47 protein-coding genes and 1 tRNA gene (1 of these 48 running past the window's edge) are annotated in these 57,671 nt (G+C 61.3%); 26 read left to right on the top strand and 22 right to left on the bottom strand.

Features of this window, described 5'->3' with window-relative positions:
* Positions 1–2,499, bottom strand: partial view of a DEAD/DEAH box helicase gene (locus MHX66_RS08245; protein WP_239202151.1) — the start only. It extends 2,538 nt beyond the left edge of the window; 2,499 of the gene's 5,037 nt are visible here — the first part of the coding sequence; the start codon lies at positions 2,497–2,499; its stop codon lies off the left edge, out of view.
* Positions 2,500–2,533: 34 nt separating this feature from the next.
* Here MHX66_RS08245 and MHX66_RS08240 point away from each other — a divergent pair, with 34 nt between their 5' ends.
* From MHX66_RS08240 to MHX66_RS08220, 5 genes are all read left to right on the top strand, one after another.
* On the top strand, positions 2,534–3,298 hold the full coding sequence (locus MHX66_RS08240; RefSeq protein ID WP_239202149.1) for a 3'(2'),5'-bisphosphate nucleotidase CysQ: 765 nt from the start codon (positions 2,534–2,536) through the stop codon (positions 3,296–3,298).
* A gap of 17 nt (positions 3,299–3,315) precedes the next feature.
* Positions 3,316–4,242 (top strand): triacylglycerol lipase, encoded by a 927-nt coding sequence (locus MHX66_RS08235; RefSeq protein WP_239202147.1) that lies wholly within the window; start codon positions 3,316–3,318, stop codon positions 4,240–4,242.
* 170 nt (positions 4,243–4,412) lie between these two features.
* On the top strand, positions 4,413–5,132 hold the full coding sequence (locus MHX66_RS08230) for an alpha/beta fold hydrolase (protein ID WP_239202138.1): 720 nt from the start codon (positions 4,413–4,415) through the stop codon (positions 5,130–5,132).
* 66 nt (positions 5,133–5,198) lie between these two features.
* The gene (locus MHX66_RS08225) at positions 5,199–6,020 is read left to right on the top strand and encodes a thymidylate synthase (protein WP_239202136.1); all 822 of its coding nucleotides are present in this window, start codon (positions 5,199–5,201) and stop codon (positions 6,018–6,020) included.
* Complete coding sequence (locus MHX66_RS08220; RefSeq protein WP_239202134.1) at positions 6,021–6,710, top strand: dihydrofolate reductase; 690 nt, start codon at positions 6,021–6,023, stop codon at positions 6,708–6,710.
* 37 nt (positions 6,711–6,747) lie between these two features.
* On the opposite strand, the gene glnA is transcribed toward MHX66_RS08220, so the two are convergent.
* From glnA to MHX66_RS08205, 3 genes are all read right to left on the bottom strand, one after another.
* The gene (glnA, locus tag MHX66_RS08215; RefSeq protein WP_239202132.1) at positions 6,748–8,184 is read right to left on the bottom strand and encodes a type I glutamate--ammonia ligase; all 1,437 of its coding nucleotides are present in this window, start codon (positions 8,182–8,184) and stop codon (positions 6,748–6,750) included.
* Between the two features lie 15 nt (positions 8,185–8,199).
* A complete protein-coding gene (locus MHX66_RS08210) occupies positions 8,200–9,360 on the bottom strand; it encodes a tyramine oxidase subunit B (RefSeq protein WP_239202120.1) in 1,161 nt (386 codons plus the stop codon).
* 1,123 nt (positions 9,361–10,483) lie between these two features.
* Positions 10,484–11,035 (bottom strand): TetR/AcrR family transcriptional regulator, encoded by a 552-nt coding sequence (locus MHX66_RS08205; RefSeq protein ID WP_370646291.1) that lies wholly within the window; start codon positions 11,033–11,035, stop codon positions 10,484–10,486.
* Positions 11,036–11,139: 104 nt separating this feature from the next.
* Here MHX66_RS08205 and MHX66_RS08200 point away from each other — a divergent pair, with 104 nt between their 5' ends.
* From MHX66_RS08200 to MHX66_RS08190, 3 genes are all read left to right on the top strand, one after another.
* Positions 11,140–12,219 carry a GNAT family N-acetyltransferase gene (locus MHX66_RS08200; RefSeq protein WP_239202116.1) on the top strand — a complete coding sequence of 360 codons (1,080 nt, stop codon included), beginning with the start codon at positions 11,140–11,142 and terminating at the stop codon, positions 12,217–12,219.
* A gap of 266 nt (positions 12,220–12,485) precedes the next feature.
* A complete protein-coding gene (locus tag MHX66_RS08195; protein ID WP_239202114.1) occupies positions 12,486–13,835 on the top strand; it encodes an IS256 family transposase in 1,350 nt (449 codons plus the stop codon).
* 218 nt (positions 13,836–14,053) lie between these two features.
* Positions 14,054–15,271 (top strand): IS481-like element ISCje1 family transposase, encoded by a 1,218-nt coding sequence (locus MHX66_RS08190; protein ID WP_239202112.1) that lies wholly within the window; start codon positions 14,054–14,056, stop codon positions 15,269–15,271.
* A gap of 29 nt (positions 15,272–15,300) precedes the next feature.
* On the opposite strand, the gene MHX66_RS08185 is transcribed toward MHX66_RS08190, so the two are convergent.
* Positions 15,301–15,373, bottom strand: a tRNA-Arg gene (locus MHX66_RS08185).
* A 166-nt stretch (positions 15,374–15,539) separates the two neighbouring features.
* Here MHX66_RS08185 and MHX66_RS08180 point away from each other — a divergent pair.
* Positions 15,540–17,069 (top strand): glutamate--cysteine ligase, encoded by a 1,530-nt coding sequence (locus MHX66_RS08180; protein ID WP_239202110.1) that lies wholly within the window; start codon positions 15,540–15,542, stop codon positions 17,067–17,069.
* 12 nt (positions 17,070–17,081) lie between these two features.
* On the opposite strand, the gene MHX66_RS08175 is transcribed toward MHX66_RS08180, so the two are convergent.
* Both MHX66_RS08175 and MHX66_RS08170 read right to left on the bottom strand, forming a co-directional pair.
* Entirely contained in the window at positions 17,082–17,897 is an 816-nt protein-coding gene (locus MHX66_RS08175) for an enoyl-CoA hydratase (protein WP_239202108.1), read from the bottom strand.
* 67 nt (positions 17,898–17,964) lie between these two features.
* Entirely contained in the window at positions 17,965–18,822 is an 858-nt protein-coding gene (locus MHX66_RS08170) for an aldo/keto reductase (protein ID WP_239202106.1), read from the bottom strand.
* Between the two features lie 147 nt (positions 18,823–18,969).
* On the opposite strand from MHX66_RS08170, the gene MHX66_RS08165 reads away from it, so the two are divergent.
* Entirely contained in the window at positions 18,970–19,851 is an 882-nt protein-coding gene (locus tag MHX66_RS08165; protein WP_035005102.1) for an ABC transporter ATP-binding protein, read from the top strand.
* Positions 19,848–21,068, top strand: a complete 1,221-nt coding sequence (locus MHX66_RS08160) for an ABC transporter permease (RefSeq protein ID WP_239202097.1) — start codon at positions 19,848–19,850, stop codon at positions 21,066–21,068. The genes MHX66_RS08165 and MHX66_RS08160 overlap by 4 nt, the downstream gene beginning before the upstream one ends.
* Before the next feature lie 51 nt (positions 21,069–21,119).
* Here the strand turns inward: MHX66_RS08160 and MHX66_RS08155 are convergent, their stop codons facing one another.
* The gene (locus MHX66_RS08155; RefSeq protein ID WP_034987009.1) at positions 21,120–21,479 is read right to left on the bottom strand and encodes an FKBP-type peptidyl-prolyl cis-trans isomerase; all 360 of its coding nucleotides are present in this window, start codon (positions 21,477–21,479) and stop codon (positions 21,120–21,122) included.
* A 133-nt stretch (positions 21,480–21,612) separates the two neighbouring features.
* The gene (locus MHX66_RS08150) at positions 21,613–22,890 is read right to left on the bottom strand and encodes a citrate synthase (RefSeq protein ID WP_239202095.1); all 1,278 of its coding nucleotides are present in this window, start codon (positions 22,888–22,890) and stop codon (positions 21,613–21,615) included.
* Positions 22,891–23,251: 361 nt separating this feature from the next.
* Here MHX66_RS08150 and serC point away from each other — a divergent pair, with 361 nt between their 5' ends.
* The 3 genes from serC to MHX66_RS08135 all read left to right on the top strand — a co-directional run bounded on the left by serC (position 23,252) and on the right by MHX66_RS08135 (position 26,633).
* A complete protein-coding gene (serC, locus tag MHX66_RS08145; RefSeq protein WP_239202085.1) occupies positions 23,252–24,409 on the top strand; it encodes a phosphoserine transaminase in 1,158 nt (385 codons plus the stop codon).
* Between the two features lie 136 nt (positions 24,410–24,545).
* A complete protein-coding gene (sepH, locus tag MHX66_RS08140) occupies positions 24,546–25,697 on the top strand; it encodes a septation protein SepH (RefSeq protein ID WP_239202083.1) in 1,152 nt (383 codons plus the stop codon).
* Positions 25,698–25,718: 21 nt separating this feature from the next.
* A complete protein-coding gene (locus tag MHX66_RS08135) occupies positions 25,719–26,633 on the top strand; it encodes a hypothetical protein (protein WP_239202081.1) in 915 nt (304 codons plus the stop codon).
* A 7-nt stretch (positions 26,634–26,640) separates the two neighbouring features.
* On the opposite strand, the gene MHX66_RS08130 is transcribed toward MHX66_RS08135, so the two are convergent.
* From MHX66_RS08130 to MHX66_RS08120, 3 genes are all read right to left on the bottom strand, one after another.
* Positions 26,641–27,522: an RNA methyltransferase gene (locus MHX66_RS08130; protein WP_239202079.1), complete on the bottom strand. Its 882-nt coding sequence runs from the start codon at positions 27,520–27,522 to the stop codon at positions 26,641–26,643.
* A gap of 2 nt (positions 27,523–27,524) precedes the next feature.
* Complete coding sequence (locus tag MHX66_RS08125; protein ID WP_239202077.1) at positions 27,525–29,018, bottom strand: NCS2 family permease; 1,494 nt, start codon at positions 29,016–29,018, stop codon at positions 27,525–27,527.
* Between the two features lie 213 nt (positions 29,019–29,231).
* On the bottom strand, positions 29,232–29,975 hold the full coding sequence (locus tag MHX66_RS08120; RefSeq protein WP_239202075.1) for a DUF3027 domain-containing protein: 744 nt from the start codon (positions 29,973–29,975) through the stop codon (positions 29,232–29,234).
* 135 nt (positions 29,976–30,110) lie between these two features.
* Between MHX66_RS08120 and MHX66_RS08115 the strand changes: the two genes are divergently transcribed.
* Both MHX66_RS08115 and MHX66_RS08110 read left to right on the top strand, forming a co-directional pair.
* The gene (locus tag MHX66_RS08115; protein ID WP_239202073.1) at positions 30,111–30,896 is read left to right on the top strand and encodes a glutaminyl-peptide cyclotransferase; all 786 of its coding nucleotides are present in this window, start codon (positions 30,111–30,113) and stop codon (positions 30,894–30,896) included.
* Between the two features lie 73 nt (positions 30,897–30,969).
* Entirely contained in the window at positions 30,970–31,563 is a 594-nt protein-coding gene (locus MHX66_RS08110; RefSeq protein ID WP_239202070.1) for a DUF2771 domain-containing protein, read from the top strand.
* A 67-nt stretch (positions 31,564–31,630) separates the two neighbouring features.
* Here the strand turns inward: MHX66_RS08110 and MHX66_RS08105 are convergent, their stop codons facing one another.
* A complete protein-coding gene (locus tag MHX66_RS08105) occupies positions 31,631–32,014 on the bottom strand; it encodes a cold-shock protein (RefSeq protein WP_005294442.1) in 384 nt (127 codons plus the stop codon).
* Positions 32,015–32,415: 401 nt separating this feature from the next.
* Here MHX66_RS08105 and MHX66_RS08100 point away from each other — a divergent pair, with 401 nt between their 5' ends.
* Positions 32,416–33,042, top strand: a complete 627-nt coding sequence (locus MHX66_RS08100; protein ID WP_005294445.1) for a resuscitation-promoting factor Rpf1 domain-containing protein — start codon at positions 32,416–32,418, stop codon at positions 33,040–33,042.
* A 229-nt stretch (positions 33,043–33,271) separates the two neighbouring features.
* Here the strand turns inward: MHX66_RS08100 and MHX66_RS08095 are convergent, their stop codons facing one another.
* Entirely contained in the window at positions 33,272–33,460 is a 189-nt protein-coding gene (locus MHX66_RS08095) for a hypothetical protein (protein ID WP_005294448.1), read from the bottom strand.
* Between the two features lie 179 nt (positions 33,461–33,639).
* Here MHX66_RS08095 and MHX66_RS08090 point away from each other — a divergent pair, with 179 nt between their 5' ends.
* A complete protein-coding gene (locus tag MHX66_RS08090) occupies positions 33,640–36,234 on the top strand; it encodes a helicase-associated domain-containing protein (RefSeq protein WP_239202068.1) in 2,595 nt (864 codons plus the stop codon).
* A gap of 111 nt (positions 36,235–36,345) precedes the next feature.
* Positions 36,346–37,926, top strand: coding sequence for a helicase-associated domain-containing protein (locus MHX66_RS08085; RefSeq protein ID WP_239202066.1), 1,581 nt, complete (start codon positions 36,346–36,348; stop codon positions 37,924–37,926).
* A 16-nt stretch (positions 37,927–37,942) separates the two neighbouring features.
* On the opposite strand, the gene pbp2m is transcribed toward MHX66_RS08085, so the two are convergent.
* From pbp2m to MHX66_RS08070, 3 genes are all read right to left on the bottom strand, one after another.
* Positions 37,943–39,724: a penicillin-binding protein PBP2M gene (gene pbp2m / locus MHX66_RS08080; RefSeq protein WP_239202064.1), complete on the bottom strand. Its 1,782-nt coding sequence runs from the start codon at positions 39,722–39,724 to the stop codon at positions 37,943–37,945.
* A 113-nt stretch (positions 39,725–39,837) separates the two neighbouring features.
* Positions 39,838–40,668, bottom strand: coding sequence for a serine hydrolase (locus tag MHX66_RS08075; RefSeq protein ID WP_011273098.1), 831 nt, complete (start codon positions 40,666–40,668; stop codon positions 39,838–39,840).
* On the bottom strand, positions 40,665–41,525 hold the full coding sequence (locus tag MHX66_RS08070) for a LysR family transcriptional regulator (protein WP_012360809.1): 861 nt from the start codon (positions 41,523–41,525) through the stop codon (positions 40,665–40,667). The genes MHX66_RS08075 and MHX66_RS08070 overlap by 4 nt, the downstream gene beginning before the upstream one ends.
* Positions 41,526–41,639: 114 nt before the next feature.
* Here MHX66_RS08070 and MHX66_RS08065 point away from each other — a divergent pair, with 114 nt between their 5' ends.
* The 6 genes from MHX66_RS08065 (at position 41,640) to MHX66_RS08040 (ending at position 49,193) form a co-directional block, all read left to right on the top strand.
* Entirely contained in the window at positions 41,640–43,286 is a 1,647-nt protein-coding gene (locus tag MHX66_RS08065; RefSeq protein ID WP_239202062.1) for a DNA repair helicase XPB, read from the top strand.
* A 33-nt stretch (positions 43,287–43,319) separates the two neighbouring features.
* Positions 43,320–44,072 (top strand): DUF3239 domain-containing protein, encoded by a 753-nt coding sequence (locus MHX66_RS08060; RefSeq protein ID WP_239202060.1) that lies wholly within the window; start codon positions 43,320–43,322, stop codon positions 44,070–44,072.
* Between the two features lie 138 nt (positions 44,073–44,210).
* Positions 44,211–44,987 (top strand): LamB/YcsF family protein, encoded by a 777-nt coding sequence (locus MHX66_RS08055; RefSeq protein WP_239202058.1) that lies wholly within the window; start codon positions 44,211–44,213, stop codon positions 44,985–44,987.
* Positions 44,984–46,639 (top strand): carboxyltransferase domain-containing protein, encoded by a 1,656-nt coding sequence (locus tag MHX66_RS08050; RefSeq protein ID WP_239202056.1) that lies wholly within the window; start codon positions 44,984–44,986, stop codon positions 46,637–46,639. Before MHX66_RS08055 ends, MHX66_RS08050 begins: the two co-directional genes overlap by 4 nt.
* A 65-nt stretch (positions 46,640–46,704) precedes the next feature.
* Positions 46,705–48,534, top strand: coding sequence for a biotin carboxylase N-terminal domain-containing protein (locus tag MHX66_RS08045; protein WP_239202054.1), 1,830 nt, complete (start codon positions 46,705–46,707; stop codon positions 48,532–48,534).
* 14 nt (positions 48,535–48,548) lie between these two features.
* Positions 48,549–49,193, top strand: coding sequence for a GntR family transcriptional regulator (locus MHX66_RS08040; protein WP_239202052.1), 645 nt, complete (start codon positions 48,549–48,551; stop codon positions 49,191–49,193).
* Positions 49,194–49,282: 89 nt separating this feature from the next.
* Here MHX66_RS08040 and MHX66_RS08035 read toward each other — a convergent pair whose 3' ends face one another.
* Genes MHX66_RS08035 through MHX66_RS08015 form a run of 5 tightly spaced genes read right to left on the bottom strand, consistent with a single transcriptional unit; the run spans position 49,283 to position 55,888 of the window.
* Positions 49,283–50,113 (bottom strand): putative hydro-lyase, encoded by an 831-nt coding sequence (locus tag MHX66_RS08035; RefSeq protein WP_239202050.1) that lies wholly within the window; start codon positions 50,111–50,113, stop codon positions 49,283–49,285.
* 47 nt (positions 50,114–50,160) lie between these two features.
* Entirely contained in the window at positions 50,161–51,420 is a 1,260-nt protein-coding gene (locus tag MHX66_RS08030; RefSeq protein ID WP_370646289.1) for an NRAMP family divalent metal transporter, read from the bottom strand.
* A 45-nt stretch (positions 51,421–51,465) separates the two neighbouring features.
* On the bottom strand, positions 51,466–52,452 hold the full coding sequence (locus MHX66_RS08025) for an alpha/beta hydrolase (protein ID WP_239202048.1): 987 nt from the start codon (positions 52,450–52,452) through the stop codon (positions 51,466–51,468).
* 41 nt (positions 52,453–52,493) lie between these two features.
* Positions 52,494–55,133, bottom strand: coding sequence for an ABC transporter permease (locus MHX66_RS08020; RefSeq protein WP_239202046.1), 2,640 nt, complete (start codon positions 55,131–55,133; stop codon positions 52,494–52,496).
* A 2-nt stretch (positions 55,134–55,135) separates the two neighbouring features.
* The gene (locus MHX66_RS08015) at positions 55,136–55,888 is read right to left on the bottom strand and encodes an ABC transporter ATP-binding protein (protein ID WP_239202044.1); all 753 of its coding nucleotides are present in this window, start codon (positions 55,886–55,888) and stop codon (positions 55,136–55,138) included.
* 428 nt (positions 55,889–56,316) lie between these two features.
* On the opposite strand from MHX66_RS08015, the gene MHX66_RS08010 reads away from it, so the two are divergent.
* Positions 56,317–57,591 carry an IS256 family transposase gene (locus tag MHX66_RS08010; protein WP_239202042.1) on the top strand — a complete coding sequence of 425 codons (1,275 nt, stop codon included), beginning with the start codon at positions 56,317–56,319 and terminating at the stop codon, positions 57,589–57,591.
* Positions 57,592–57,671 lie beyond the last annotated feature (80 nt).

Genomic DNA, 57,671 nt, shown 5'->3' with positions numbered 1-57,671 from the left:
GCGGAAGCGAGCTGCAAACAACGCGGAGGACCCGACCTCCTCCATCACATCCGCCAGTGTCGCTTCCGCCCGCTCGGCACCGCTGTAGCCCTCGCCCAGAAGCAAATCCATACCCGGCGGCTCGTCCGAATAAGGCAGGCGCAGCACCATACCGTCATCGCCGGCCACGGCCATCGCATCAATCCCCGTCCGGCGATTCAGCTCCGCCCCCAGCGCCAGCGCCCACGGTGCGTTCACCCCACGGCCGAAAGGTGTATGCACCACCACGCGCCAGTCGCCGATGTCATCGCGGAAGCGCTCGATCAAAACGGTTCGCTCGTCCGGGATGATCCCGGCGGTTTCCTTCTGCTCCTGGTAGTAGGCATCCAGGTTGGCGCGGGTGTGGGTGTCCAAAAAATCGGCCGAACGAATATCCGCCAACGTGCCAGAGCCCCAAGTACGGCGGTTCTCGCCAATGGCCTGGCCAAGCTCCACGGGACGACCTGCAGCATCGCCCACCCAGAACGGCAGGCGACCCGTGTGACCTGCGGCGGGGGCAACAATCACCTGGTCGCGGTTGATCTCCAGAATGCGCCAACTGCTCGCGCCCAGGGTGAATACGTCCCCAACGCGGGACTCGTAGACCATCTCCTCGTCCAGCTCGCCGACCCGGCGCGCGCCGTCGTTGTCCCCGGCAGCCAAAAACACGCCGAACATACCGCGGTCCGGGATGGTTCCACCGCTGGTCACGGCCAGGCGTTGCGCGCCGGGGCGGGCCTCCAGGGTGCCGGCCACGGGATCGTAGATCGCGCGGGCCTTCAGATCCGCGAAGTCGGTGGATGGGTAGCGGCCGCTGATCATCTCGATCACACCGTCGAAGGCCTCGCGCGGCAAGGTGGCAAAAGGGTGTGCGCGGCGGACGACGCGCCACCACTCCTCGACGTCCAGCAAATCCGCGCCAGCCTGCACACTCGCCGCCACGGTGTGCTGCGCCAGCACGTCCAGCGCGTTATGCACCACGTGCAGCGGCTCCAGCTCCCCCTTCAGCAGCCGATCCACCACAACCACGGCGGCCTCGGCGTCCTGCTTATGCAGCGGGTAGATCGTCGCGTGGCTGGTCGCCCCCACGGTGTGTCCGGCGCGGCCGCACCGCTGCACCGCCGAAGCCACCGACGGCGGCGCCCCAACCTGCACCACGTGATCCACCAGCCCCATGTCAATACCCAGCTCCAGGGAACTCGTCGCCACCACGCAGCGCAGCTCGCCAGACTTCAGTGCCGCCTCAATATCGGCGCGTTCGTCCTTAGAGACCGAACCGTGGTGCGCCCGGGCGACACCCGCACCGTCCATCCCCCGCACCGCGTCGGACTGCGCCATCAGCTGCGCCGGATCACGCCTGGTCGGGGCGGCTAGCGAGTCGGGATCGTGCTCCTTAGCCCATTCCTCGTTCAACGCCCCGGTCAGCCTCTCCGCCGCGCGCCGGGAATTCACAAACACCAGCGTCGAGCGGTTCTCCATCACCTGCCGGTAGATCGCGCGTTGTACGTGCGGCCACACGCTCTTCTGCTGCGGCAGTGCAGATTCCTTATCCACCCCGCTCGCCACGCGCGCGCCCGACCCGGCCTGGGTGCTGCCGCCCACTCCTTCGCCGATGAGGCTGGGGCCAAGCAGTGCCTCGTCTATCGGTTCTTCTGTGTCTTTTTCTGACGCCCCCTCCTCCGTCACCTCATACTCCGCCAACGCGACGTCTTCCACCGCTGGCGGATCCTGGAAGTCCTCCACCACGCTGGTCACCTGCACATCCCAAGACTTCGGCTGCTCGGGGTTCACCACCGTCACCGGGCGGTCGCCTCCCAAGAAGCTGGCGACCTTATCCACGGGGTTCACTGTCGCCGACAGGCCGATGCGCTGCACCGCCTGGCCCGTCAGCATCTCCAACCTCTCCAGCGACAGCGCCAGGTGCGTGCCACGCTTCGTGCCGGCCACCGCGTGCACCTCGTCCACAATCACGGTGTCCACATTCGCTAGCGTGGCCGCCGCCTTGCTGGTCAGCATCAGGTACAGCGACTCGGGCGTGGTCACCAGAATCTCCGGCGGGTTGCGCAGCAGCTTGGACCGCTCCGACTGCGGGGTGTCTCCACTGCGCACACCTACCCGCACCGGGGCGGCGGTTTCCCCCATTGCGTCGGCCACCCGTGCAATGCCCACCAGCGGGGCCGCTAGGTTTCGGCTGACGTCCACGCCCAGTGCTTTCAACGGGGAGATGTACAAAACCTTGGTGGGGCTGGATTTTTCAGGCGTGGGGGCGTCATTAAAAAAAGATCCCCCAGAAAGTCGTGACAGCGACCATAAAAAAGCCGCCAGGGTCTTACCCGACCCCGTCGGTGCCACTACTAAAGCATTCTGACCTGCGGAGATAGCTCTCCACGCCTGCGTTTGCACAATTGTCGGCTCGGCGAAGACGTCCCGGAACCACGCTGCAACGGGGGCATAAAAGGAATCCAGCGGGTCAACAGCCATGTGACCATTTAAACAGACCGCTAAAGTAAGAACTATGACGGCTGAACTCAATGATGCGACGCTGGCCCAGAGACTCGCGCAGGGCACCGGAGAGATCCTCAAAGGCGTAAGGAACGTAGGTCTGCTCCGCGGCACCGAGCTGGGCAAGGCCGGCGACGCGCTGGCGCAGGACTGGATCGCCCGCTCCCTCATACAACACCGCCCGAACGATGCAATGCTCTCCGAAGAGGCCGAAGACGATCTTGCACGCCTGGACAACTCGCGCGTGTGGATCATCGACCCGCTCGATGGAACCCGCGAGTACGCAGGAGGCCGCCAGGACTGGGCCGTGCACATCGCCTTGGCGGAAAACGGCGAGATCGTCGAGTCCGCCGTAGGTATGCCGGATCTGGGGCGCGTGTTCAGCAGCGCCGAGGTTAGGGCCGTTCAGGGGCAGCGCACTAACCGTCTAGTCATCAGCCAAAACACCACTCCCGCCATTGCAGAGTTCATCGCCGAAGACTTGGGCATGGAGCTGGTCACCATGGGTTCCTGTGGCGCTAAAGCCGTCTCCGTAATCCTGGGCGATAACGATGCCTACGTCCACGCCGGTGGCCAGTACGAGTGGGATAACGCCGCCCCGGTCGGCATTGCCCAGGCCGCTGGCCTGCACACCTCCCGCCTGGATGGCACCGACCTTTGCTACAACTGCGAGTCGCCGTACCTGCCGGACCTGGTGATCTCCCGCCCAGACATGGCCGACGAGATCCTAGCCTCCGCCGCGAAGTTCCACGAGAAGCACGGCGCCTACTCTCTCTAGCCCCTCCCTACCCCTGCATGCTTCCTTTTTCCTTCTTGACGCCCCGTCCGGCCTCCCGCGCGCAGCTGGAGCCGGACGCGGACATTCCCGCCACGCTGCAGGGGCGCTACGTTATCGGGGCACCCGCCAATAATCCGCGGAAGGAACTTACGGAGGAACACCCCTGCCCCCTGGTATTTATCCACGGCACGACGGATAACACTTTCCGCTGGCAGAAAGCCGCAACGTATTTCGCGGCCCAGGGTTATTCCGTGTGGGCTTTTAACTACGGCCAGCCGGAGGAAGGCCGCCCGGCAATCCCCGGCGTATACGCTGTGAACGATATCAACGAATCCGCCCTGGAGATCGCGGCGACGATTGATTACATCCTGGAGGTCACCGGCGCCAGCAAGGTGGATCTGGTGGGCCACTCCCAGGGTGGGCTGCACATCAAGAAGTACATTGCAGAACACGGTGGGCAGGATACGGTCCGCCGCGCAGTGGGGGTGGCCGCGACGTATCACGGCACGACGATAGCCGGGATGTCCTCGATCCTGCAGAATCTGGTGGATCGCAACCCGGAGTTCGCGGATCTGGTGGCGGGTAAGGCGGCGATTCAGCAGCTGAAAAGTTCGGAGTTCATTAGTCGGCTCAACGAGCTGCCGGATACCCACCCGAACGTGATGTACACGAACATCTTCACTTCGAAGGATCTGACAGCCACGCCGAACTCCACGTCTCAGCTGGAATCCATCGGTGGGGCAGACGTGGCCGAAGCGGAAGTCGGCGAGGTCTGCGGGCTGCTACTTCCGCCGGGGCATGCGTCGCTGCCGGAGAACGAGCACATCATTGGCCTCATCGAGTGGGGTTTGACGCGCGATCAGGGGGATCACACGCCTGTGCATTCTGGCTGTAACGGTGGACAGCGTTGGAAGTTGGGCTATCGTTTCTTCCATGAAAGCTAACTCTCGCATACCGGGGTCGGGGCCGCCGATCCGTCCTCGCCGGCGCTGCAGCGCTGAGCGTGTCCCTCTCTGCCCTCTCTTCCTTCACCCCTTCTGCCCTAGCTGCTGATGGCGATGTTCCTAGTGTTACTCCGGACGCCGCAGTCCCCGCCGGTTTAGAAGGCAACCATGTGGCCAAGGCACCTGTGAACAACCCCTCCTGTGTTCCCTCCCCGGAGCATCCGAACCCCGTCGTTTTCATCCACGGCACGTCCGATAATTCCACGCGCTGGCAGAAGGCCGCCAACGCTCTATCCAAGCAGGGTTTCTGCACGTGGGCCTTCAACTACGGCAAGCCCACGGACGGCAAACCGAACCTGCTGGGGCGCTACGACATGGTGGACATCGACGATTCCGGCAAGGAGATCGCTTCGACCATCGACTACATCCTGTCCGTAACGGGCGCGGAGAAGGTCGACCTGGTGGGACACTCCCAGGGTGGGTTGCACTTGAAGAAGTACATCGCAGAAAACGGCGGTGGAGAGAAGGTCGGCCGTGCGGTTGGTGTGGCCCCGACCTACCACGGCACCACGCTGGCCGGTATGGATAAGATGCTGCGCCCGATCGTCGAGCGGAACCCGAAGCTAGCCGAGTCCGCCGCGGGCAAGGCGGGCGTGCAGCAGCTGGTCGGCTCGGAACTGATCGATCGCCTGAACCAGCTGCCGGATACCGACAAGCGCGTGCAGTACACCAACCTCTACTCCGCGGCCGATACCACCGCGACACCGAACAAGACCTCCATGCTGGAATCGGTCGACGGCGCGGACGTAGCGAACGTGGAGGTAGGCGCTGCCTGCAAGCTCCCCATTCCGCCGGGGCTTGTTAGCCCCTTGGGTGCCACCGCCGCATAGCCGACGTAGACTAAGTGAGACTTTTGAACCTAAGGACCTAAAAGCTTGAAAGGAAGGCGGCGAGCAGTGGCACCCCAGCAGCAGCCGAGTTCCATCCCCACCCCATACGAGAATCTTCTGCGGGAGATCCTCGAGACCGGCACCCCCAAGGGCGACCGCACGGGAACCGGCACCACCAGCCTTTTTGGCCGCCAGATCCGCTATGACCTCTCCGCAGGTTTCCCGTTGATCACCACCAAGTCGGTACATGTGAAGTCCGTGGTGGGTGAACTGCTGTGGTTCCTCCGCGGCGATTCCAACGTGCGCTGGCTACAGGAAAACGGCATTCGAATCTGGAACGAGTGGGCTGACGAGAACGGAGACCTGGGCCCGGTCTACGGCGTGCAGTGGCGCAGCTGGCCGACCCCGAACGGTCAGCACATCGACCAGATCGCGGGCGCGTTGGAAACTCTGCAGACTAACCCGGATTCGCGCCGCAATATCGTCAGCGCCTGGAACGTCTCGGAGCTGGACAGCATGGCCCTGCCGCCATGCCACCTGCTGTTCCAGCTGTACGTCGCCGACGGCAAGCTAAGCTGCCAGCTGTACCAGCGCAGCGCGGACATGTTCCTGGGCGTGCCGTTCAACATCGCCAGCTACTCGCTGCTAACCCACATGTTCGCCCAGCAGGCAGGCCTGGAGGTCGGCGAGTTCATCTGGACCGGCGGTGATTGCCACATCTACGACAACCACGTGGAGCAGGTTAAGCTGCAGCTTTCCCGCGATCCCCGCCCCTACCCGCAGCTGCAGTTGAACAAGGCTGCGGACATGTTTTCTTACAACTTTTCCGATATCGAGTTCACTGGCTACGACCCACATCCGGTGATCAAGGCGAAGGTGGCCGTATAAATGACTTCCAACAACCAACCCTATCGCCCCACCGGCTACGAGCCGGGCGACTACCCGGAACTCACCGCCGCTGCGGTCAGCTACGCCCTAGAGGCCAAGGGGATCTCCCGCGATCAGGTGGAGATCGGCATGATCTGGGCGCAAACCACCGCCGGTGTGATCGGCGATGGCGCGGACATGCCCTGGTACCTGCCGGAGGACTTACAGCACTTTAAGAACGCCACCACCGGCTATCCCGTCGTCATGGGGCGCACCTCCTGGGAAGCGCTCGACGATGGCTTCCGCCCGCTGCCGGGGCGCACGAACTACGTGATCACTAGGCAGGATGATTATGACGCCCCCGGTGGCATCATCGAGCCCTCTATCCCCAGCGCGCTGGCTAACGCCGCGGAGCAGATCCTCAACGAGTTGAAAGACAGCGCCGCAGACGAGCGCACTCCCACCGTATGGGTACTGGGTGGCGGTCAGGTGTACGCACAGTGCATGCCTGTGGCCGATCGCATCGTGATCACGGAGATCGACATGGAGGCCCCCGAGCGCTTCCAGGTGTACGCACCTCTGGTTCCCACCGAAGAGTTCGAAGAGCACGCCGAGGAATGGCAGGAATCGCTAAAGGGCCACCCGGTCGACCAAGAGGTCAATCCCGAGCGGCCCCTGCGTTACCGCTTCTGCACCTGGACGCGGCGCTAGGCTAGTCAACTAGCTCCGCGCCGTAGCGCGCAGCTAACTACACGCTGTAGTACAGCTCGAACTCCTTCGGGCTTGGCCCCTGGCGCAGCGGCTGGATCTCTAGCTCGTACTTCAGGCGCACATAGGCCTGCAGGAAGTCCTCGTCGAAGACTCCCCCGGCGGTCAGGAAGTCGTGGTCTTCCTCCATGGCCGAAAGGGCAGCCTCCAGCGAGTGCGGCACCTTCGGTACCTTCTTCGCCTCTTCAGGCGGCAGCTCGTAGAGATCCTTATCCGTCGGCTCGCCCGGTTCGATGCGGTTCAGAATGCCGTCCAGCCCCGCCATCAGCTGGGCTGCGAAGCCCAGGTAGGGGTTCGAGGACGGATCCGGCGCACGGAACTCAATACGCTTGGCCGCGGGGCTATCGCCGGTCAGCGGAATGCGGATGGCCGCCGAGCGGTTGGACTGCGAATAGGCCAAGTTGACGGGTGCCTCGAAGCCGGAATATAGGCGTCGATAAGAGTTAACGGTGGGGTTCGTAAAGGCGAGCACCGCCGGGGCGTGGTGCAACAGACCACCGATGTAATAGCGCGCCATGTCGGACAGACCTGCGTAGCCCGTCTCGTCGTAGAACAGCGGCTTGCCGTCCTTCCACAGCGACTGGTGGGCGTGCATGCCGCAACCACCATCGCCGGCCAGCGGCTTCGGCATGAAGGTGGCGGTCTTGCGGTGCTGCTCGGCGGTGTTCTTCACCACGTACTTGAAAGTCTGCAGGTCGTCAGCGGCGGCCAGCAGGGTATCGTAGCGATAGTTAACTTCCTGGATGCCGCCGGTGGCGACCTCGTGGTGGAAGCGCTCGATCTCGAAGCCGACCTTCTCCAGGTTGTACGCAATATCGTCGCGCACCGGGATGGTCTTGTCATACGGGGCGACCGGGAAGTAGCCGTCGTTGATGCGGATCTGGTTACCGCGGTTCGGCGAGCCGTCCATCATCGTCTCCTCGCCGGAGCGCCACCACCCCTCGTCCGAATCCACGCGGTGGAAGGACATGTTGGTGTCGGAGGCGTATTGGACGGAATCGAAGACGTAGAACTCCGCCTCCGCACCGATCGAGCAAGTGTCCGCCACACCGGTTTCCTTCAGGTAGTTTTCCGCCTTGCGCGCGATGGTGCGCGGGTCGCGGCGGTACGGCTGGCGGGTCAGCGGGTCCTGCACGAAGAACTGCATGTTCAGCGTGGGGTGGTCGCGGAACGGGTCCACGTAGGCGGTCGTCGGGTCCGGGATCAGCGCCATATCCGACTTATCCACGGTGGAGAAGCCGGGGATGGAGGAGCCGTCGAAGGCGAAGCCGTCCTCCGCCGCCTTGGGGGTTAGCTCGCGAGCCGGGACAGTCAGCCCATGTTCCAGGCCGAACATGTTGGTAAATCGAATGTCCAGGTAGCGAATACTTTCCGACTTAATGAAGTCGATGACCTGGTCGATGTTTTTGAACTCCATGGTTCGTTCAGGCTCCTAGGTTAGCTCCGGGGTATCCCAGAGGTTAAGCGTGGTGCCGATGCCCTTCTCCAGGGCGTTTTCGTACACCTCGGTAGCCCAGGAAACGTCCTCGACGGGCATGCCGCCGATGGAGTAGAAGAAGATCTGCTCGTCGTTCTCGCGGCCCGGAGCCTTACCTGCAGCGATGGCACCGATGTTGTGCAGCTTCTCCTTCGGCAGGGTGCCTTCCTCGACCATGTCCCACCAGCGGTTGCCGGGGATTCCCAGCAGGCGCTCGTAGGTGACGTCCGGGCCGTTTTCCTGGAACCATTCCTTGTACAGGCCGTCGTAGTCCAGCACCAGGTTGGATTCGTCGGACTTGATGAAGTCGTCATCGAAGCGAGCTGCTGCGGGGCACAGCACCAGCGCGCCGGGCTTGAGCCACTCGCGCTTGAAGTACGGGAAGGCCTGCGGGCCGTCCGGGGAGGTGGAGGTGCCGGCGATCAGGATGTCGCTGCCCTCGATGGCCTCCTGCTCGCTGTCGACGACCTGCACGTCCAGGTCTTCGAAGCGGTCACGGATCCACTGTGCTGCCTTTTCGGTGGAACCTGCGCTGCGCCCCTTGATCTTTACGGTCTTGATGCTGGGGCGCTGGGTGATGGAAGAGGCCAGGATGGTGCGGGACATGACGCCCGGTCCGATGATGCCTACGGTCTCTGCGTTCTCTACTGCGAGGTGCTTGACGCCCACAGCCGGAACCGCACCAGTGCGGTACGCGGACAGCAGGTTGGCCGACATGATGGCCTTCGGGGCGCCGGTGACAGCATCGTTGAGGACGAAGACGTGGATGGAGCGCGGCAGGCCGTTGGCGCGGTTCTCCGCGTTGGAGCCGTACCACTTCACGCCGGCACCCTTGAACCGGCCGCCAAGGTAGGCGGGCATAGCCATGAAGCGACGGTCGGGGCCGTTGGCGGGCATGCCCTCGTGCTCGGGGTTGTCGGGGAAGTTGACCTGGGCGCCGTGGGAGTTTCCGGAAGCGCCGGCCATGCGGTAGTCACCCTTATCCAGAAGGATCAGGGTTTCCTCCATGACGTCGACGCAGCGAGCAGAGTCCGTCACCCCCGCTTCAATCATGTCGGGCTCGGAAAGCCACAGGAAGTTGATGCTGGTGTCGGTGGAGCCGGTGGACTGGGTCATCGGCGAAATCTCTCCTCGAAGAATCTCGATTAGTTGGATCTGAAATTTTCTAGATCAAAAAATGCGCTGGGCGCTAGCCGCAAGCGCTGTACGCTCCGGTTTTCGGAAATCGATACATCTTCAACGATACAAACCTGCGCGAATATTTTAATGAAATAACGTTTTCAATACGGTCGTGCAAACCTATGAGTCCGGCAAACCCCCTGGGCTTCATATGAATATTTAAGCAAATCATTCGCCTAGCTTCCTACCCCCACATGGGTGTTTGGCCAGAAAAATCAGTCGACTACGCAGCCGCGGTAGTCACCTCCGATTGATGGAACACCAGCGGACGCGGCCTATCGAGTCCCGCGCCCACGCGGCGCAGCTGCGCAGGATTGGTGGGGTCCACGCTGTGGTCAAGTATTCCGTGCGAAGACTTGGTTCCACAGCGCGCGGTCGGACGATATGAGCTACGAGAGTCAATCAATGTCATGCCACAAAGCCGTCGCAGTTAGCCCTCAGACGTTTTCCACCCCTTTATCGCAACGACTAGCGCCACAATATAAGACACGACCGCACCCACAAAGCTGAGCAGACAAAGCACTTCAGATACTAGTTTCGCTCGGCGCCCGACAAGCACCGTGAACATAGATTTCGCATCTTCTTCGACATTGGTGAAATCCACCAGAAAAAGCCTGTTAGAACCAAGAACGCGCCGACAATAATGAAAGCCCACGACTCTCGCCAGCCGAAAACCTTGTGCGACACCCCCGAAGAATCCTCCACGTCAATACGCACTGGAATCTTCCAAAGAACGTAGAGCCCGCCGGCGAATACAAACGAGAGGGAGATGGTCACGAGCATGTACCACCCAAGAACACCGAAGAGCATGCGCCCCAACCCGAGGAGCGCCCCGACCCGAGGGCCATCACTAGAGCTAGGAAGGTGTCTAACTGAAACCCCTTCAGATTCATCCCCACCGAGCTTAACTAAATTCCGCACCCCTTAGGGGTGCAAAACAAAAGGGGGAGGCAGTCGAGTAATCCCTAGCCCAGCCACTCCACAACTGGCCCAACTGAGCTTCCTCTCGCCATTTCTGAGTATTCCTCACACTGCCTCTGCCCGAAATGGGATGGTTCCGTCAAGACAAAAGTTTCTTGATACCCTCGGAGAGGATTTCTTGTGGGCTAATGTGGTGCGCCGCGTGGAGGCGCGCATAAGTTGGGGCTTGTTCGGGGTCGATGGCAACACGCTTTTCGTCGGGCGCCATGGGGGCCGTCAGGGCGGCGCCGATCACTAGGTTTGATAGCCGGTAGGCAGTTCCCAACGGATCCGGGACGCCCTCTCGTTCAAGCAGGACACACATGCGCTCAGAAAGCGCCAGGTAAGCAGGGCCTCTGGGGGCGCGCATGCCGATGACTTGACCGGCCCACCGGTGGGTCGTGAGGTGCGTAAAGAAAGCCTGCATCAGGGTGGGCAGGTCGGCGTTGCTGATCGACTCGGACATTGCGGGGTCATCTGCAAGCGCTGTATCGAGGGCGAGGTCGAATAGGTCGTCGACTGACTCCACGCGGGAGTACAAACTAGCTGGGGCGACGCCCACCTGTTGCGCCACAGCTCTCATGGTGAGAGCCCTCAATCCACCTTCGTCCAACAGCCTTACCGATGCTCTCGCAACCTCCGCAATATCCACGGCGCGGAGACGCTGCACAGGCTTTCGATGTTCCCAGTAACTCACCACACCAGCCTAGCTAAACCTGCTTGAACCACCTATCCGAACTGTGTTAGTTTTGGGACATGCTGGATGCCACCAACCTTCCGATCACTTTTGAGAACACTTGCCTGCGCCCTCTCTCCGAACTGGACGCAGATGCGTATGCAGCAGGCACCAAAGATGGAGCTGTGCGGCGCTTTGCTCACCTACCTGAACCTGACTACACCCCCGAGTCCGTGCGACGGATGATCTGTGACGAGGTCGCAGCAGGCCTCTCTTCCGGCACGTTGGCAGTCCTTGCGCTTGCCGACGCCGAGACCGACCAGTTCGTGGGTTCCATGGTTCTCTTTGATGTCAGCTCCGATGCTGCCGAGGTCGGGTTCTGGATTCATCCCGGTGCGCGAGGAGGTGGGCATGCCCGTCGGGGCTTGGAGCTGGCATCACGCTTTGCGCGCACCAGTGGACTTCGAACCCTGACGGCACGCACGCTTCCGGAAAACAAGGCCTCCCAGCACTGCTTGACGACGGCGGGATTCCGCGAGACCGGACGAGGCGTAGGGACCACGCCCGCAGGGCAGCGCGAGGAGTTGTTCCATTACCAGCGCGATCTCGTGACCGTCGCCCAGTGGCCGTTGGTGACAGAACGACTTCGACTCCGTCTGCATGAGATGGGCGATGTCGCATGGCTTCACGAGCTGTACTCGCAACCTGGCGTTGCTCGTTACCTGTTGGACGAGCCATGGACTGTGGAAGTTACCCGTGACAAGCTCGTGGAGCGGCTATCAAAAACTGACCTTGATGGTGAGGCTGCTGCACTTGCGCTAGTCATCGAGCATGACGGCACCCCCATAGGAGACGTCGCACTGTGGCTTACAGACAAGGAGCACCGCCAGGGCGAGATCGGGTGGGTTTTGAACCCGGCACACGGTGGGCAAGGATTCACTAGTGAAGCCGTTCGCGCGGTACTTGCCCTCGGGTTTGACCATTACCATCTCCACCGCATCACCGCGCAGATGGATGCCCGCAACAGCGCCTCCGCGGCACTTGCTAACCGCGTTGGACTCCGGCTCGAAGCGCACCACGTCCAGGACTGGTTCAGCAAGGGCGAATGGACCGACACTCTTATCTACGCGCAACTCGCCTCCGAGACCATTAGCCAATAAATGGTGTCTGATTTGAAATGAGCAGCGGCTGGACGCTATTAGCGGATAGCGAACTCTAGTTGCGTTTTCGGGCACAGGCCTCGGACGACAGTCCGCGCATAACAGGAAATGCCTCGCCTACTTTTGTAGGAAGAGGCATTGTTTCATGCTTGCGGGGGTTGTTTGAACAATCAAATCTAATTCTTCGAAACCCCGAAAAGCGCCCCAGAGCGGAGTGTCAGGAAGTTTGTGTGTGAGGCTCTGATCTAGAAGGAGTTTCACCGATAATGACTACGGTGTCACCGAAGAAAGACCATGACCCGGCGAGGGTCAACGAGATCAGCGAGAAGCTGATGGAAAATCCTGAGCTCGCCAGCCTGATAAGCGAGCTGTCGACGTCCGCTGATGATGCCAGCGACCTGGTCAAAGGCCTGTTGCAGGCCTCGATCAACGCTGGTCTGCAGGCGGAAATGGATGCGCATTTGGGCTATAGCCATTCCGACCGTAAAACCAAAGCCCAGGTGGAAACCGCGCACGGCGGCAATCACCGCAACGGGTCGTACACCAAGACCGTCAATTCTGGCTACGGTGCAGTGGAAGTGACCGTGCCCAGGGATCGTGCTGGCACGTTTGCTCCGAAGATGGTGCCCAAGGGAGCACGCCGGCTGACAGAGCTCGACGACATGATCGTCTCGCTGTATGCCGGTGGGATGACGGTGCGCGATATTCAACACCATCTCGCAACCACGCTTGGGGTGGATGTGAGCCCGGATACGATCAGCACGATTACCGATGCGGTCTTAGACGAGGTGATGATCTGGCAGAACCGCCAGCTCGACGAGTTCTACCCAGTAACTTTCCTCGACGCACTACGAGTCAAAATCCGTGACGGTCACCGCGTGGTCAATAAGGCCTGCTACATGGCTGTTGGCATCGACATCGACGGCATCAAGCACATCTTGGGGTTGTGGATCGCTGATAATGAAGGCGCCGCATTCTGGGCATCGGTGTGCGCGGACCTGGCCAACCGGGGTGTCCAAGACGTGTTCATCGTCTGCTGCGACGGACTGAAAGGTCTACCGGAAGCCGTGGAGGCAACCTGGCCGAATTCTATGGTGCAGACCTGCATCGTGCACCTGATTCGAGCTGCGAACCGGTGGGTGTCGTATCAGGATCGCAAAGGTGTCTCCCGGGCGCTACGTGAGGTCTACACGGCCGCCAACGAGGACACCGCCCGTGCCGGCTTAGACGCCTTCGAGGCCTCAGAGTTGGGCCAGAAATACCCGCAGTCGGTCAAAGTCTGGCGCGACGCGTGGGAGCGGTTCATACCGTTTTTGCAGTTCCCGCCGGCCGCACGCCGGGTGCTCTACACCACGAATTCGATCGAATCGCTCAACTCTGAACTTCGCAAAGCCACCCGTAACCGGGGCCAATTCCCGAACGATACTGCGGCACTGAAGACGCTATGGCTGATGATCTGCAACATCGAGGACAAGCGCGCTGCCCAGCGAGCGAAGAAAGCGAAGCGTGACATCGAGTGCAATGGCTATATTGAAGGAGCGAAAGCCACCGGGTGGAAACAAGCCATCAACCAACTAGCCGTGGCGTACCCCGACCGATTCGCGGACTACTTGTAACCCAAGCCCCCGCACACAAAGAATCGGACACTCTCCCCCAGAGAGTGTCCGGTTCGGTGACATCGTTCCGCATGTCTCATGAGATCGTTCCGGTGCCGAGAACCATCATGTCTCGTCACATCGTTCCGGTAAAAAACCACATGCCCTGCAACACACCAAAGTTGCCCCAAACACGCTGAAACTGATGTCTCGCGACATCGTTCCTCCATGCTGAACCCATGGAGAAACCAGCGCCGAAAATCATCATCGAAACCATGCTCGCTACTGGTATGACTCAAGCCGAAGCAGCCCAACATTTCGGCGTGACAACCCGTTGGATCCGAACACTTCAAAAACGCTACAACGAAGGCGGCGTGGAGGCACTGACCCCCAAATCAAAACGCCCTCATACAAATCCACGCGCCACCACCCCTGACACAGTCGACCGCATCCTCCAACTACGCAACGAACTGACCAACCGCGGCACCGACGCAGGAGCCCACACCATCCGCTGGCATCTCGAACAAGAAGACACAACCCCACTGCCAGCAACAGCAACGATCCACCGCATCCTCAAAAACAACGGACACGTCACACTCCAACCACAAAAGCGTCCCCGCAGCTCATGGATACGATTCCAAGCAGACCAACCCAACGAAACATGGCAAATGGACTACAGCGACTGGACCATCGCTGGCCACCAACGCGTCGTTATCCTCACAATCCTCGACGACCACTCACGCTACGTACTACGCTGCCAAGCGTTTAACAGCGCAACCGTCACCCACGTCATTGAAGCCTTCGCCTACACAGCCGCTATCCACGGTTACCCACAATCAACCCTGACCGACAACGGACGAGCATTCACAACCAGCAACGACCGCACCAACCCAGCACGCAATGGCTTCGAACAACTCCTCCTAGACCTAGGGATTGAACAGAAAAACGGCAGACCCTATCACCCACAAACCCAAGGCAAAGTTGAACGCTTCCACTACACGCTCAAACTGGCACTACGCAACAAACCCCAAGCTAGAGACATCGACAACCTCAACGAACAACTCGATGACATCATCGACTACTACAACAACAAACGCCCCCACCGAGCGCTCAACCGATGTACCCCTGCAGAGGCCTACAACGCTTTACCCAAAGCGCACCTCCGCCCTGGCGCCAAGACTCATGACTACCGCCTACGCACCGACAAAGTCGCCAAAAACGGCAAAACAACACTGCGATGGGGCGGACAACTCAGACGCATCTATATCGGACGCCGATGGACCGGAGAACCCATCACCATCATGTGCGTAGACAACACAGCGGACATCAAAATCACCGCCACGGGGCAACATATAGCCCACTACACACTGACACCCGACAAGATCTACTACAACCAAAAAGACAACGAACTCAACCCCAACCCGGGCAACAAGAATAAAGAAAGCCCCGAGACATAACCGGAACGATGTCTCGAGACATCACAAAGCGCCCCAGAGAGGAATCGAACCTCCGACACCGGCTTTAGGAGAGCCGTGCTCTATCCACTGAGCTACTAGGGCAGTCGCACGGAAACCGTGCGAGGTACATAATACAAGCCCACGAACGCTCCCCGTTAAACAGCCCTTTTGGTCACCGCACCTCAGTCCCCCAGCGCACCGGAACGTGTGGGCGTCCACACCAAAGAACCCCTACACCACACCCGCAGCGAGGCTACGATTAAGAAGCATGGGCGACGCAGTATCTAAAGATACCTACACACCGAAACAACGCACTCGCTTCCGCGAGCGCCTCAACGCGGAGCTGGAGGTCTTCGACAAGCACCTGCAGGGCGCAGAGTTCATCAACCAGGGCACCATCGGCCTGGAGCTAGAGATGAACCTCGTCGGCGATGACATGCAGCCCAAGCGCTGCAACGTCGACGTTCTGGAAAAGCTGGAGGAAACCCACCCGGGCGAATACCAGTCCGAGATCGGCTCCTACAACGTAGAGATGAACCATCCCCCGCTGGCCATCACAGGCCGCGGACTCGAGCAACTGCAGGAAGGCCTCGACGAGCGCCTGCGCGCAGTGCAGAAAGCCGCCAAGCAACTCGGCTCCCACGCCGTCATGATCGGCACCCTTCCGACCCTGACCACCGACTTCCTCAGCGATCCTGCCTGGATCACCGACGAAAACCGCTACAAGGCTCTCAACAACGCCGTCCTCGAATCCCGCGGCGAGCTCGTCCGCATCGAACTCGAAGGCGCCCTGCCCGGCCGGGTGCTCGGCACCGTCGATTCCTATAGCCACGACTTCGAGGACATCGCGCCAGAATCCGCCTGCACCTCCATGCAGCTACACCTGCAGGTCGCGCCAAACCTCTTCGCCAACGCCTGGAACGCCTCCCAAGCCATCGCGGGCGTGCAGGCGGCACTCAGCGCCAACTCCCCACTGTTCGTCGGGCACAAGCTCTGGCACGAATCACGCATCCCCGTCTTCGAGCAGGCCATCGACACGCGCACGGCAGAGCTCGTCAACCAGGGCGTGCGCCCGCGCGTGTGGTTCGGCGAACGATGGATCACCAGCGTATTCGACCTCTTTGAGGAAAACGGCCGCTACTTCTCCCCTCTCCTACCTGAAGATCGCCTGGAGGCCGGCACGCCCATCATGTCCGGCGACAGCCCAGGCCTGCACTACATGAACCTGCACAACGGCACGATCTGGCGCTGGAACCGCCCGATCTACGACCCGAACCTGGAGCTCTCCCACATCCGCGTGGAGAATCGCCTACTGCCCGCCGGCCCCACCACCGCCGACATCGTCGCGGACGCCGCTTTCTACTACGGGCTCGTCAAGTTCTTGGGCACGCAAAATCGCCCCGTGTGGTCGCGGCTTTCTTTTGAGGACGCCCACAGTAACTTCCTCGCCGGCGCCCGCGAAGGGCTGCGCGCCAGCATGCGCTGGCCGCGTGTAGGGACAGTGCCCGTCCGACGGCTAATTACCGAGCACCTACTCGACCAGGCTCGCGAGGGATTGGAACTGCTGGAGGTGGATTCCGAACTGATCGACACGTACCTGGGGATCATCGAAGGCCGCGCCCGCAGCGGACAAAATGGTGCAACGTGGCAGCTGGATACCTTGAACCGGCTGGCTCCGAATAGCGAGCCGGATTCCCCAGAGCGCGCCGAGGCGCTGGCCACCATGATGCAGCGCTACATTGCCCACCAGGCCAGCGGCCAGCCTGTGCACACCTGGTCGGTGGAAGGGCGCGACTAGAACGGCTGGGATTTAGCGGCCTCTGAACTGGGGCGCGCGTTTCTCGGCGCGGGCCCGGCGCGCTTCCTGCACGTCCTCGCTGGCCCAGATGTCCACCATCATCTGCTGCAGCTCCGCATCCGCGTGCATGTCTGGGCTGTTGAACACTCGCTTCGAATGCTCCATGGACAGCGGAGCCTGGCGCGCCACCCGATGCGCGAGGGCGGTGGCGTTGGGGGTGGCGTCATCAAGAACCACAGAAAAACCCGTCGCCCGAGCTTGTTCGGCGCTTACCCGGGCGCCTGCCAGGAACACGTTGCGGACCAGTGCGCCGCCCATCAACTCGCGGGCGCGGGCGTGGGTCCACAGGTCTAGAGCGAACCCGTGCTCGGCGACGGGAACCCAGCAGGCACCCTCGTCGGCAAAAGCGCGCAGGTCACAAGCCAAGGCGATTTGGCAGCCTGCGCCGACCGCCGGACCGTGAATGTCAGCGATGACCGGCACCGGGGTGGTCTGGATGGCGGAGAGCATGTCCTCCATGGCGGACCAGAAATCATCGGCGTACACACCACCCGAGAGATCCGCCCCGGCGCAAAAGACAGGCCCCTCGCCGCGGATCAGGATGGCGCGCACCCCGGCGGAGGTGTGGGCGCGGACGGCCTCGGCGACCGCGGTGGCGGTGGCTGCGTTGAGGGCGTTGCGCTTCTCCGGTCGGTTTAGGGTGATCACGCCGACTTGCGGGGTAACGTCCTCGAGCGCGGGAGAACCCGGGGTTGCGGAACCGCCGGCATTGCTTGCAATGTCTGCCCCAACGGTCTCTAGATGAGTGATGACGTGCCCTGCGCTCATGGCTAGCAATGTACCGCAGGGGCGGTGCCATACGCGGGTGTTTCGCGGTAACCCGCGCGGCGTTTCCCTAGCCCTCCAGGCCAGCGTGGAAGGTCAACGGGTCGCCGCCGATGCGGCCATCCTCCACGTCCAGAGCCTCGATGGCGGAGACCTCGTCGGCGGAAAGCTCAAAGCCGAAGACGTCGAAGTTCTGGCGCACGCGCTCCACCTTGGAGGAACGCGGGATAACCACGTCGCCACGCTGGATGTGCCAGCGGATGATGGCCTGCGCCACGCTCACGCCGTGCTCGGCGGCGATCTTCGCGATGGTCGGGTCGGTCAGGTTCTGCCCCTGCCCCAGCGGCGACCATGCCTCGGTGACGATCCCGCGGTCGCGGTTGTCCGCGCGCTGCTCGACCTGGCTAAAGCCCGGGTGGATCTCGATCTGGTTCACGGCCGGGGTGTGGCCCGCCTGCTTCAGCGCATCCAGCGCCTCGGGGTAGAAGTTGCACACACCGATGCTGGTCGCCCCGCCGGCTTGCTGGATCTCCGCCATAGCGTCATAGGCCTGTACAAACTTGTCGGCCTGCGGGCACGGCCAGTGCAGCAGGTACAGATCCACGTAGTCTATCCCCAACTTCTTCTGAGATTCCGCGAAGGCTTCCTTGCCCCGTGCTTGGTCGGCGTTCCAGAGCTTGGTGGTGATGAACAGCTCCTCGCGTTGCACATCCCCGGCCTTCACCGCGTCGGCTACGGCGCGCCCCACGGCCTCCTCATTACCGTAGATCGCGGCGGTATCGATGTGGCGGTAGCCGGTCTCGATCGCGGCGCGCACCGAGGTGTACGTGTCCTCGTCGCTCAACTGCCACACGCCCAGCCCCAGCTGCGGAATGGTCTTGCCGTCGTTCATTTCAAGGGTCGCGACTGCATCGTTCTTTTCGCTCATGGCCTCTTTTGTACGCCACCTAGCTCGTTCTCGCGACGGCGCTGTTAAAAACTTCTTCGCCGACCTAATGCTTTCGCATGTGAGACAATGTGCGGGATCCTTCTTTTTCGATCAAGGATTCACGTTGTAAAGACTCACAAGGAATATATGGAAGCTCTCTATATCAACAACCTCAATAAGAGTTACGGGGACCACCAAGTCCTCCACGACATGACGCTCCAGGTACAGCCTGGTGAGATGTACGGTTTCGTCGGCTCCAACGGTGCCGGCAAGTCCACCACCATGCGCATCGCACTGGGAGTGCTCGCGGCGGACAGCGGCGAAGTGCTCATGGGCGATCGGCCGATCGACGATGACCTGCGCCGCCGCATTGGCTACATGCCGGAAGAGCGCGGCCTGTACGCGAAGGAGAAGATCGGCGACCAGCTGCGCTTTTTCGCCCGCCTCCACGGCCTGAGCGACAAAGCCGCCGGGAAGAACGCGGACGGCCTGCTGGAACAGCTCGGCCTAGCCGAGCGCTCGGACGACAAGCTGGAGGAGCTGTCACTGGGTAACCAGCAGCGCGTCCAGCTGGCGGCCTCGCTGATCCACGATCCGGAGTTGCTGATCCTGGACGAGCCTTTCTCCGGCCTGGATCCCGTAGCCGTGAACGTCATGAGCGACTTGCTTGTCGAGCGCTGCAACGCAGGCGTGCCGGTGCTGTTCAGCTCCCACCAGCTGGATCTGGTGCAGCGCCTGTGCGACCGCGTGGGCATCATCGCCACGGGACGCATGAAAGCCGAAGGCACCGTCGACGAGCTGCGTACCCGCGGCCCCATCGTCTACGAGGTGCGCACTCCGGCGCGCGGCTGGTACCCCCAGGGCACCCGCTTGGTAGAGGACTTTGGCGAGGGCGTGCTGCTCGAGGCCGAAACTACGGACCTGGATCAGCAGATCCTGCAGGCTGCGATGGCTGTCGGCCCGGTCCACTCGTTCTCCCGCCGTATCCCGCACCTTGCAGAGCTCTTCCAGGAGGTCGTCGAATCATGAGTTATTCTTCCCCGAACACCATCGCCACCGTCGCCAAGCGCGAGATCCAGGTGGCCTCCCGCAGCAAGGCGATCATGTTCTCCTTGATTGTCGTCATCGCCGTCATGCTCATCGGCGTGTTTGCCGGCGCATGGTTCGCCAACAAGGACGACGACAACGAAACCCCGAAGCTCGGCCTTGTGGGGATTGAGAAGGAGTTTATTGACGCCGCCCCAGCCTCCACCGAAGGTGCCTCAGAGGGGACTGAAGGTTCCGGTGGCGTGGAGGCGGAAACCGTGGCCTCCCGCGATGAGGCTTCCTCTAAGGTGACTGACGAGGACCTCGATGCAGCCCTGGTGAAAACTGATTCGGGCTACGAATTGCTCGCGGAAGGAAAGCCCGACCCCGCGATCCTCAGCACTGTTAGCGCTGCGATCAATGCGCACGCGCAATCCGAAGCGCTAAACAAGGTGGGAGTTTCCCCCGAGGAGTTCGCCGACGCCACGCCCTCCGTGCAGCTGGAGACCGTGGACTTGAAGGCAGATGACGCGATGGAGGCCAACGGGCCGCAGATTGTCACCGCCATGGTCGGCGTGATGCTGATGGCCTACTTCATCATCCTCTTCGCCGCGAACGTCGGCGGGCGCATCACGGAGGAGAAGTCCTCGCGCGTGGTGGAGATCATCCTGGCTTCCGCCCGCCCGATGGATTTCCTGGCTGGCAAGATCATCGGCAACACTATCTTCGGTTTCATCGGCACCGCAATCATCCTGGTCATCGGCGCGGTTGCAGTTTCCGTCTCCGGGCTGTTGGGGGACGTGGACTTCGACTACACAGTGGTGGCTCTGATGCTGCTGGCCTTCTGCATCGGCATGCTGTTCTTCGGCAGCCTGTACGCGGCAGCGGGCTCTCTAGTTTCCCGTACGGAGGATCTGCAGTCCACCCAGGCTCCGATCCTGCTGTTCATTATGGGTATGACCTACGCCCCACTGTTCGGCCTCAGCAACATGGAATCGACGTTTATGCAGGTGCTGGGCTGGGTGCCGCCGTTTAGCCTGACGGTCGCCCCGATGAACATGGCGGCGGGCACAATGAGCCTGCCGCAGGTTCTGCTGAGCTTCCTGGTTGCCGCCATCACGACGGTTCTGGTGATTCTGCTGGTAGCCCGCGTCTACCGCAATTCCATCCTGAACAACGGCAAGAAGATGAGCTGGGCCAAGGCGCTGAAGGGTGCCTAATCGCCCAAATTCACGGCGATCAGGCGCCCTAGTTTAAGGCGATCGGGCGCCTTAGTTCACGGCGATCAGGTCAATAATAAAGACCAGCGTACGGCCAGATAGTTGATGCCCCATGCCGGCCGGGCCGTACGCCTTCTCCGGGGGAATGGTCAGCTTGCGGCGACCGCCGGCGCGCATGCCCGGGATGCCCTCCTGCCAGCCCTCGATCAGGCCGGACAGGGGGAATTCGATGGACTCGCCCCGATCCCAGGAAGAGTCGAACTCCTCGCCAGTCTCGAAGTCCACTCCCACGTAGTGCACCTCCACCATGCCACCCGGCACGGCCTCTGCACCCTCGCCGATCACCAGGTCTTCAATCACCAGGTCCTTCGGTGCGGGGCCATTCGAGAGGTCGATCTGCGGTTTACTCATGGGGGAAGTCTCCTTCGAAAACTGATAGCTTCTCGAACCCCCACCCTAGCAAAACGCGAAACACCCCCTTGGGGGCATACGCATTGCGTAGCTGAACCCAAGGGGGCGTCACCAAGAAAAGAACAGAGAGTTCTTAGAGCTTGCGCGCACCCTCGCCGGTGTAGATCTGGCGCGGACGGTTGATCTTCGCGGTCGGATCGTTGACCTGCTCCAGGTAGTGAGCGATCCAGCCCGGCAGGCGGCCCATGGCGAACAGGACGGTGAAGAAGTCCGTCGGGAAGCCCATGGCGCGGTAGATCAGGCCAGTGTAGAAGTCAACGTTCGGGTAGAGCTTGCGGGAGATGAAGTAATCATCAGCCAGCGCGATCTCTTCCAGCTTCATAGCCAGATCCAGCAGGTGGTCGCCACCCAGGTGATCCAGGATCTCGTGTGCGGACTCCTTGACGATGGCCGCGCGCGGGTCGTAGTTCTTGTAGACGCGGTGGCCGAAGCCCATCAGCTTAACGCCCGGCTCCTTGTTCTTCACGCGGTTCATGAACTCGGTAGCGTCGCCACCGTTAGCGTGGATCTCCTCCAGCATCTCCAGAACGGCCTGGTTGGCGCCACCGTGCAGCGGACCGGACAGTGCGTTGATACCTGCGGCGATGGAGACGAACATGTTGGCCTGGGAAGAACCAACCATGCGGACGGTAGAGGTGGAGCAGTTCTGCTCGTGGTCAGCGTGCAGGATCAGCAGCTTGTCCAGAGCCTTGGTGACTACCGGGTCATCCTCGAAAGGCTCGGTCGGGTAACCGAACATCTGGCGCAGGAAGTTCTGGCGCGCGTTCATGGAGTTATCCGGGTACATGTACGGCTTACCCTTGGAAGCACGGTAAGCGTAGGCAGCCAGCATCGGCACCTTCGCCATCAGGCGGTAGGTGTTCAGCTTCTGGTGATCCGGGTTCAGCGGGTCCAGGGAGTCCTGGTAGTAGGTGGACAGAATGTTCAGGGAGGAAGCCAGAACGCTCATCGGGTGAGCATCGCGCGGGAACACGCGGAACTGCGCCTTGAAGTCCTCATCCAGCAAGGTGTGGTTGCGGATGTTGGTGTTGAACTCCTCTGCCTGCTCCTTGTTCGGCAGCTCGCCGTTGATCAGCAGGTAGGAAACCTCGTTGAAGGTTGCGTTGTTAGCCAGGTCGGCGATGTCGTAGCCGCGGTAGCGCAGGATGCCGTTTGCACCGTCGATGTAGGTGATGGCGGACTTGGTGGAACCGGTGTTCACGTAGCCGGGGTCCAGGGTGGTCAAGCCAGTTTCAGCCAGCATCTTACCCAGTGCAACACCGTCGTTACCTTCGGTGGCGTGGACAATGTCCATTTCGTACTCTCCACCTGGGTAGTGGAGAACGGCCTTGTCCTGATTATCAGTAGCCATTGACATCCCTTTCTGAAATGTTCACGTGCCTGCCCGCAGCGAATGTTGCAGCGATTACTTTTGGTAGAAGCTTGCGCCGGCACCGATGGAGCGGAACACAGATTCACGGTTTCACTTGTAAATTGTAGCCGCTTTAGGGCTTCCCCGTATGGCGTTACTTGCATAGCAAAGCCGACGGGGGGATACGGCACACTGTAATGCCTATGTGACCCACATGACAGTCTGCCGGGCTGATACGGGGGTAAAACAAAGCTTCACCACCCGCTATTCTTATATTTTTGACACCTTTAGGCCATGGGCCTGGCGCGAAGGTCTACCCTATAAAGTCAAGCGCAAAAAATACGAGCGATCAGAGGGAAAGATGAACGCACCTGCCAACGACCAAAACACCCTGCCCACCCTTCCCGCGGAGTTCATTCCCGCAGATGGCCGCTTCGGCTGTGGCCCGTCCAAGGTTCGTCCAGCCCAGCTGCAGGCAATCCAGGACAACGCCGCCATTCTGGGCACCTCTCACCGCCAAGCTGGCGTGAAGGACGTCGTCGGTTCCGTACGCGAAAGCCTGTCCCAGCTGTTCAACCTGCCGGAGGGCTACGAGATCGTCCTCTCCCTGGGCGGCGCCACCGCTTTCTGGGATGCCGCTTCCTTCGGCCTAATCCGCAACAAGTCCGCGCACCTGACCTACGGCGAGTTCTCCTCCAAGTTCGCCAGCGTCTCCAAGAAGGCTCCGTGGCTGGACGAGCCGCAGGTCGTCGCAGGCGAGCCGGGCACCGCTCCGTCCCCGAGCGAGCTGGACGGCACCGATGCCGACCTGATCGGCTGGGCGCACAACGAGACCTCCACCGGCGCGATGGTTCCGGTTACCCGCCCGCAGGCCGCTTCGGACGACACCCTGGTCGCTATCGACGCAACCTCCGGCGCCGGCGGCTTGCCTGTCGACATGAACGAGGCCGACGTCTACTACTTCAGCCCGCAGAAGTGCTTCGCCTCCGACGGTGGCCTGTGGCTGGCAGCCTTCTCCCCCGCCGCCCTGGAACGTGTGGAAGAAATCGCCGCTTCCGACCGCTATGTGCCGGCCTTCCTGGATCTGAAGACCGCCGTGGATAACTCTCGCAAGAACCAGACCTACAACACCCCGGCCGTCGCTACCCTGCTGATGCTGGACGACCAGGTGAAGTGGATGAACGCCAACGGTGGCCTGGACGGCATGGTGGCCCGCACCACCGAGTCCTCCAAGACCCTGTACAACTGGGCTGACGCCCGCACAGAGGCCACCCCGTTTGTGCAGGACGCGGATGCCCGCTCCCTCGTTGTCGGCACCATCGACTTCGACGAGAGCATCGATGCCGCCAAGATCGCCAAGATCCTGCGCGCCAACGGCATTCTGGATACCGAGCCTTACCGCAAGCTGGGCCGTAACCAGCTGCGCATTGGTATGTTCCCGGCCATCGACCCGGAGGACGTCAAGAAGCTGACCGGCGCCATCGACTTCATCCTCGACGGTGGCCACGCAGCCAAGTAGCCCATTTTTTGGCTACTGTTTCACCTTCGTCTAGCTACTGAATCCGCTCACCCTCCAACCGTGCTTTTAGCTAAGGTTGGAGGGTGATGTTAATAACACCGCCGTCATTTGCCGCATCATCCGTCAGGAGGCCACGTTGCAAGAGCTGAAATTTGTCGTCGCCGATAGCGATGCCTCGTCGCTCGTGCTGCGCGCCGTTGACCCCGCCGTCGGCGGCCCTATCGCCGAGTACTTTCTGCCCGTCACCGACGAGTTGCGCGCTTTTCTTAGTGACGCCCCCACGGCCAGTGCGGGCAGCGCTTCCGCAGAAACCGAAGGCGATGCTCCCTCCGGCACCTCCGAAAGTTCCGGCACCGACACCGCTAGTACGACCAGCACAGTCGATGCCGCTGCGGATGCTGCAGACGCCCGCCAGGAGGAGCAAGCGGCAACCCCCGCTGAGGAAGAAACGACGGAAACCGAGGTGGCACCCTTGTTCCAAGGGCGCGGACAGGATCGCCCCAACGCGCGTCCACACCGCACCCGGATTTCGATGTCCCCGCGCGTGATCCAGGACCGCATCCGCCACGGCGCTACCGTCGCCGAGCTAGCGGACGAAGCGGACACGGACGAGTCCCGCATCGAGCCCTACGCCTGGCCGATCTTGCAGGAGCGCGCACGCATCGCAGAGCTCGCGCACGCGGCACTGCCGGTAAACGGAGATGGCGTATCGAACCAACCGCTGTGGGAGGTTCTGGCCACTGCTCTGGCGGCGCACGGAGAATCTCTTTCGGACGCCGAATGGGATGCCTACCAAAACACCACCAAGCAGTGGATCGTCACCGTGTCCTGGGAAAAGGATGCAGCAGGGCGCACTAACACGCACACCGCGGAGTTCATCATCGAGCTACGCGGCTCGGAGAAGGCACTGGCGCACCCCCACAACAGCATCGCGGGCGACCTGGTGAATCCGCGCTACGGGCAGCCGGTACGCAGCGTTTCCCCGGTGACTCCCCTGCTGCACCCAACGCAGACTCCCGAGGATCAGCACTGGGAGGACGACCAGGCCGATTGGGGTCGGCAGAGCAATCGATCCGACGCGGCCGGAGCCCCCGAGGCTCCCGCAGCGCAGGACACTCCCCCCGCTGGCGGCGATTCCCCTGCGGAGCGAGGCGGCCGCGGAGATAATGAATTCCTAATGCACCCCGATACAAAGGCCGCGAAGCCGAAGCGCAAGCGCAAGGCCGTCACCCCACACTGGGAGGATGTCCTGTTGGGCGTGCGCACCAACCCCAAGAAAAAGAACTAAGCGATAGAAGGAGCCACTGCTGTGACCCTGGTGACCCTTTGGTTTGTAAATGCTGCCAACCCCAGCACCGTGGTGAACCAGGAGCATAAGGTCGACCGTGGCTTTGCCCGCAAGTACCTGGCACAACTGAACCCAGCCTGGCCGCTGACGCACATCGGCGACTTCGACATGACCCGTAGCGCAACCCCCGGCACCGATGAGTTTTACATCGGCGGCTACCCGGGGCTATCCGTAGTGCAAACGGTAATCCCTGACCTGCGAAAGCTCTCCGAACTACCGGAACGCTACCGCACGCTAGTCAGCGCCGCCGATGTGTACGCTTCCTGCGTGGTAGCAGACCCGGAAACCGCGGCCTCGACGAAGCCCGGGGACGGTGGAGACCCGGCCTCCAAGGAGGTCGACGAAACTTTCGGTGGCTTCGCCCACTGGGCAGGTGGCCAACTCAAGCGCTCTTTCTGCGCCACCCGCGAAACCGTGTTTGAGGACATCGGCTTGCCCGGCGAGTTCGAATCTGACTACTGGGGCGGAAACACCGAGGCCAGTGGCATCCAACTGCCTTTCATCCCCGCGGAATTGGCCGCCGCAGCCATCGAGGCCTGGCTCGGATTTGCGGTCTCCGCCTCCGGGCCGGCACTGCCCATTGCAGCTTTTGCCGTCGACGGCCGGCCAGAGGCGAAGTCCTCCGAATACGACGGTTTGACGCATGGGCGCACCACACCGGACGACATGGTCTCCGTCTACGACGATGAGCAAGGCTACGACGATTATGCTGCCCCGTCCCGCGAGAGCGAACCCAGCGGCGCGGAAGTGGCCAAGAACGTGCTGAATTCCCTGGGCCAGGGGGCTCGCAGGGGGCTTTCCGCTGGCCTGCGGGGGCTGCGCGGAGCCTCCAAGAAGATTGGCGACGAAGTACGCCGCCGCAGTCGCGGGGAATAGTCCCCCCCTAACGCACTGCTTCGTAAAAGGCGATGGCCGCCGCCGTGGCCACGTTCAGCGAGTCAGTACCACGGGCCATTGGGATACTGGCGCGAACATCCGCAGCACGCATGGCGTGCTCCGTCAATCCGGGCCCCTCCGCGCCAACCATCACCGCTACCTTCTTCCTCCGCTCGCGGGCGGTCTCAGTGGCTTCGCGAAGCGTGATGTCCCCCGCTGGAGTGAGCGCCACTACCTCGTAGCCGCGCCTCTGTAGCAACTCCAGATCCCGCTGCCAGGTGGTCGTCGTGCCGGGGAACTTCGCCCACGGCAGGCGTAACACGTGCCCCATGGAGACGCGCACGCTGCGCCGATACAGCGGATCGGCGGTGGCCGCACCGAATAGCACAGCATCCACGTTGAGCCCCGCTGCGTTGCGGAAAATCGAGCCAATATTCTCGTGATCCCCCACTCCCTCCAACACGGCAATCACTCCACTGGCTTCAGGGGCTTCTTCCACGTGGTCCAGCACCGCCTCCACGGCGCTGGTTCCGGCGTCCCCTGTGGCAGTGCTCGTCGGCAGTCGATCCGCCGATGCGACCAGGCCCCTGTGCATATCGAAGCCCGCGACCTCCTTCAAGACCTCGCGGGAAACCTCAAACACGGAGAAGGTGGCGTCATCACCAGAAAGAGAGCGAGACAGCTCCTCCTCGATCGCCCGCAGCTTTCCCGGGAACCCCACGACCGCGCGGGTCGGATAACGGCTCGCCAGCAGACGCGGGACGACCAAGGTGTCCTCGGCGATGATCAGCTGCTCGCCGGACTTCTTGTCGGAAGCGTTGAGGTTCCGAAAGTCGTCCAGGCGCGGGTCGCGCGGGTCATCGATCCGGATGGGCGAAAGGTCTGCCATGGCTAGCCTCGCAGCAGATCCATCACCGGATCGGCGGCGAAGTAGACCACGAACATCCCAGCCACCAGGTACAGCAGCGGGTGAACCATCTTAGCACGGCCACCGACCAGCGCCATCACGACGTAAGTAATAAAGCCCACGCCGATGCCATTGGCGATCGAGTAGGTAAACGGCATGACCACGATGGTCAAGAAGGCGGGCAGAGCGATGTCGAAGCGCGTAAAGTCAATGTCCTTAATCTGCGCCATCATCATCGCACCCACGATCACCAAAACCGGGGCAGCGGCCTCGATCGGAACGACCTCGTACAACGGGGTGAAGAACATCGCCAGGATGAACAGCAGGCCGGTGACCACGTTGGCCAGACCCGTGCGGGCGCCGTCGGCGATGCCCGCCGCGGAGTCCACAAACACAGTGTTCGAAGAGCCAGAGACAGAACCACCGACAATCGCGCCGCCACCCTCGACAATCAGGGCCGTGCGCAGGTTCGGCAGGCGATCCTCCTCATCAACCAGCTGAGCCTGCTTGCCCAGCGCAGTCATGGTGCCCATAGCGTCGAAGAAGTTCGCCAGCACCAGGGTGAAGATCAGCATGCAGGCAGCCAGCACGCCCACACGGGTGAAAGCGCCGAACAGATCGACGGCGCCGACCAGGGACAGATCCGGCATGCCACCCAGAGAATCCGGGCTCTGCGGAACCGCCAGGCTCCAGCCTGCGGGGTTCGGTTCACCGTCAACGACGGACGGGCCGGTGTGGGTGATGGCCTCCACGATCATGGCAATGATGGTGTTGGCGACAATACCGATGAACAGGCCACCGCGAACCTTGCGGACCACCAGAGTGCCGCAGATCAGCAGGCCGAGGATGAATACGAACGTGGGCCAAGAAGCAATGGAGCCGTTAATACCCAGGCCAACCGGGACGGTCGTGCCCGCGGCATCCGGAATGCGGCGGACGAAGCCGGAGTCCACCAAACCGATCATTGCAATGAACAGGCCGATGCCCACGCCGATGGCTGCCTTCAGCGAGCCGGGGATCGAGTTGAACACTGCCTCGCGGAAGCCCGTGATGGCCAGTAGCACGATGAGGACACCGTCGATGACCACCAGCCCCATTGCTTCCGGCCAGGTCAGCCCCTCCGTGCCGACGAAAGTGACCGCCACCAGGGTGTTAATGCCCAGACCAGCGGCGATGCCGAAGGGATAGCGGGCGATGATACCGAAGGCGATAGTCATTACGCCTGCCGCCAGGGCAGTAACCGCGGCCACGCGGGCGGTGCCCAGCTCGTCGCCGTTGATGTCCGCGCTGGTGCCCAAGATCAGCGGGTTCAGGATGATGATGTAGGCCATCGCGAAGAACGTGACCACACCACCGCGGACCTCTGTGCCCACCGTCGAGTGGCGCTCCGAGATGTGGAAAAAGCGATCTAGGAAGCCACGGTCCTGCGGTTCCCCAGATTCTGTCTTGGCGGCCTTGGCGGCCTGTGCATCTGCCATGCGGAATTCTCCCCTACCTGTTCGGTCTGAGCGCGGAAGCTACCCTTCAGCAGAACCGTAGGCAGCCACCACAATTTGAAACGTCAAGTTATAAGTAACCACCCCGCAGGGCATTAATGCAACTATTAGGTACCCGTTCGGGCACCCCAAGAGCGCGGGAGTTAGCCAGGGCTAGCCGGACTGGCTGGACTGACTAGGGGGCTGACGCCCCATTTATTCGAAGCGCGAGAAGCCTTCGTCGACGTACACACCGTAATTATTGGTGCCCTCCCCGAGCTCCTCGCCGATGGATTCCTCCACCGTCGCCGAGTGCGCGCCGCAGCCATAGTCCCGCTGTACCACGCGCCCGTCGGCGGAGTACTCGTTCGCGCACACGCCCACGCCGTTTTCCACGTTGTCGATGGGCAAGTAGAACGCGCAGGTTTCGCACTGCAGGTCTGCCTTCTTCGCGAACTCGGAGCGCGGCCCGTAGTCCCCCTCGCGCCAGCGCTTGCGGGCTTGGCGTAGCCCCTCGTGTGAAAGTGTGTTGCCCGCCTGTGGGTTACGCAGGAAGCCATCGCCATCCTGCAGCTTGGCCCACGCTGTCAGCCGCTCGTCATCCCGGCGCGGTGGGAGGGTATCGCCCGGCCCCAGGTCGCCCGGCTGCACGCGGTCCTCATAAGGCACCCATTCCGGGGCCAGCGAGGCATGCTTGCCGGCCTGCAGACTGACCTCGTTGATGGTGAGCACCCCACTGCCCGGCACCGTCACCAGCACCACGACCCACTCCCAGCCGCGGTAGCCGGGCACTCGGCTGGCGTAGCGGTAAATCCCCAACCCCTCGCCGTCCGTTGCGATGCCGAGGGCCTTCCCCACCTCGTCGCCGCCTACCTCTTCCACCGCGGCGCGGGCTGTTTCCTTAGCCTCCGCCGAAAAAAGAATCGGATCTGCCTTTTTCTTCTTACTCACCTGAACCATTATGCCTGCCGCCCACTCACTGTGATGCATGATGGTTGCATGTTCTCTTATCGACGCCACCCTCACGCATCCCTCCCCCAGCCTCGCAAGGGGCGAGTTACTTCCCAGGTGCTCGCAGCTGTCGGAGCTGCGGCTATGGCATGTGTGTTATCGGCGTGCGGTGCGGACGACGGGGCGTCAGCAATAAAACCAGGGACTACAGCTAAAGAGTACGACGATGCGCCGATGCTCGAGGTCACGGTCGACGAGGTACATCCGTGGGACGAGGGTGCGTTTACCCAGGGGGTAGAGACGGCCGACGACGGGCGACTGCTGGTCGGCACGGGACTGTACGGCGAATCGCAGATCTACTACACGGATCTGGAAGGCGAAAAGACGGACGAACAGAGCCTCAGCGAAGACCTGTTCGGCGAGGGCGTGGCGATTCACGGCGATACGGCGTGGCAACTGACGTGGAAGGAACACACCGCGATCAAGCGCGATGCCCGCACACTCGAGGAAATTGACCGGGCAGACTACGAGACCGAGGGCTGGGGCCTGTGCTCTCAGCAGGATCGGCTGGTGATGAGTGACGGCACGGGAACCCTGACCTTCCGTGACCCCGAGACCTTCGCCAAGACCGGTTCAGTGGAGGTGGAGGGCACCGACCAACTCAACGAACTGGAGTGCACCGCCGACGGCAAGGTGTGGGCCAACGTGTGGCAGACCGACACAATCCTGGAGATCGACCCGGAGGACGGGAAGGTCACGCATGTCGTGGACACCGCCGGGCTGTTCCCCGCTGCACAGCGAGAGGGCGCGGACGTGCTGAATGGCATCGCGGTCGTGCCGGGCAGCTCTCCAAACGACCGACGCTTCTACCTGACCGGCAAGCTGTGGGACGAGATGTACGAGGTGCGCTTTAAAGAGCCGCAGGGCTAAAAGCACCTAACGAGGGCTCGGAGGATAGCTAGGGGTTAGGGCTTGTCCGGCCAGTGAATTAGGATCGGGAGGCGTGAGCGAGCAAGAGAAAACCAGTCCGAAGCCTTCTGCTAAGCCCGCGCCGAAGCTTTCCAAGAAGCAGCAGCGCAAGCGCGCCCAGCGCAAGCAACTGATGACGATGGGGGCAATCGTCGCCCTCGTGGTGGTGGTCATCGGTGGCGTGCTGCTCTACAACCGCTGGCAGGACGGGAAGATCGAAACGCTGCCGCAGGATCAACGCATCATCGCTGTGGTCGATGGCAAGGAGCACGAGATCGCACCCTACTCCGTCTGCCAGTTGGACGATCCGGACTGCAAGCCCTCTGAGCCCTACAAGTTGCAGGTGGGGGACGCCGAAAAGGTAACGCTGAAGCCGCCGGAGGATGTGTACAACCACGACTGGTCGCTGCTGCAGATCTTCGACGAGCCGGGCGCTAACCAAGACAACTACTACAAGAGCTACGAGCGTGAGGAGGTCACGCTGGATCTGAAGGCTTCCCTGAAGGCCGATGATGGAAGCACCCCACAGCTCAAGGTCTTGGAACTGCATTCTATGCTGGTCGGCTTGGACGACAACGACGAGCAAACCCCCTACGCAACCATCTGGTCGATCGAGATCGCCCAGTAGCTCCCTCAAGTTCGAGGGGGTTGCGAGGGGGTTGTTTTAGTGGAGTCCGGGATTCGGCTATCGAGGTCTAGCTATCGAGCTCGCGCGCGATGGTACGAAGGATCTCTGCCACCTGGCGGGCCTCCTTGTGCTCCGGCCGACGCCCAGACTGCAGTACTGGCAACACGCTGCTATCTAGCAGCGTGATCGTATCCTGCACCATCTGGTGAAGCTGCTCTGGGTTGTACTTGTGCTGTGCACGGCGGGGGCCGTTGTCCAACACCGTCATAGTGTGTACCTGCGGGCCACGACGACCGGCGATGAACTCGTACTCGATACGCTGGCCCTTGACCAGTTCGGTGACGCCGTCGGGCAGCACCTGGGAACCGACGTAGACGTCCTCGTCCCCAGGGTTGCTGACGAAGCCGTAGCCGCGATCAGCGTCGTACCACTTCACTTTTCCGGTTGGCATGGGATCACCCTATTCTTTGAAGTCAATAGAATGCATTAGGTTAGCGAGAATGCCGAGGTAGGGCAAATCCCGTCAACAAATCACACAGGTCACAGACGTCACACTCTAAATGTGATCTTTGTCACATTACGAAACTATAACGAAATGGATTCATTCCGATAAAATCCAGGTCAATGAGCATTTCAAAAATTCGCCTTAACGCCACATAAGTGTCGGATCTTGCCAAAAACGTGACACAAACGTGACAAACCAGTAGCGTAGCCCATGACCTTAAGGCGAACGAGCAAACGGCTCGACGTCACAGAAGCAAGAAGTTCACTGATTTCAAGGGAACTTGAAGAGATAACGAAACAAAAGGCGCCATCAGCAAGACAGGGCGCCCGAAGGGAAACTCAGCAAATATGGCACGTCACGCAAAGACCAGCTCTTTCACCACCGCAGCCCGTCTGTCCGTCGCAGGCGTTGCAGTAGCAGCAACCTCTGCACTGCTGGCTCCGACCGCTTCCGCAGCTCCGGATTCCGACTGGGATCGCCTGGCACAGTGCGAGTCCGGCGGTAACTGGTCCATCAACACCGGCAACGGCTTCCACGGTGGCCTGCAGTTCAGCCCGTCCACTTGGGCTGGCTACGGCGGTAAGCAGTACGCCCCGTACGCATACCAGGCAACCCGCGAGCAGCAGATCGCCGTCGCAGAGCGCGTTCTGGCTGGCCAGGGTTGGGGCGCATGGCCGGCTTGCTCCGCCAAGTTGGGCCTGAACTCCAAGCCGACCCCGCGCAACGCTGCCGCAAAGCCGAAGGCAAAGCCGGCTGCTCCGGCTCCGGTTGTACAAAAGGCTGTTCGCGACCTGTCCCGCAACTCCAACGCTCTGGCTGTAGACAAGTTCTACGATGCACTGGTCAAGCGCATCGAGGAGCTCGGCTACTCCGTGCCGAAGGAAGTCACCGACTACTACAACGCCAACAAGCACTCCCTGAACCACACCTACAAGCAGTACTCCGCTCAGCTGCAGGCCGTGCTGCCTCACTAAGAGCAGATCTAGCTAAAGCCGGGTCAGCACGCCACTGCGTACTGACCCGGCTTTTTTGTAATCACACAGCTTAGGACCTAAAGCACCTACGAGGCACTCGACTAAGCTGCCCCATATATCCGATGGTCCCGAAGGTGGACTCAGGCAAACTCAGATGTCGTCGCAAGCGAAAGGTGGCGCGCATCCCCCAGTGGGGAGGCGCGCCACCTTCATTAGTTTGATAGTTCAGTTACTTGTTAATAACGGTGAACGAGTGCACGTACGGAAGCTCGGAAGCATCGACAGGAAACTCGATGTCACCGTAGGGGCTCAGAGCGCCCGCGGTATCAGCCACCAGCTCGGTAACAGCGTGACGGCCCTCTGGAATATCGGTCGGCCAGCCTGCGTCGACATAGCCCTTCTTCTCAACGTTAGCCATAGTTGTATCTTTGCACATCGGAAGGGAAAAGGACACACGAAGTGGCAATTTCTACCCACGCCCCCACCCGTTCTACCGGATTCCTCACGTTCCGAACCGCCGCACTATCGCTGCACAGTCCCCGCTCAACTGCTGCCACGGCAGAAAGTAGTAGAATTTCCAGCTAAAATAGAGCGATTATGCATGACAACTCCGCGAACTCTACCGCCGATGACAGCTCCCCTGCTTCTCTTCGCAGCGGGTTTCCCTCCTACGGAGAATGGCTGTTCGGGCAGTCGGATGGAGCACTCGCGGACCTGCTCACTCGCTTGCTGGAATCGAACCCCACAACATTCGTGGAGAACCTAACTGGAAGCAGTGCAGCGCTCGATAGCCTTTCCGCTGCTGTTTCCACCCCCGGCCGCAGCCGCCATTCGGAATTATTCGCGGATTCCCCCGACCCGGCACTACTCCACTTGAATTCCCTCGAGCTCGCCGTCTGCCATGCAGCGTGTGAACTCGATGCGGTGCACCATCCGCGCACAGTGGCGGAGCTCAACGTCATGCTAAACGAACTCTTTGACATCGCCGGCACGCCGACTTCGCAACGCCCGAGCGAGGTCGAGGTTCGCATTGCCGTGCAATCCCTCTGCCACTGGGGACTGGTTTTCGGGCCAGACTTCACGCTCCCCTCCACGCAGCTGCCTAGCGCACAAACCCCGCTGAAGATCCCACCCCACCTGCCGCGCATGTTTGAACCCTCCACGGAGCAGCTATGGCGGCTGGTCGATTCCACCCGCTGCCCCATCCCCACCTCCGAGCTTCCCCAGGTCGTGGAAGATCTTCCACCCCGTCAGCGCCGGTTGCTATCCACCTTGGCCAACGGGGGCGGCGTAGGGCACTCCGCCTCGTTGCACGAAGGTGCGGACCCCTCCAAACCCCTGCCCACCCTGGTGCGCCGGGGTATTTTGGACCAGCTCGACGATACAACTGCGCGCCTGACGGGCCGCGTGCAACAGCTCTTGCATGGCACGCTCATAGCCGATCCGGGTGGGTACTTCGCTGCCCCTCACCAAGCGATCGCTGCGCCCCAGGTCAGCGACACCCCGGGCGATACCGGCCCCGGTACCGGCTCTGGCTCTACCCGAAGCTCTCGCGCAGATGACGCCGGCGCAGCCCAGGCCATCCAGCTAATCCAAGACCTCGGCCACCTCATCGAGGATCTCGGCCGCAACCCGATTGTTCCCCTTTCCTCCGGCGGTATCGGCACCCGCGAGGTGAACAAGGTCGCCCGTCGCCGCGACGAGCCCGCCGAAACCACCCTCCATCTGCTGACATGGCTCGCCCACGCGAACCTCATCGGCCGCGGCCGAGCTACTCCCACCCCGGCCGGCCAGCCCGCGCGCGATTACTGGGCGCCCACGGAGCTCGCCCTCGACTTCCTGGAGGCCTCCCCCGCCACTGCCTGGGCGATCCTGCTAGTCGGCTGGGCCGGCAGCGCCTACGCTCCCTGGCTCGTCGACGAACCGGACGTCCGCCCTTTCGAGGCTGGTACGGCATCACACGCTGCGCGCGGCCTACGCCGAACCTTCCCGTCACTGTTCGCTGATCTTGGCACTTTTGGTAGTGACGCCCCCACGCCCCAATCAGCCGAACTCCAGCAAGAGCTCTGGCGCGTGCGCCCCGGCGAGGCCTGGCGCACCACGCACACCGCCTGGGATGCAGTGTGGGAGGAGGCTAAAGAGGTTGGTGTGTTGGCGTCATTAAGAAGAGACACCGTACCTACCCGGGCGATGGCCGCACTGCGCGACGTACTGGGCGGTAGCACACATCAGTCAGCAAACCCCGTGGTGGATCTGGCCGACGCGCTGGCGGAGATTCTTCCTGCCCCGGTGGAGCAGCTGATTGTGCAGGCAGACCACACGATCATGGCGCCGGGACTGCTGCGCCCGGCCGACCAGGCGATGCTGGCGAAGTTCAGCGATCAAGAATCCGGCGGCATGGCCAGCGTTTGGCGAATGTCCAAGGAGTCCGTGGAACGGGCGCTGCGGGCGGGGCTTGGCGCTGCGGAAATTGAGGAATTCCTGGAGGCCCGCGCGCTGGGCGGGACGGAAAACGTTCCGCAGGCCCTGCGCTACATGCTGCATGACGCGGAGCGGAGCCTGTCGCAGGCCACCGCTGGTGTGGCTCAGATGTACCTGAGCGTGACGGATCCCGCGGCACTGGATCGGATTCTGGCGCTGCCGGATATTGACGGGCTCCGGCTGCGCAGGATCGCACCGACAGTAGCCGTTTCCGCTGCTCAGCTTTCGTTTGTGACTGATCGTCTGGAGGCCATGGGCGTGCAATTGCGTTTGGAAGGTGGCCGGGCGCATGCCGATGCTCCTGTGCTCTCCCGGGTGGCTACGCCAACGCGGGAAGAGCTGCAGTCCGCCGACGCCGACGAGAGCGTCATCGCTGGCGCTATCGAAGGATTCCGACGCAGTCACGAGCACGCCGTTGACCTGATGAGCGGATCTATGAAAGACGTCGCGAGTGTGTCCGCAGACCCGGCGGAGAGTCAACGCGACAGAGCCCGCGTCGTCCACTCAGCCGAGGAAATGATGGCGGCTATCTCGCGGGCGTATTCCTCCGGAACGATTGTGCGAATCAGTTACGTCAATCACGAGGGCAAACAGACGAGCGACCAGGTGTCGATCGTGATGATTCGTCCCTCGACTATTGCGGTGGTTTCGGAAATCAGTGGTGAGAGCTTCACTGTGCAACCCCACCGGCTTAGCAGCGTCGAATACTAACCTCTAGGGCGGTTGCAAGAACGGGCTAACATAGTAGGTTGTCCCAAAAATGTAGCTGTGGCCTTGATCTTCGTGCCGCAGCCCGAACCCGCTGTGAGGAGCATCCAGCTAGTGAGCATCGGCACCGGCCCCTTGATCGTCCAATCCGACAAAACTGTGCTGCTGGAGATCGACCACGAGCAAGCTCAGGAGGCGCGTACTGCGCTGGCACCATTCGCAGAGCTCGAGCGTGCACCCGAGCACGTGCACACCTACCGCATTACCCCGCTGGCGCTGTGGAATGCCCGTGCCGCAGGCCACGACGCGGAACAAGTCATGGATGTGCTCGAAAACTATTCGCGGTTCCCGGTTCCCCAGCCACTGCTCATTGATATTGCAGACACAATGGATCGCTACGGGCGGCTGAAACTTATCAAGCACCCGGCGCACGGGCTGGTGTTGGAAACGACGGACAGGGCCGTACTAACGGAGATCCAGCGTCATAAAAAGATCAAGCCGATGTTGGGCACAGCGATCGACGAAGACTCCGTGACTGTGCACCCTTCCGAACGTGGCAGGCTCAAGCAGGAACTGTTGAAGGTCGGCTGGCCTGCGGAGGACCTGGCGGGCTATGTCGACGGCGAAGCACATCCCATCGAACTGTCGCAGGAACACGAACAGTGGCAGCTCCGGGATTATCAGGAGATGGCTGCGGAAAGCTTCTGGGAAGGTGGCTCCGGCGTGGTCGTCCTGCCGTGCGGCGCGGGCAAGACCATGGTCGGCGCAGCCTCCATGGCCAAGGCGAAAGCCACCACCTTGATCCTGGTGACTAACACCGTCGCGGGGCGGCAGTGGAAGGATGAGCTCGTGCGTCGTACCTCCCTCACCGAGGAGGAGATCGGCGAGTACTCCGGCGAAAAGAAAGAGATCCGTCCCGTTACCATTGCCACCTACCAGGTGGTGACACGCAAGTCGAAGGGCGAGTACCGGGCGCTGGAGCTTTTCGACTCCCGCGACTGGGGGCTCATTATCTACGACGAGGTACACCTGCTGCCCGCACCGGTGTTCCGAATGACTTCCGACCTGCAGTCTCGCCGCCGTCTGGGGCTCACCACCACCCCGGTGCGCGAGGACGGCCGCGAAGGCGACGTATTCAGCCTGATCGGGCCGAAGCGCTATGACGCCCCATGGAAGGACATCGAGGCCTTCCTGGATCGCATGTTCCCCGGCGGTCTCTCGTCCGTTCCCCAGTCCCTGCGGTATTTGATTGACGACGCCACCAGGGCATTCCAGCAGGGCTCCGCCACCGAACCCCACTCGGCTCGTGTCCCGTCTCGCGTGGATACTCCCCAGCGCAACATCATGGACATCACTGGGGACTCCACCGAGATCGCCTCGGAGATCGACGGCGCCGTGGAGGGTTTTCGCCGCGCCCACGACCAGGCCATCGCCGTGGACCCGGCGGACGGCACGAAGGCCTCGGACACCCGGACCTTCCGCTCGCCGCGGGAGATCATGTCCGAGCTGCGCCGCGCCTATACCGCGGGCACACAGGTGCGCCTGCACTACGTGGACTATGCGGGTGCCACCAGCCATGACTGGATCTCCATCGTGATGATGACCCCCTCCACCATCTCCGCGGTGCTCGAATCCACCGGGGAGAGCCTCACGATCCAACCCCACCGCATCGCTGCGGTGGACGTGCCGTGCTAGAGGTTATGACGCAAGTTTATTGAATTCCAGAGAATTTCTGAACATCCGGCGAGCGAAGGAAATGCCCGGCCATTTCCACAGCTGGCTGAGAAGAATCTCCTTCGATTACAAGGGACGCAATCGCCAATTCCCCTGTCGTTCCAGCGAACCAGCCATTGGAAAGCTTGCCATCAATTTCTGCTGTACCAGTCTTTCCGCCAAGTGCACTAAGATCACTCAACGACCTAGCTGAACCGTGGTCAATTGTTGATTTCATCATCGTCCGGAGGCTTTGAATAGTTGTATCGCTGACATGCTGGTCTGCCTGTTTATTCACTACTGTCTGTTCGCCTTGAATGAGCTGTGGAGGAACAAGCAAGCCGCCGTTAGCGACAGTCGATTGCATGAGCGCAATCCCAAATGGACTAGCTAGAACCTCGCCCTGTCCAATAGAAGCCTCCACACGAGGAGGTCCAGCCGGTGTCCGCGGCACCGAACCAGTAAGTGTGGTCATCCCTGGTACGTCGAAGTCGGAGCCAATTCCGAGTTCTAAAGCAGTCCGTTGCAGATCATCTTCTCCCAAACGATCCGAAATGACCGCTTGGGTTGTGTTACATGATTGGGCGAAAGCTTCTTCCAGTCGAACGCTACCTAGATCGAAGTCATGATCGTTGGGAATCTTGCGTCCAGCGACGGTGATATTGCTAGGACAAGGTAGTTCCTCATCCATGCTGACTGCCCCTGCCTCTAGTGCCGCCGCTGTGGTCACAGTTTTGAACGTCGATCCCGGTGGGAATAGCCCGGTGAGTGCGATTGGCCCTTGGTTATTTGCCTTGTCATTTTGTGCAACGGCAAGGACACCTCCTGTTCTAGGATTGAGCACGACTAGAACTGCGGCACGTTGCTCACTGTCCACTGCTTGTTTTGCTGCGCTTTGCAGTGTGTTATCCAGAGTGGTTGCGATTGGCTGAACTCGGCGAGGCGGCTCAGAGGCTACCGTCGTCATACCTTGTGAACTCTCAGCGCGTATCGACCATCCTGAATTAGCATCGAGCACTGACTCCCAATATTTGTTCAATTCAGCATCCAGCGGAGAGTTAAGAGTTTTGGACACGCTTAAGAGACGCCCCTGCTCCACAGTGGAAATTCCCTCAAAGGTCCTAAGTTGCTCTTGTATCTTCCGGAATTCTTCCTGCCTCAAAGTGAGGAGCACGGTGTCTTCATCCTGAGACTCTCCCAAGGTCTGCTCGATCCACTCCTTAGTCGTTGTGGGAGACACTGGTGCAAAAATCTGGGCCAATTCCTGCGCTCTAGAGGCTATGTCTTTGCGACCTCGTACCTGAATAACTTTCGTCCAGGTCATATATTCATTGCCCAAGCGATCTTTAATTGGAAGATCGTACTGTTTATCTTCAGCAAAAAAGAGTGCGGAATCATCGCTCAACTGAGCTTCGAAGATCGAAGGCAACCATTGAGGCTTACCATCCTGTCCACTAAGGACGAGCCGACCATTGCTCTCCAACTCCACACCATCTTTGGACCAAGTCACATGAGTATTCTGCTTTCCATTGGAAATATCAGATTTTTCGATGTTGACCTTCACACCATGAAGTGACTGCCGAAATTCATGAAGGGCGCGCTCCGGGTCTGGATGATCCAGATACCGTGCAGCCTTGCTGTCATCTCCCGCGTTGAAAGCTTTGAGAAATACGTCTGAGTCTGATTCCCACGGTAGAGCTGAACAGCTGCTCAACATCACTGCGGAGAGCGAACAGAGTGCAATCACCGACTGACGGAAACGATTGTGCTTAGTCATCATGGGAGTGACGTTAAGTGAGACGCATTGGATGCCACCAATATCACATAATGCAATTGTCTCATTTCATTCACATATAGGCGATGGTAGAAGTGTGTATTCAAGTGGCAGAAATTCTAACGAAGAGCGTCCACGAGCAGTCTAGCCACTTCGCCAATAGCACCATCGTGAGTACTCATTGCTTGTTCTGGCACCACCTGTTTCAGCATGATGGACACCACAATGGGCTCCTCGCCCTCAACCTGGATAATCGAAGCTTCACCATGGAGAAGTCCTACAGTGCCCGTTTTTCCATAGATATCAACGCCGCTTGGAGGAAAGCCTGAAGGAACACGGTGACGCCACACCTGCAACCCCAAGAGTTCACACATAGATCGACGTACCGCTGCACTATCGTCTTTCCAAACCTGTTCCAAGTCATTAGTTATTTCCGCCAACGAAGAGACTGCAGAAAACGCTATATCTGTACTTCTCCCCCCTTGGGATTGAACATATTGACGCAATTGTTTCTCCGCCGTCACTAAGCTATTCCGATCTTGCAAGTCATAATGAGGTGGAAACCGTTTAAGAAATGCTTCTCGAGCCCACGCAGGCAGTAGACGCAAAATCTCGTGGGCGGCCACGTTATCTGACACCGATGCGACTTGTTTCATTAAGTCTCGGAGACTCACGTTCACTGCGTCATCAAAGGCAGCGAACCCATACCCTTCGTAAGTTCCTTTGGACGGTGCAACGTCAACACGAAGACGAGGATCCAGATCACCTCGTTGAATCGCTTCCAAAGTGAGGTGGAGGAGCCGGATTTTATATAAGGATGCCACCGTAATTTTCTCGTCTTGTTTGCGTCCGATAGTCACCCCATCGTGCAGTCGCGATGCACACCACCATCCCTCACACCCCGACCGCGTCAACACGTTTTCCAGGGCCATCTCCATCCGTGCAGTCATTGGTTAATCCTTCGACAAATTCTTTCGGCGACCGCCATGGCCTCGGCGCCATTGTCCATCCCACCTCGGCGAACCACTACATCCACGGAAAAATCGAAACGGGAAGGAAGCTCAATAGCATTGTCAAACTGGTGAAAACCGCGAAATACCAAAGACATCCCCTCCCCTCTTCCAATCAATAAGCCCCTACCTAGAGCATCCTCTGAATCATTAATTTCGCAAGACACACCCGACCGAAATAGCTCTCTCGCCAAACCACTGGCTGCACTTGAATTGTCATTCAGGTTCTCCACCAGCAGATTCAATTGAGACAAGGTCTTATCCAACCTTGAATACCCCGGCGGCACCACTAGATCACGTGACAGAGAAAACTGCCTCGCACTGCGGTGAGTACCCAAGGGAACCGGAGCTTGAACAAGCCCCGCATGAATAGCGCCTTCTTCAACACGGGCAAGAATCTCAACAGAAGGCAGTGACGACAAAACTACTCCATCATGCTGCTGTGCCTTTGCTGCAATACGCGATCCTATCTCGCTTGGAAGCGCACTACTGATGGCCAAACGAAACCCGCTTTGCGCACCACTTCGGATACCGTCAATCATCGAATGCATAGTCTGAAGATCGCGATTAATCACCCGGGCATATGGAAGCAAGGTCAACCCTGCCTCGGTTAGTTTCACTTCCCCCGCCCCTCGGATAAATAGCGGTGTACCTACACCAGCTTCTAAGCGCTTAATGGCATTGGAGACAGGCGGCTGACTCACTCCCAGTCGCGCAGCCGCCGCTGTAAAACTACCGGTCTCCGCTAAAGCCACGAAATACTGCCATTGGCGCAGATTTCCCGTCTGAGCAATCATGGGTCTCAGCATAGTGGAGCACGAGTTCGCACCACTGCAGCGTAAAATGATGTCTTTGGCTTGAGCAACACCGTCGCGGTGGCGTCGATAAACAAAAAGGAAGTGACACACAGCGTGGGCATTGGAAACGGACCGCTCATTGTGCAGTCGGATAAGACCGTGCTGCTGGAAATCGACCACGAACAGGCGCAAGAGGCGCGCACCGCGCTGGCGCCGTTCGCGGAGTTGGAGCGCGCACCCGAGCACGTACACACCTACCGCATCACCCCGCTAGCGCTGTGGAACGCCCGTGCCGCCGGGCACGACGCGGAGCAGGTCATGGACGTGCTGGAAACTTACTCGCGGTTCCCCGTCCCGCAGCCACTGCTCATCGACATTGCCGACACGATGGATCGCTACGGGCGGCTGAAGCTCATCAAGCACCCGGCCCACGGCCTCGTGCTGGAGACGACGGACAGGGCTGTGCTGACGGAGATCCGGCGTCACAAAAAGATCAAGCCCATGTTGGGCGCAGAGATCGACGAAGACTCGATCGTTGTGCACCCTTCCGAGCGCGGCAGGCTCAAGCAGGAACTGTTGAAGGTCGGCTGGCCCGCAGAGGACCTGGCGGGATACGTCGACGGCGAGGCGCACCCCATCGAGCTTTCGCAGGAACACGAAGAATGGCAGCTGCGCGACTACCAGGAGATGGCGGCCGATAGCTTCTGGGAGGGCGGCTCGGGTGTGGTCGTCCTGCCGTGTGGTGCCGGCAAGACGATGGTCGGCGCGGCTTCGATGGCCAAGGCGAAGGCCACCACGCTGATCCTGGTGACGAACACCGTCGCGGGCAGGCAATGGAAGGACGAGCTAGTGCGCCGTACCTCCCTGACGGAGGAGGAGATCGGCGAATACTCCGGAGAGAAAAAGGAGATCCGCCCCGTGACCATCGCCACCTACCAGGTGGTCACCCGCAAGTCGAAGGGCGAATACCGGGCGCTGGAGCTGTTCGACTCCCGCGACTGGGGCTTGATCATCTACGACGAGGTGCACCTGCTGCCCGCCCCGGTGTTCCGCATGACCTCCGACCTGCAGTCCCGTCGCCGCCTGGGGCTCACCGCTACCTTGGTGCGCGAGGACGGTCGCGAAGGCGACGTATTCAGCCTGATCGGGCCGAAGCGCTATGACGCCCCATGGAAGGACATCGAATCGCAGGGCTGGATCGCCCCGGCGGACTGCACCGAGGTACGCGTGCAGCTGACCGAGGCCGAGCGGATGGTTTATGCCACCGCCGAGCAATCCGACAAATACCGACTGGCCGCCACCACCCCGACGAAGACGAAGGTGGTGCGCAAGATCATGGAGATGCACCCGGACGAGCCGACGCTGATCATCGGCGCGTACATCGACCAGCTAGAAGAGATCGCCGAGGAGCTAGACGTGCCCGTCATCGACGGCAAGACCGGCAACGCCAAGCGCGAGAAGCTCTACCAGCAGTTCCGCGATGGTGAGCTGAAGACGCTGGTGGTTTCCAAGGTGGCGAACTTCAGCATCGATCTGCCCGGCGCGTCCGTGGCCATCCAGATTTCCGGCACGTTCGGCTCGCGGCAGGAGGAGGCGCAACGCCTGGGCCGCATTCTGCGCCCGAAGCCGGACGGCGGCGGGGCGTTTTTCTACTCCATCGTCGCGCGTGACACACTAGACGCGGATTATGCCGCGCACCGCCAGCGCTTCCTGGCTGAGCAGGGCTACGGCTACCGCATCGTCGACTCTTTCGACCTTTAGAATTTTTAAGACCCCTCTGTTTTAAGGAGCCCCATGTCCGCCGCCCAGCAACCGATGCAGGTTGACTTCAACTTCGACGTCGACGAGGAATACGCCCGCAAGCACAACGAATTCCTGCGTGATGCGAAGCGTATGCAGGTTTCGGCGGGCGTGCTGGCCGCCGTCCTGGCAGTGATCGTGGCCGTGCTGCTGATCACCGCGGGTTCTCAGTGGTGGGCCCTCGCGATTAGCTTCGCGCTGGGCGTGTTCGCGCTGCTGTGCCTGATCCTGATTCCGGTGCTGCCGCGCAAGATGGGCTCGCCGCAGCAGTACTTCGACATGTACCAGCTGGCCCCGGCGATGATCGCGGAGGTCAACGCGCGCGACATGGTGCTGTTGATGCTTGTGGACGCCTCTACCGAGCCAGCGAAGACCGTTCCCGCCCTGGCATACCGCACCGTGACCTCTGTGCCGGGTGTTCCCCGTGAGGTCGGTGCGCGGGTGCCGTCCATGGCCGTAACCGGCTACCGGCCGACGCGCGGGCCGAAGGTGTACGAGGAGATCTCCCCCATGCCAGTTGCGTGGGGCACCGGGGATGCGAAGGTGTGGAAGCGCGCGGAGCGGGCGATCAGCACGAACCTGTGGAATCGCCTGGAGGGGCTGCTGGACCAGGTGGACAAGGCCAAGCAGGCCAACCGCAGCGTGTACGTCCTGGAAGAAGATGCCAAAGCTGGCGCCAAGTCTGCTGCCAAGGCTGATGCCAAGAAGGCTAAGCAGGACAACAGGGACAAGCGGGATAAAAAATAACGCAGGTCACCGTTGCGACAAGCGGGTGATTGATTTCACAATGGTTGTGTAGGTCACTAAACTGGCACGCACATTGTTGAACAATCCGGCCGGAGGTGCGGCGCCCCGCACTCCCCGGCCACGCAAGGAGTCGATCGCATGTCCACCACCCGCAGTCCGCTTTCCATCGACCTGAACGCCGACCTCGGAGAAACGACCGGCGGCAACCCCGTCAGCGACGACGCCGCAATGGTGGCCATCGTCTCCAGCGCCAACGTCGCCTGCGGCTTCCACGCCGGCGATGCCCACGCGATCTCCAACACCCTGGCCGCCGCCGCGGAGAACAACGTCTCCGTCGGCGCGCACGTCGGCTACAACGACCAGGCCGGTTTCGGCCGCCGTTTCATCGACTACTCCCCCGCCGAGCTGGCCGACGAGGTTCTCTACCAGATCGGCGCCCTCGACGCGCTGGCTAAGGCGCGCGGTACGCAGGTGCGCTACGTCAAGCCCCACGGCGCGATGTACAACACGATCGTCCACCACGAGGCCCAGGCCAAGGCCGTCATCGAGGGCATCAAGGCATTCGGCGCGGACCTGCCCGTAATGCTGCTGCCCGGCGCGGTTGCCGCCAACTACGCAGAAAAGGCCGGCCTGCGCGTGATCAACGAGGTCTTCGCCGACCGCGCCTACAACCCGGACGGCACTCTGGTCTCCCGCCGCGAAAACGGCGCCGTTCTGCACGACCCGGAGGTCGTCGCCCGCCGCGTGGTACGTATGGCCAAGGAAGGCACGATCGAGGCCATCGACGGCTCCACCATCCGCACGGCCGCCGATTCCGTGTGCGTCCACGGCGATTCCCCCGGCGCGGTCGCCATGGCAGAGCGCATCGCCGCCGAACTGCAGTCCAACAACATCACCATCGGGAGCTTCCTGTGAGCCACACCGTTTCCCCCGTCGGCACCCGCGCCGTCATCGTAGACCTGCCCGACCTGGACACAGTGATGTCCTGGCACGCCTCGCTCGTAGCCAGCCCCTTGCCCGGTCAGGTCGAGGCCATCGCCGCGGCGCGCACTGTGCTTGTTTGTTTTGACGCCCACTCCTCCGCCATCGCCGGCTTGAATACCCTGCGGGACTTCCACCCGCAGAGCTCTGCGGAGGCCAACCCGCGGGAAGTCACCATTGACGTCGTCTACGACAGCGAGGACCTGGCGGATGTCGCGGAACTGATGAGTATCTCCACTGAGGAGCTCATCACCCGCCACACCCAGCAGCAGTGGCTGGCGGCCTTCGGCGGCTTCGCCCCGGGGTTCACATACTGCGTGCCGGCCGCAGGCGACCAGTCCTACACCTGGGACGTACCCCGCCGCAGCTCCCCGCGCACTGCCGTTCCGGCCGGCGCGGTGGGCCTGGCCGGACAGTTCTCCGCGGTCTATCCCCGCACCTCCCCCGGCGGCTGGCAGCTGCTGGGTCACACCACGCAGCCAATGTGGGATACGAATGCAGAACAGCCTGCGCTGCTACAGCCGGGCGATACCGTGCGCTATCGCCAGGTGCGCGAATCCATTAGCGCTGAGGCTGGCTCCGCAAAGAAGGCCACGGCCGGCGCGGGCGTGGGGGCGTCACAAAACAAGAAACCTATCGTCCCTGCCCGCCAGAGTGTAAAGGTCCTCGATGCGGGGCTGCAGACCCTATATCAGGACTCTGGGCGCGCAGGCCACGGCGACATCGGCGTGAACGGCTCCGGTGCAGTTGACCGAGCGAGCGCCTGGGCAGCAAACGACGTAGTCGGCAACGCCTCGAGCGCAACCGTACTGGAGAACATCGGCGGTCTTGAGCTGGAAGCGCTGGTGGATACCGCCGTATGCGTGACAGGTGCACGGGCGAAGGTATCGATCGGCCGACGGAACTTCGAGCTGGGCGCTCCGGTGCAGGTGAAGGCTGGACAGACGCTGAAGGTAGAACCACTCGGCGGGGCGGGCAACGGCCTACGCAACTACGTGGCCGTACGCGGCGGGCTGGTGACGGACGAGGTCCTGGGCTCCAACTCCACCGACATTCTTTCCGGGCTGGGGCCACAGCCCGTGGCCACCGACGACGTATTGAAGGCCGGGCGCCGTACTGCCCGAGCCTCCGTCGGTAGTGCGACCACCAACCCCTTTGATGGCACGAACGTACTGCGTTGTGTGGCCGGGCCGCGCAACGACTGGTTCGGCGAAGCAGAACTGCAACGATTCACGGAGCTCGAATGGACCGTGACGGGCCAGTCGAACCGCGTGGGGCTGCGCCTGGCGCTAGAAGAGGGGAACGAAGCGCCGGAACCCCTAAAGCGCGACCGCGACGGCGAACTAGCCAGCGAGGGCATGGTCAGCGGCAGCATTCAGGTTCCGCCGAATGGGTTGCCCGTGGTGTTCCTGGCAGACCACCCGGTGACCGGCGGCTACCCCGTTATCGCCACTGTCATCGACAAGGACCTGGACAAGGCCGGCCAGCTGGCCCCGGGAGATACAGTGCGCTTCGAGCTGATCGACTTCGCACAGCCGGCAAGCGCTGGGGCTGCCTCGCGAGAAGACACGCCTAAAACCCAGTAATGCTCCCTGACACAACGCTCAAGACGACAACGACCGCAACGACCGCAACGACAAGGAACGAACCCATGAGCCACGAGACCTTCCCACTACAGACCGTCCTCATCGCCAACCGCGGCGAGATCGCCGTTCGCATCGCCCGCGCAGCCCGGGACCTCGGCATTCGCTCCATCGCCGTCGTTTCCGAGGCAGACGTGGACAACCTGCACGCAAAGATCGCCGACGAGGCTTACACCCTGCCCGGCAATACCGCCGCTGAAACGTACATGAACATCCCAGCCCTACTGGATATCGCCCTGCGTGCTGGCGCAGACTGCGTGCACCCCGGCTACGGCTTCCTTTCGGAGAATGCAGACTTCGCCCGCGCCGTCGCGGAGGCTGGTTTGACCTGGGTCGGCCCCACACCGGAGGCCATTGAGACCCTGGGCAACAAGGTCGCTGCTCGCGCCCTGGCTACCGAGGTTGGCGCCCCGCTGGCGCCCGGCACCCCGGATCCGATCCCGAACTGGGAGCAGGCCCGCGATTTCGCCGACGAGCACGGCATGCCCATCGCCATCAAGGCCGCATTCGGCGGCGGTGGCCGTGGTCTGAAGGTCGTGCACGATTACAACGACATCGAGGCCGCCTTCGAGTCCGCAGGTCGTGAGGCCAAGGCAGCCTTCGGTCGTGGCGAGTGCTACGTGGAGAAGTTCCTGACCAAGCCCCGCCACGTGGAGGCGCAGGTGCTGGCCGATACGCACGGCAACGTGCGCGTCGTTGGCACGCGCGATTGCTCGGTGCAGCGCCGCTTCCAGAAGCTCGTCGAGGAGGCCCCGGCGCCTTTCCTGACAGATAAGCAGCGCACCGACATCATCGAGGGCTCCCGCTCCATCTGCCAGGCCGCGAACTACACGGGCGCGGGCACGGTGGAGTTCATCGTCGCCGAGGACGGCACCGTCAGCTTCCTGGAGGTCAACACCCGCGTGCAGGTCGAGCACCCGGTCACCGAGGCTGTGACGGGTGTGGACATCGTCGGCGAGCAGTTCCGCATCGCCGCCGGCCTGCCGCTGAGCTTCGACGAGGATCCGGCCAGCGACGGCCACGCCTTCGAGTTCCGCATCAACGCGGAGGATGCCGCCAATGGCTTCGTCCCCTCCCCCGGCACCGTCACCCAGTTCGAGGTTCCGACGGGTCCGGGCATCCGCGTGGACGCGGGCGTGCGTTCCGGCTCCACGATCCCCGGCTTCTACGATTCCCTGATGGCCAAGCTGATCGTCAAGGGCCCGAACCGCGAGGTCGCCCTGCGCCGCGCCCAGGCCGCTCTGGCCGAGATGCGCATCCAGGGTGTGCGCACCGTACTGCCGTTCCACAAGGACATCGTCACCCACCCTGCGTTCTGCGGCGACGATCTGCACGTCTACACCGACTGGGTGGACAAGGAGTACGAGCCCGGCATCGGCGCGGGCTATGCCGGTTCTTCCCCGGAGGACGTCGAGGATGCTTACACCGAGCGCACCACTCTTACCGTGGAGATCGACGGCCGCCTGCACCGCGTGAGCCTTCCTTCGTCCTTCGGTGTTGCCGCCGCTGCTTCTTCAGGTGCGGACGCCACCTCGGCCTCCTCCACCACCGGTTCCAGCGCGGCCGCTGGTAACCCCGGCGCGGGCTCTTCTTCTACGGGCGGCCCCGCCGGTGGCAGTGCCGACGCTAACGCCGTGGTGTGCCCGTACACCGGTGTACTGGTGAAGTGGCAGGTCGCCGATGGCGACTCCGTGGAGGCCGGACAGCCGATCGCCACCATCGAGGCCATGAAGATGGAATCCACGGTGGAGGCCAAATCCGCCGGTACCATCACGCTGGCGCAGCTAAATCCAGGCGACAATGTTTCGAAGGGAGACGCATTGGGACACATCGCGTAATAAGCTGTACTGCTATGCACTCTCAGTCGGCTATCGCGCATTCAGCTCTCCTTGACGGTATCGCCTCCGGCGCCTATGCACCGGGCGAAAAGCTCAATGAGGTGAACGTGGCCCAGTCGCTGGGAATCTCCCGCAACACTCTGCGGGAGGCTTTCGCCACCCTGGTTTCGGAGGGTCTGCTGGAGCGGATCCCCAACCGGGGTGTTTTCATCGCGGAGCCCACTCGCGAGGACTTGGCCGACATGTACGCCGCCCGCATGGTGCTGGAGCCGGGGGCTCTGCTGTGGGGGCGGCGAGAAGGGCTGGACGAGTTGGAGGGGATAGTCTCCACCGCGGAAGAGCTGCGAGATTCCGCTGGTTCAAACGCCAGCGAGGAGGACATCCGTGCAATTGCGGATGCGAACCAGGATTTTCACCGCGCTATTGTCGCCAGCGCTGGATCGGCGGGGTTGAACCACTCGATGGATCGCATTTTGGCGCAGATGCGCCTTGGGTTTGCCCGCGCCAACCGGCTGAACCACGAGTTCCACGTGGAGTTCATTGCGCAAAACCGCACGGTGACGGATCTAATCGCAGAAGAGCGTTGGCAGGAGGCGGCCAACCAGCTGGCCGGGTTCCTGCAGCGCACGAGCGATAACATCGAGCGCTACTTCGGCTAATGGGGTCGCCCGGGGGGTGTGGCCTCAAGGCCCGCCCGAAGTGGAGCCCCGGGCTGCAGGCGCAGGCGTGTGGGGGCAGGGGTGAGGTGTCAGGGCACCTGGTACTGCAGGTCGCGCGCGTCGGTGATCAGCATGTGCCCCGGCGCGTGGCAGATCGCGAACTCGGGCTTGGATTCCATTACCACTGATTGTGGGGTTACCCCGCAGGCCCAGAACACGGGAATCGTGCCGGCCGGGATGTCCACGGCCTCGCCAAAGTCCGGATTGTTCACGTCCTGGATGCCGATAGCCGCGGGGTCGCCGACGTGCACCGGGGCGCCGTGTACTGCCGGGTAGCGGGAGGTGATTCGAACTGCGTCGGCTACTTGGGCGGCTGGGATGGGGCGCATGGAGACGACCATCGGGCCGGAGAACACCCCAGCGGGGTTGGTGGGGATGTTCGTGCGATACATGGGCACGTTCTTGCCCTGGGTGATGTGCTCCACCGGCACGCCGTTATCCAGTAGCGCGGTCTCGAAGGTGAAGGAGCAGCCGATGATGAAGCTGACCAGATCCTCGCGCCATACGTCGCGCACGTCCGGAACCTCGCTGTCCAACTGGCCGTTGCGGTACACGCGGTACAGCGGAATGTCGCTGCGGATGTCCCCGTCCGCCAGCAGCTCGGAGGAAACCTGTCCGGCTTCCTGCACGCCGAGCAGCGGGCACGGCTTCGGGTTGCGCTGAGCGAACAGCAGGAAGTCGAAAGCCTGCTCTTGGGGCAGGGTGATCAGGTTCGCCTGTGCATAACCCCGCGAGTAGCCCGACGTGTGGGTCACGGTGCCGCTGCGGAAGATCTGACGCGCCTGCTGTGGCGAGAGCGCACCCGGGTTCTCCTGGCGCTCCTGCCCCACAGCCCCTTGTCGTGCAATGTTGTCTGACATTTCCGCAGCTCCCGATTCTTTTCTTATGTCTTAAGCCGTGATTCTTCTTATGCCCAGATGCCCGGCAGCTTGCTCATGGAGTTCCACCCCAGATAGACCGTCAGCACCCAGGTAATCACGCCCACCACCAACAGCCAGGTTGGGTACTTGTAGTTCTGCAGCAGGTCGCGGCGGCGCCAGGCCACCCACAGAACGACGGCGAATCCGATCGGCAGGATCAGGCCGTTGAATGCGCCGGCGAAGATCAGCAGCTTCTGCGGGGCCTGGTTCAGGATCAGGTAGATCACGGCACACACGGCGATGAAGGCCACGACCAGCCAATTGAAGGTGGACTTCTTCATCGATTGCGAAGTGACGAATGTCAGGGAGGTGTAAGAAGCGCCCACTACAGAAGTCAGGCCTGCGGCCCACAGCACCACGCCGAAGAAGCGCACGCCGATGTCGCCAGCTGCGTGGCGGAATGCGTCTGCGGCCATGTTGTCGCCAGCCAGAGTCACGCCCGAAGCGACCACGCCCAGGATCGCCAGGAACAGCAGCGTACGCATCACCCCGGTCACGATGATGCCAGAGACCGAAACCTTGGTGATCGTGTTTACGTTCTGAACTCCGGTCTGCCCGGAATCAATCATGCGGTGTGCGCCCGCGAAGGTGATGTATCCACCGACCGTGCCGCCGATAAGGGTGGTGATCACCAGGAAGTCCACCTCGGTCGGCGCCACTGTGTTCCTCAGAGCTTCACCTAGTGGCGGCGCGGAAACTACTGCGACGTAAATCATCAGCAAGATCATGATGGCACCCAGGCCAACGACGATGCGGTCCAGAGCCATACCCGCGCGCTTCGATAGGAAGATAAAGATCGCGATCGCTGCGGACAGCCCGCCGCCTAGCAGTGGGTCCCAGCCGAGCATCGCATTGATACCTAGGCCCGTTCCGCCGATATTGCCGATGTTAAAGATCAGCCCGCCAATGAACACGAACGCTGCCATGACCCAGCCGAGCCCCGGCAGAACCTCATTGCCCAACTCGTTGGCACGCTTGCCGGATACGCCCAATACGCGCCAAACGTTCAGCTGAATGGCGATGTCCACCAGGATCGAAACGAGGATTGCAAACGCGAATGCCGCGCCCATCTCCACCGTAAACACGGTGGTTTGGGTGATGAATCCCGGGCCGATGGCGCTGGTGGCCATGAGGAACATTGCGCCCAGCGATGCTGTGAATGTAGCCGCGCGGGCTGCTTCGGGTTTTCCGCCTACTGGCTTGCTGTCTGCGGGCGCGTTGCCCTCGTGCTCGTCTGTGTTCGACATGTCGGCACCTTTCTATCAGTGATTTGTATCACTTTAGAATGTTGTTCAACAATCTGCAACTGCCTTCCGCAGCCATTCCGCCAGTTCGTCCACTCGCTGCCGCCACACCGCGGGAGCTGCGATAATGTGCTCGCTGTCGTACTCGTAAAACTGCACCTCGGCGCCGCTTTCCTCGAGGTACTTCTTAATGACGCCCCCTGCGGTTCCCCTACTGTCGAAGCTCGCAAGGGAGACTGCCGTGGGCACTCCTGCAATATCCACCGCGAACCCCTCCGGGATTCGCGGGCTGAGCGCCGCCAGGAAGTCCAGCTCACAATCCGCCCCCAGAGCCGAACTCAGAGTCGACCCCACCACCTGGCCCGCGGCCACTAGCCCGCTGCCGAATACCACTAGGCCGAAAGCTTTCGGCTTCAGCTCCGCCTGGATCTGTGCGACGGCTTCCGCCACGTCCTGCTGTGTAAGATCCCAGGATCCGTACCCCGGCAGCGGATAAGTCAGATCCACGATGGTCACCCCGGAACGCTCCGCGAGCGCGGCAAAGAGGGGAAGCCAGAACTGGTCGTGGCTTGCACCGTCACCGAACCAGCCTGGCCCACCGTGCAAGCTGACGGCTACGGCTCCGGTGGGATCAGGGGGCGTCAATACCGTTCCCACAACCCCATCCGGCAGCGCGGGGTGCTGCGACGTCCAGGGTTCGGCCCGCACCTGGGAGGTGTAGGCGACGTGCGGCATGCGGTGGTCCAACCCCGCGCCCAGGACCAGCAAGCTGCTATGCGCCAGCAGGTCGGGCACACGTGCCCACATACGCTCCGTCTCGTCCACCAGCTCCGCGGGGACGGGGCAGGACTGATCCTTGTAGGGAATCCCCTCGTCGTTGACGAGGGAGCTGAAGATCTCCGGATAATTATCTTCAAAGAAATTGTTTAGCTGCTCCAGCTGCTGCTGGGCATTCAGCGGTTCCACGCCAGCCTGCACGTCGCCGCCAGTGCTGGGCAGGTTAACAATGTCGGAGTTCGGGGTCTGCTCGCTCATGGTTAGCCATTGTAGTTTCGACCCCGGACAAGGTTCCCGCTTTAGTCGGCAATCGCCTCCAGCGGGGAGGTCTTCGCCGCCTTGTGCGCCGGCCACAGCGCGGCCAGCACGCCCACGATGCCGGAGCCCACAATCATGCCAACCAGCAGCTGCCACGGCAGGACCGCACCATCCAAACCTTCGGAGGCCAGCACCTTCACAAAGACCCAGCCCAGGCATACGCCGATGAGCACGCCCACCAGCGCGCCATAGATGGCGATCTGCACGGCCTCGAGGGTGATCATGCGGCGCACCTGTTTGCGGAACATGCCCACCGCGCGCAGCATGCCGATCTCCTGCCGACGTTCGATCACGTTCAGCGCCAGAGTATTGATGATGCCCAGGATCGCCACCAGGATCGATAGCGCCAGCATGGCGTTGAGGATCATCAGCATCTGGTCGATGCCGCTGGAGACGGTACCTGCGTACTCGGTGGGGGTAAGCACGTCGGCCACGATGAACGGCTCCACCGCCTTGCTCACGTTGTCCTTCAGGTCCTTCTCGCTGATGTTTCCGTCGCCGTGGACAAGGATCTGCAAGATGCTCAGATCCTCAGTCTCGTCGAGGGGTTTGCCCTGCCCCACGTAGGGCTTCAGCGCGGCCTCGTTGAGCAGCGTCTGCGACTGCAGCGGCTCGGTGTAGATGCCCAGCAGCTTGATCTTGCCCATTTCCCCCTGGCCAACGCGATACATCGGCACCTCGTCGCCGACCTTCCACTTCATAGCCTTGGCCTTACCCTCGGAGGCGTAGAAGCCCGGCTCGTCGGATTTCAGCTCCTCGCCCAGCGAGTTAAGCCCCATGGACTTACCGAGCGGCCCCTTGAAGTAAAACGCATACATTCCCGCATAGGTCACGTTGCTCTCGCTCATGGGCTTGCCTACACTGACGGGCACCACTCCCAGGGTGGAGTGCGAGCTCACACCGTCGGCTTCGTCCACGGCCTTCTCCACACCCTGCGGCAGCGGAAAGCCCTGGTTCTGCGGACCACTGACCACCAGGTCGGACTTCACCGTGTCGCCGATCATGTCCTCCATGGCGCTCTTCATCGTCGCGCCCACCATGCCGAATGCCGCCACCAGCGCCACGCCCAAGGTCAGGGCAAACGCTGTTGTTGCGGTGCGTCGCGGGTTCCTGCGCGAGTTTGTGGACGCCAACTTTCCAACCGCCCCAAACGGAGCGCCCAAGGCGCGCCCCAGTGCGGGGACGATTGGGATGGATAGCGCCGGAGAGGCAAGGAAAGTACCGACAATCACCAACAAGGCACCGGCGCCCAGGATGCCCGCCCGAACCCCCGTGTCGGCGTCGTTAAGAACAAGAGCGACAACCGCGGCGACGACACCAAGTAGGACGACGATCCCGCCGGCGATGGTGCGTAGTTTCAGCGGCGACGAGCTAGAGACATCACCCGAGCGCATCGCCTCGACCGGGTGCACGCGACCGGCACGGCGCGCCGGTGACCACGCGGAAACCACGGTGATGAGCACGCCGATAACGAGGGGCAGGATCACCGCCTGCGGGGTGAGGCTGAGCTCGGTACTCGGCAGGCCGAACCCGGCCATATCCATGATTGCGAAGATGCCCTTGGCCAGCCCCATGCCGGCCACGATGCCCAACGCCGAACCGACGAGGCCAACCAGAACGGCCTCGAAGACAACCGAGGTCGTCAGCTGGCTGCGGGAGGCGCCCAGGGAGCGTAGCAGGGCGAACTCCCGCATGCGCTGGGCGACGACCATGGAGAAAGTATTGGCGATGATGAACGCGCCCACCAGCAGGCTGACCAGGGCGAAGGCCAGCAGGAAATAGTTGACGAAGCTGAGGCCGTCCTGGATCTCCTTGGTGGCTTTCTCGACGATCGAGTCGCCGGTGACGACCTTGAGTTCTGGGAATTGTTGCTGGACGGAATCCTTGAGCTGCTCTGGGGTCACGCCATCCTTAGCGGACAGCCAGAAACCGTCGGGGAAGGTGCCGTTGGTATAGCGGTCGATATATACCTGAGTGTCAATCGCCAGGCCGAGGTAGCCGCCCACGGAAGAGTCCGTGTCGTAGATTCCGACGATCTTGTAGTCATGGCTGTCGCGGACGTCGATAACTTTCAGAGTGTCACCGATATGCACGCCGTGCTTCTCGGCAGCATCGGTGTTGATCATCGCCTCTTTCTCGCCCTTCGGCTCGCGGCCATCAGCCACGGTGATGGAGGGGCCGGGTGCGTTCTCGCCGGTGTCGTTGGGAAACACCACCGAGGGAGCCCCACCGGTACTCAGCTGCTTACCGTCCTTTGCGACCACAGCTATGGTTTCGGATGCCATGGCAACGCTTTTGACATCCTTGTTGTCCTCTAACTTGGTTCGTGTTTCCTGCGTGATCGGCTTAGTCGGATCCTTCTGAGTTACTTCGACATCTACAGCGGAATAAACGTTTTCGAATACACCGTTGAAAGACTTCTGCATCATGTCGGTGAACATGGAGGAACCGGAGATAAACGCGGTTCCCAGCACCACTGCGAGGATGGTGAGGAGGAAGCGAACCTTGTTGGCCAGCACGCTGCGGTAGGAGACTTTCGCGACGGCACGAGTATGGCTGCTGCGGGACTTGCCAGTATCTGCCGAGCCGCGAGGCTTTTGGGTGCCAGTGGAGTTGGGCATTACTAGTGCTCCTCCAACTTGCCCATGACGCCGAGGATGGCGTCAACGTCGGGCTTTTCAAGCTCGTCTGCAATTCGTCCGTCGGCGAGGAAAACCACCCTGTCTGCATACGAGGCAGCTTTCGGGTCGTGGGTGACGATGACGACAGTCTGATTGTCCTTGTCCACGGCGTTGCGCAGGATGCTTAGGACTTCTGCGGAGCTGTTGGAATCCAAGTTGCCGGTCGGCTCGTCGCCGAAGATGATCTCCGGCTGAGAGACCAAGGCGCGGGCGCAGGCAACGCGCTGCTGTTGGCCACCTGATAGTTCAGACGGTCGGTGGCCTAGTCGATCCTTGAGCCCGAGGCGTACGACAACCTCGTCGAACCAGTCTTGGTTGACCTTGCGGCCGGCGATGTCCAGCGGCAGGGTGATGTTCTCCTTTGCAGTGAGGGTAGGGACCAAGTTGAAGGACTGGAAGATGAAGCCCAGACGGTCACGCCGCAGGGTCGTGGTCTGCTTATCGTTAAGCGTGGAGATGTCGGTGTCCCCGATGTAAGCCTTTCCACTAGTGATGGAATCCAGGCCTGCCATGCAGTGCATGAGTGTGGATTTACCAGATCCACTAGGCCCCATAATGGCGGTGAACTGCCCGTCATGGAAATCGATGGAGATACCGTCCAGTGCTTTTACTTCGGTCTCTCCGTGACCATAGATCTTCCGTACGTCTACGGCGCGAGCGGCGCTTTCTAGTTGTTTGTTCTCAGAGTGCGTCATCAGCGTTGCTCCTTATTTCAGCTATCTATCCCACAGTCAACGGCGGTCCCTAGCGACTCAGATTTCTCGCTTTAGACACCTGTTTGCATAACCAAATTATATGCACGAACTGTCGATTAATGGGGCTTGTACCACGATGGGACTCGACACTCACGGAGTATATTTTCGTCACCTTTGCTATGGCATTTTACAAAGCCTTGAGCTTCTGGGATGGGTAGAGGCTTGCGTCCCGGAGAGTTGGCGCACGAAGTGAGGTACGCCGGTCGAATCAATGTAGTTGAACCGATCGATTCAGATACGACGAAGTTCGATACTGACAATAAGAGCACCACTGTAGCGCAAAAGGATTAGAGGAGGAGACACCACGGTGAGAGAGTGTCTGATGGTTTGTGTGTGGGATTCCATCCCGCATAAGGAGATAAGCCAGAATGACTACTGTGGCACGACGAGACTCGGCCGATAAGGCCAAGATTGACGCGATTGAGCAAAAGCTTCTTGCTAACCCTGAAATCGCGAAGCTGATCGATGAATTAGGCACTTCCACCACGGATGCCAATGACCTGGTCCGTGGCATGTTGCAAGCTTCGATTACCCGGGGCTTGAATGCTGAAATGGATGCCCACTTGGGCTACTCCTCGGGCGATAGAGACGCCAAAGCTGCAGCTGGGACCGACAACCACCGTAACGGATCGTATTCAAAGACCGTTGATTCCAACTACGGGCCAGTCACTGTGGACGTGCCCAGGGACCGAGCCGGTACGTTTATCCCGACCATGGTTCCAAAGGGCTCCCGGCGCTTGACCGACGTCGATGACATGATTGTGAGTTTGTATGCCGGCGGGATGACCATCCGCGATATCAGGCACCATATGGCCACCGCCATGCGGGTGGATATTTCCCATGAGACGATCTCCGCTGTAACTGACGCCGTCCTTGATGAAGTCATGGTGTGGCAAAACCGCCAGCTAGACGAGTTCTACCCCGTCATCTTCCTTGACGCGTTGCGTATCAAAGTCCGTGACGGTGGCCGCGTGGTCAACAAGAGCGCCTATATGGCCATCGGTGTGGACGTCGAGGGAATCAAGCACATCCTGGGACTCTGGATAGCCAAGGAAGAAGGCGCATCCTTTTGGGCGCAGGTGTGCTCTAACTTGTCGAATCGTGGAGTCAAGGATGTCTTCATTGTCTGCTGTGACGGGCTCAAAGGCTTGCCTGAGGCAGTGGAGGCAACTTGGCCTGGCTCTATGGTGCAAACCTGTATCGTGCACCTGATTCGTGCCGCCAACCGGTGGGTGGCCTACGGGGATCGCAAGGCCGTGTCAGCGGCATTGAAAAAGGTCTATACCGCCCCTGATGAGTCCAGTGCTGCTGCAGCACTGGCTGAGTTCGCATCCTCTGAGCTTGGCGAGAAATACCCCAGGTCAGTGAAGGTGTGGCAGGACGCGTGGGAACGGTTCGCGCCGTTCTTGCAGTTCCCGCCGGCGGCCCGGAAGGTTATCTATACGACGAACTCTATCGAGTCGTTTAACAATGAGCTGCGCAAAGCTACCCGCAACCGGGTGCAGTTCACCAATGATGAGTCCGCGTTGAAGACTCTGTGGTTGATGATCTGCAATATCGAAGACAAACGCGCTGCTAGACGCGCCAAGGAAGGTAAACGAGGGTTGCGTCCTTTAGTGTGGTGTATCTGTAGCTGCCGGTGACGACCTTATGAATGCACGAGGCGACCACCGCAGCACCTTTCGAATCCGTAACCACACTTCCTCGAAAGGGAAACCACGAT

The sequence above is a fragment of the Corynebacterium sp. ACRPH genome, assembly GCF_022347285.1.
Classification (GTDB): Bacteria; Actinomycetota; Actinomycetes; order Mycobacteriales; family Mycobacteriaceae; genus Corynebacterium.
This window is presented reverse-complemented; position numbering and strand designations above follow the sequence as displayed.

Excerpts from the sequence above, each read along its gene's own strand:
- MHX66_RS08240 (WP_239202149.1), top strand. The coding sequence starts at position 2,534 with ATGACGGCTGAACTCAATGATGCGACGCTGGCCCAGAGACTCGCGCAG.
- MHX66_RS08235 (WP_239202147.1), top strand. The coding sequence starts at position 3,316 with ATGCTTCCTTTTTCCTTCTTGACGCCCCGTCCGGCCTCCCGCGCGCAG.
- MHX66_RS08220 (WP_239202134.1), top strand. The coding sequence starts at position 6,021 with ATGACTTCCAACAACCAACCCTATCGCCCCACCGGCTACGAGCCGGGC.
- glnA (WP_239202132.1), bottom strand. The coding sequence starts at position 8,184 with ATGGAGTTCAAAAACATCGACCAGGTCATCGACTTCATTAAGTCGGAA.
- MHX66_RS08210 (WP_239202120.1), bottom strand. The coding sequence starts at position 9,360 with ATGACCCAGTCCACCGGCTCCACCGACACCAGCATCAACTTCCTGTGG.
- MHX66_RS08200 (WP_239202116.1), top strand. The coding sequence starts at position 11,140 with ATGCTGGATGCCACCAACCTTCCGATCACTTTTGAGAACACTTGCCTG.
- MHX66_RS08195 (WP_239202114.1), top strand. The coding sequence starts at position 12,486 with ATGACTACGGTGTCACCGAAGAAAGACCATGACCCGGCGAGGGTCAAC.
- MHX66_RS08190 (WP_239202112.1), top strand. The coding sequence starts at position 14,054 with ATGGAGAAACCAGCGCCGAAAATCATCATCGAAACCATGCTCGCTACT.
- MHX66_RS08180 (WP_239202110.1), top strand. The coding sequence starts at position 15,540 with ATGGGCGACGCAGTATCTAAAGATACCTACACACCGAAACAACGCACT.
- MHX66_RS08175 (WP_239202108.1), bottom strand. The coding sequence starts at position 17,897 with ATGAGCGCAGGGCACGTCATCACTCATCTAGAGACCGTTGGGGCAGAC.
- MHX66_RS08170 (WP_239202106.1), bottom strand. The coding sequence starts at position 18,822 with ATGAGCGAAAAGAACGATGCAGTCGCGACCCTTGAAATGAACGACGGC.
- MHX66_RS08165 (WP_035005102.1), top strand. The coding sequence starts at position 18,970 with ATGGAAGCTCTCTATATCAACAACCTCAATAAGAGTTACGGGGACCAC.
- MHX66_RS08160 (WP_239202097.1), top strand. The coding sequence starts at position 19,848 with ATGAGTTATTCTTCCCCGAACACCATCGCCACCGTCGCCAAGCGCGAG.
- MHX66_RS08155 (WP_034987009.1), bottom strand. The coding sequence starts at position 21,479 with ATGAGTAAACCGCAGATCGACCTCTCGAATGGCCCCGCACCGAAGGAC.
- MHX66_RS08150 (WP_239202095.1), bottom strand. The coding sequence starts at position 22,890 with ATGGCTACTGATAATCAGGACAAGGCCGTTCTCCACTACCCAGGTGGA.
- serC (WP_239202085.1), top strand. The coding sequence starts at position 23,252 with ATGAACGCACCTGCCAACGACCAAAACACCCTGCCCACCCTTCCCGCG.
- MHX66_RS08130 (WP_239202079.1), bottom strand. The coding sequence starts at position 27,522 with ATGGCAGACCTTTCGCCCATCCGGATCGATGACCCGCGCGACCCGCGC.
- MHX66_RS08125 (WP_239202077.1), bottom strand. The coding sequence starts at position 29,018 with ATGGCAGATGCACAGGCCGCCAAGGCCGCCAAGACAGAATCTGGGGAA.
- MHX66_RS08120 (WP_239202075.1), bottom strand. The coding sequence starts at position 29,975 with ATGGTTCAGGTGAGTAAGAAGAAAAAGGCAGATCCGATTCTTTTTTCG.
- MHX66_RS08115 (WP_239202073.1), top strand. The coding sequence starts at position 30,111 with ATGGCATGTGTGTTATCGGCGTGCGGTGCGGACGACGGGGCGTCAGCA.
- MHX66_RS08105 (WP_005294442.1), bottom strand. The coding sequence starts at position 32,014 with ATGCCAACCGGAAAAGTGAAGTGGTACGACGCTGATCGCGGCTACGGC.
- MHX66_RS08100 (WP_005294445.1), top strand. The coding sequence starts at position 32,416 with ATGGCACGTCACGCAAAGACCAGCTCTTTCACCACCGCAGCCCGTCTG.
- MHX66_RS08095 (WP_005294448.1), bottom strand. The coding sequence starts at position 33,460 with ATGGCTAACGTTGAGAAGAAGGGCTATGTCGACGCAGGCTGGCCGACC.
- MHX66_RS08090 (WP_239202068.1), top strand. The coding sequence starts at position 33,640 with ATGCATGACAACTCCGCGAACTCTACCGCCGATGACAGCTCCCCTGCT.
- pbp2m (WP_239202064.1), bottom strand. The coding sequence starts at position 39,724 with ATGATGACTAAGCACAATCGTTTCCGTCAGTCGGTGATTGCACTCTGT.
- MHX66_RS08075 (WP_011273098.1), bottom strand. The coding sequence starts at position 40,668 with ATGACTGCACGGATGGAGATGGCCCTGGAAAACGTGTTGACGCGGTCG.
- MHX66_RS08070 (WP_012360809.1), bottom strand. The coding sequence starts at position 41,525 with ATGATTGCTCAGACGGGAAATCTGCGCCAATGGCAGTATTTCGTGGCT.
- MHX66_RS08060 (WP_239202060.1), top strand. The coding sequence starts at position 43,320 with ATGTCCGCCGCCCAGCAACCGATGCAGGTTGACTTCAACTTCGACGTC.
- MHX66_RS08055 (WP_239202058.1), top strand. The coding sequence starts at position 44,211 with ATGTCCACCACCCGCAGTCCGCTTTCCATCGACCTGAACGCCGACCTC.
- MHX66_RS08045 (WP_239202054.1), top strand. The coding sequence starts at position 46,705 with ATGAGCCACGAGACCTTCCCACTACAGACCGTCCTCATCGCCAACCGC.
- MHX66_RS08040 (WP_239202052.1), top strand. The coding sequence starts at position 48,549 with ATGCACTCTCAGTCGGCTATCGCGCATTCAGCTCTCCTTGACGGTATC.
- MHX66_RS08035 (WP_239202050.1), bottom strand. The coding sequence starts at position 50,113 with ATGTCAGACAACATTGCACGACAAGGGGCTGTGGGGCAGGAGCGCCAG.
- MHX66_RS08030 (WP_370646289.1), bottom strand. The coding sequence starts at position 51,420 with ATGTCGAACACAGACGAGCACGAGGGCAACGCGCCCGCAGACAGCAAG.
- MHX66_RS08025 (WP_239202048.1), bottom strand. The coding sequence starts at position 52,452 with ATGAGCGAGCAGACCCCGAACTCCGACATTGTTAACCTGCCCAGCACT.
- MHX66_RS08020 (WP_239202046.1), bottom strand. The coding sequence starts at position 55,133 with ATGCCCAACTCCACTGGCACCCAAAAGCCTCGCGGCTCGGCAGATACT.
- MHX66_RS08015 (WP_239202044.1), bottom strand. The coding sequence starts at position 55,888 with ATGACGCACTCTGAGAACAAACAACTAGAAAGCGCCGCTCGCGCCGTA.
- MHX66_RS08010 (WP_239202042.1), top strand. The coding sequence starts at position 56,317 with ATGACTACTGTGGCACGACGAGACTCGGCCGATAAGGCCAAGATTGAC.